The 55,248-nt window shown below is 56.6% G+C and carries 40 protein-coding genes (1 of these 40 running past the window's edge); 4 read left to right on the plus strand and 36 right to left on the minus strand.

Annotation, left to right across the window (positions count from 1 at the left end):
- From B7E11_RS10720 to thpR, 7 genes are all read right to left on the minus strand, one after another.
- Positions 1 to 77, minus strand: the 5' portion of a protein-coding gene (locus tag B7E11_RS10720) for an HAD family hydrolase (protein WP_080834214.1). The gene continues 703 nt to the left of window position 1, outside the view; only the first 77 of its 780 coding nucleotides appear in the window; the start codon lies at positions 75 to 77; its stop codon lies off the left edge, out of view.
- 195 nt (positions 78 to 272) lie between these two features.
- A complete protein-coding gene (locus tag B7E11_RS10725) occupies positions 273 to 1,700 on the minus strand; it encodes an extracellular solute-binding protein (protein ID WP_080834217.1) in 1,428 nt (475 codons plus the stop codon).
- A gap of 80 nt (positions 1,701 to 1,780) precedes the next feature.
- The gene (locus B7E11_RS10730) at positions 1,781 to 2,614 is read right to left on the minus strand and encodes a carbohydrate ABC transporter permease (RefSeq protein WP_176220692.1); all 834 of its coding nucleotides are present in this window, start codon (positions 2,612 to 2,614) and stop codon (positions 1,781 to 1,783) included.
- Entirely contained in the window at positions 2,611 to 3,576 is a 966-nt protein-coding gene (locus B7E11_RS10735) for a carbohydrate ABC transporter permease (protein WP_080834222.1), read from the minus strand. The genes B7E11_RS10730 and B7E11_RS10735 overlap by 4 nt, the downstream gene beginning before the upstream one ends.
- Complete coding sequence (locus B7E11_RS10740; RefSeq protein WP_080834225.1) at positions 3,570 to 4,709, minus strand: ABC transporter ATP-binding protein; 1,140 nt, start codon at positions 4,707 to 4,709, stop codon at positions 3,570 to 3,572. The genes B7E11_RS10735 and B7E11_RS10740 overlap by 7 nt, the downstream gene beginning before the upstream one ends.
- Before the next feature lie 26 nt (positions 4,710 to 4,735).
- The gene (locus B7E11_RS10745; RefSeq protein WP_176220693.1) at positions 4,736 to 6,235 is read right to left on the minus strand and encodes a bifunctional metallophosphatase/5'-nucleotidase; all 1,500 of its coding nucleotides are present in this window, start codon (positions 6,233 to 6,235) and stop codon (positions 4,736 to 4,738) included.
- A gap of 11 nt (positions 6,236 to 6,246) precedes the next feature.
- A complete protein-coding gene (thpR, locus tag B7E11_RS10750; RefSeq protein WP_080834229.1) occupies positions 6,247 to 6,777 on the minus strand; it encodes an RNA 2',3'-cyclic phosphodiesterase in 531 nt (176 codons plus the stop codon).
- A gap of 348 nt (positions 6,778 to 7,125) precedes the next feature.
- Here thpR and B7E11_RS10755 point away from each other — a divergent pair, with 348 nt between their 5' ends.
- The gene (locus B7E11_RS10755) at positions 7,126 to 9,156 is read left to right on the plus strand and encodes an eCIS core domain-containing protein (RefSeq protein ID WP_213084135.1); all 2,031 of its coding nucleotides are present in this window, start codon (positions 7,126 to 7,128) and stop codon (positions 9,154 to 9,156) included.
- Positions 9,157 to 10,889: 1,733 nt separating this feature from the next.
- Here the strand turns inward: B7E11_RS10755 and B7E11_RS10760 are convergent.
- Genes B7E11_RS10760 through B7E11_RS10775 form a run of 4 tightly spaced genes read right to left on the minus strand, consistent with a single transcriptional unit; the run spans position 10,890 to position 15,493 of the window.
- Positions 10,890 to 11,546: a metallophosphoesterase gene (locus B7E11_RS10760; RefSeq protein WP_080834232.1), complete on the minus strand. Its 657-nt coding sequence runs from the start codon at positions 11,544 to 11,546 to the stop codon at positions 10,890 to 10,892.
- Positions 11,539 to 12,627, minus strand: a complete 1,089-nt coding sequence (locus B7E11_RS10765) for an ABC transporter ATP-binding protein (protein WP_080834234.1) — start codon at positions 12,625 to 12,627, stop codon at positions 11,539 to 11,541. Before B7E11_RS10765 ends, B7E11_RS10760 begins: the two co-directional genes overlap by 8 nt.
- Positions 12,628 to 12,639: 12 nt before the next feature.
- A complete protein-coding gene (locus tag B7E11_RS10770; RefSeq protein WP_080834236.1) occupies positions 12,640 to 14,349 on the minus strand; it encodes an ABC transporter permease in 1,710 nt (569 codons plus the stop codon).
- A gap of 10 nt (positions 14,350 to 14,359) precedes the next feature.
- Complete coding sequence (locus B7E11_RS10775; RefSeq protein ID WP_080834239.1) at positions 14,360 to 15,493, minus strand: extracellular solute-binding protein; 1,134 nt, start codon at positions 15,491 to 15,493, stop codon at positions 14,360 to 14,362.
- A 211-nt stretch (positions 15,494 to 15,704) separates the two neighbouring features.
- Here B7E11_RS10775 and B7E11_RS10780 point away from each other — a divergent pair, with 211 nt between their 5' ends.
- The gene (locus B7E11_RS10780; protein WP_080834242.1) at positions 15,705 to 16,613 is read left to right on the plus strand and encodes a LysR family transcriptional regulator; all 909 of its coding nucleotides are present in this window, start codon (positions 15,705 to 15,707) and stop codon (positions 16,611 to 16,613) included.
- A gap of 82 nt (positions 16,614 to 16,695) precedes the next feature.
- On the opposite strand, the gene B7E11_RS10785 is transcribed toward B7E11_RS10780, so the two are convergent.
- The gene (locus tag B7E11_RS10785) at positions 16,696 to 18,861 is read right to left on the minus strand and encodes an ABC transporter transmembrane domain-containing protein (RefSeq protein WP_080834244.1); all 2,166 of its coding nucleotides are present in this window, start codon (positions 18,859 to 18,861) and stop codon (positions 16,696 to 16,698) included.
- Between the two features lie 205 nt (positions 18,862 to 19,066).
- Here B7E11_RS10785 and B7E11_RS10790 point away from each other — a divergent pair, with 205 nt between their 5' ends.
- Positions 19,067 to 21,124: a methyl-accepting chemotaxis protein gene (locus B7E11_RS10790; RefSeq protein WP_080834247.1), complete on the plus strand. Its 2,058-nt coding sequence runs from the start codon at positions 19,067 to 19,069 to the stop codon at positions 21,122 to 21,124.
- 446 nt (positions 21,125 to 21,570) lie between these two features.
- On the opposite strand, the gene B7E11_RS10795 is transcribed toward B7E11_RS10790, so the two are convergent.
- From B7E11_RS10795 to B7E11_RS10825, 7 genes are read right to left on the minus strand one after another with little or no spacing between them, the layout of a single operon-like run.
- Positions 21,571 to 22,875 (minus strand): NtaA/DmoA family FMN-dependent monooxygenase, encoded by a 1,305-nt coding sequence (locus B7E11_RS10795; protein WP_139787147.1) that lies wholly within the window; start codon positions 22,873 to 22,875, stop codon positions 21,571 to 21,573.
- 11 nt (positions 22,876 to 22,886) lie between these two features.
- Positions 22,887 to 23,900 carry an aromatic ring-hydroxylating dioxygenase subunit alpha gene (locus B7E11_RS10800; protein WP_080834251.1) on the minus strand — a complete coding sequence of 338 codons (1,014 nt, stop codon included), beginning with the start codon at positions 23,898 to 23,900 and terminating at the stop codon, positions 22,887 to 22,889.
- 42 nt (positions 23,901 to 23,942) lie between these two features.
- On the minus strand, positions 23,943 to 25,112 hold the full coding sequence (locus B7E11_RS10805) for an ABC transporter substrate-binding protein (protein ID WP_080834253.1): 1,170 nt from the start codon (positions 25,110 to 25,112) through the stop codon (positions 23,943 to 23,945).
- Positions 25,113 to 25,159: 47 nt separating this feature from the next.
- Complete coding sequence (locus B7E11_RS10810; RefSeq protein ID WP_176220694.1) at positions 25,160 to 26,029, minus strand: ABC transporter permease; 870 nt, start codon at positions 26,027 to 26,029, stop codon at positions 25,160 to 25,162.
- A gap of 7 nt (positions 26,030 to 26,036) precedes the next feature.
- Entirely contained in the window at positions 26,037 to 26,810 is a 774-nt protein-coding gene (locus B7E11_RS10815) for an ABC transporter ATP-binding protein (RefSeq protein ID WP_080834257.1), read from the minus strand.
- A 37-nt stretch (positions 26,811 to 26,847) separates the two neighbouring features.
- Complete coding sequence (locus tag B7E11_RS10820) at positions 26,848 to 27,603, minus strand: cysteine hydrolase family protein (protein WP_080834258.1); 756 nt, start codon at positions 27,601 to 27,603, stop codon at positions 26,848 to 26,850.
- Between the two features lies 1 nt (position 27,604).
- Entirely contained in the window at positions 27,605 to 28,459 is an 855-nt protein-coding gene (locus B7E11_RS10825; RefSeq protein ID WP_080834260.1) for a creatininase family protein, read from the minus strand.
- A 187-nt stretch (positions 28,460 to 28,646) separates the two neighbouring features.
- On the opposite strand from B7E11_RS10825, the gene B7E11_RS10830 reads away from it, so the two are divergent.
- Entirely contained in the window at positions 28,647 to 30,305 is a 1,659-nt protein-coding gene (locus B7E11_RS10830; protein ID WP_080834262.1) for a PucR family transcriptional regulator, read from the plus strand.
- A 118-nt stretch (positions 30,306 to 30,423) separates the two neighbouring features.
- On the opposite strand, the gene B7E11_RS10835 is transcribed toward B7E11_RS10830, so the two are convergent.
- The 17 genes from B7E11_RS10835 to B7E11_RS10920 form a co-directional block, all read right to left on the minus strand.
- Positions 30,424 to 31,329 (minus strand): Gfo/Idh/MocA family protein, encoded by a 906-nt coding sequence (locus tag B7E11_RS10835; protein ID WP_080834263.1) that lies wholly within the window; start codon positions 31,327 to 31,329, stop codon positions 30,424 to 30,426.
- Between the two features lie 6 nt (positions 31,330 to 31,335).
- Positions 31,336 to 32,529: a M20 metallopeptidase family protein gene (locus B7E11_RS10840; RefSeq protein ID WP_080834265.1), complete on the minus strand. Its 1,194-nt coding sequence runs from the start codon at positions 32,527 to 32,529 to the stop codon at positions 31,336 to 31,338.
- A complete protein-coding gene (gene sdaAA, locus B7E11_RS10845; RefSeq protein ID WP_080834268.1) occupies positions 32,526 to 33,419 on the minus strand; it encodes an L-serine ammonia-lyase, iron-sulfur-dependent, subunit alpha in 894 nt (297 codons plus the stop codon). Before sdaAA ends, B7E11_RS10840 begins: the two co-directional genes overlap by 4 nt.
- Positions 33,409 to 34,104, minus strand: a complete 696-nt coding sequence (gene sdaAB / locus B7E11_RS10850) for an L-serine ammonia-lyase, iron-sulfur-dependent subunit beta (protein ID WP_080834269.1) — start codon at positions 34,102 to 34,104, stop codon at positions 33,409 to 33,411. Before sdaAB ends, sdaAA begins: the two co-directional genes overlap by 11 nt.
- A 27-nt stretch (positions 34,105 to 34,131) precedes the next feature.
- Positions 34,132 to 35,190 (minus strand): dihydrodipicolinate synthase family protein, encoded by a 1,059-nt coding sequence (locus B7E11_RS10855; RefSeq protein ID WP_080834271.1) that lies wholly within the window; start codon positions 35,188 to 35,190, stop codon positions 34,132 to 34,134.
- The gene (locus tag B7E11_RS10860) at positions 35,190 to 36,206 is read right to left on the minus strand and encodes an NAD-dependent epimerase/dehydratase family protein (RefSeq protein ID WP_080834273.1); all 1,017 of its coding nucleotides are present in this window, start codon (positions 36,204 to 36,206) and stop codon (positions 35,190 to 35,192) included. The genes B7E11_RS10855 and B7E11_RS10860 overlap by 1 nt, the downstream gene beginning before the upstream one ends.
- A 119-nt stretch (positions 36,207 to 36,325) precedes the next feature.
- Positions 36,326 to 37,642, minus strand: coding sequence for a GGDEF domain-containing protein (locus B7E11_RS10865; protein WP_080834275.1), 1,317 nt, complete (start codon positions 37,640 to 37,642; stop codon positions 36,326 to 36,328).
- A 41-nt stretch (positions 37,643 to 37,683) separates the two neighbouring features.
- A complete protein-coding gene (locus tag B7E11_RS10870) occupies positions 37,684 to 39,315 on the minus strand; it encodes a hypothetical protein (protein ID WP_080834276.1) in 1,632 nt (543 codons plus the stop codon).
- Positions 39,305 to 40,675 (minus strand): FAD-dependent oxidoreductase, encoded by a 1,371-nt coding sequence (locus tag B7E11_RS10875; protein ID WP_080834278.1) that lies wholly within the window; start codon positions 40,673 to 40,675, stop codon positions 39,305 to 39,307. Before B7E11_RS10875 ends, B7E11_RS10870 begins: the two co-directional genes overlap by 11 nt.
- A gap of 16 nt (positions 40,676 to 40,691) precedes the next feature.
- Positions 40,692 to 41,696, minus strand: coding sequence for a zinc-dependent alcohol dehydrogenase (locus tag B7E11_RS10880; RefSeq protein WP_080834280.1), 1,005 nt, complete (start codon positions 41,694 to 41,696; stop codon positions 40,692 to 40,694).
- Positions 41,693 to 43,984, minus strand: coding sequence for a helix-turn-helix domain-containing protein (locus B7E11_RS10885; RefSeq protein WP_080834282.1), 2,292 nt, complete (start codon positions 43,982 to 43,984; stop codon positions 41,693 to 41,695). Before B7E11_RS10885 ends, B7E11_RS10880 begins: the two co-directional genes overlap by 4 nt.
- Positions 43,985 to 44,055: 71 nt before the next feature.
- A complete protein-coding gene (locus tag B7E11_RS10890) occupies positions 44,056 to 44,844 on the minus strand; it encodes a carbohydrate ABC transporter permease (RefSeq protein WP_338026276.1) in 789 nt (262 codons plus the stop codon).
- 68 nt (positions 44,845 to 44,912) lie between these two features.
- A complete protein-coding gene (locus tag B7E11_RS10895; protein ID WP_245809676.1) occupies positions 44,913 to 45,833 on the minus strand; it encodes an ABC transporter permease in 921 nt (306 codons plus the stop codon).
- A gap of 72 nt (positions 45,834 to 45,905) precedes the next feature.
- Positions 45,906 to 47,537, minus strand: a complete 1,632-nt coding sequence (locus B7E11_RS10900; RefSeq protein ID WP_245809677.1) for an extracellular solute-binding protein — start codon at positions 47,535 to 47,537, stop codon at positions 45,906 to 45,908.
- A gap of 488 nt (positions 47,538 to 48,025) precedes the next feature.
- Positions 48,026 to 53,617, minus strand: coding sequence for an S-layer homology domain-containing protein (locus B7E11_RS10905; protein WP_080834287.1), 5,592 nt, complete (start codon positions 53,615 to 53,617; stop codon positions 48,026 to 48,028).
- A gap of 468 nt (positions 53,618 to 54,085) precedes the next feature.
- Positions 54,086 to 54,502 carry a hypothetical protein gene (locus tag B7E11_RS10915; protein WP_080834291.1) on the minus strand — a complete coding sequence of 139 codons (417 nt, stop codon included), beginning with the start codon at positions 54,500 to 54,502 and terminating at the stop codon, positions 54,086 to 54,088.
- Positions 54,503 to 54,856: 354 nt separating this feature from the next.
- The coding region (locus B7E11_RS10920; protein ID WP_139787189.1) for a transposase at positions 54,857 to 55,248 on the minus strand (392 nt) is incomplete at its 5' end.

Raw genomic sequence — 55,248 nt, forward strand, 5'->3', positions numbered from 1 at the left:
GCGCTTTCGGGCACGCTTTTGAGCGCGTGGCTGTAAAGCGTATCGTCAAAATCGAAGAAAAAGAGATTCTTCCGCATGCCGGGCTCCTCCTGCTTCTCTATGAAAATCGACGATCGGTTTGCATAAAAATGGACAAATAGAAATTACTACAGAATACTACAGGTTTCTCGAAAAGTAAAGAAAATTTTGTCAAAAAATGCGGGAACGAACCCGATGCCCCCAAGGCGAAGAGACACCTGCGGCCAGGTGCCTCTTCGATCGGCGGCTTCGCGTTACTTCGCTTTGGCGGCGGCTTCCGTCAACAGCTGTTCGGGATCGCCCCCGCCGATCATGACGGCTTCCCACATTTCGCCGACGGCTTGGGCCAGCGCGCCCGATTGAGGGATCGTCTTGATGAAGGTCAAATCGCCGGACGACAGAACGGCATTGACCGCCGCCGCCCTGTAATAGACGGGGGAATCGCTCGGCTCCGTTTCCAAAAACCGCTGATAGTCCGGTTCGTCCAGCATCGCCTGGGAGATCGGAAGGTTCCCCGTTTCCGTCAGCCAAGTCGCGTTCTGTCCGGCGTCCGACAGGAAGGAAATGAGCAGCCATGCCGCCACGCGCTCTTCCTCGGTCGCGTTCGAGAAAATCGCGTAATTTTCGCCCTTCGAGAAATTGACGGGGTTGTTGGCGTCTTTTTGCGGCACGGGCGCCACGCCCACTTCAAAATCCTTGTGGCCCGATTCCGGTTTGGGCACCGCGTACGGAACGCCCGCCGCGGCTCCGACGAACATATACGTTTCTTCCATGACAAAGCCGTTGCTGCTGAATTTGCCTCCCGCGCTCGGCATTAAAGCCGGCATCGTGAAATAGCCGAGCTCCATGTTTTCCTTGTAAAACTTGAGCGCCTCCCGGCCGGCATCGTTGTCGATATCGATCGTGCCGTCGTCCTGGACGTAGGGGCTGCCCCATTGCGCGGAAAGCAGCTTGAAGGGCGCGTCGCCGTAGGAATTATCGAAGCTGAAGCCGGGGCTGCCCGTCTCTTCTTTGATCGTTTTGGAGTAGCTTACGACTTCGTCCCACGTTTTCGGAGGGGCCCAGCCTTTGCCGTCGAAGTACGTTTTGTTGTACACCAGCACGTCCGTCGTCTTCTTGTTCGTCGGAAAGCCGTACATCGTGCCGTCGGGTCCGAAGCTTTTTGCCTCATCCAAATAGTACGGGAAAAATCCGCTGTCCGAGGCCGCGAGCCCGATGTCCTCGCGCTCGTAGTACGGCATCAAGTCGACGATGGCTCCGCTGGCGATATATTCGGGAAACGTGCTTGCGTCCAGATTGGACAAGGTCGGCGTGGATTTGGAGACGATATTTTGGGTCAGCTTGTCCGTCAGCTCGCCGATCGCCCCTTGATTGGAGAAATCCACTTTGATGTTCGGATATTTTTCCTGAAAGGCGGCGACCATTTGCTCCAAAACCGGGAAGTTCGCGGCTCCGGTCCCCGTCCAGAACGAAATGGAGACTTCCTTCCCGCCTTCTACCACGCTTTTTACGGCTTCGTCCAAAGGACTCGATTCCTCCGTCGCCGGCGCGGACGACGACGCCTGGGCGGACGAAGGCGCCTGGCTTTGCGGCGCGGCGCTCCCGGAATTCGTGTTGCCGCTGCACGCGGCGAGCAGGAGCAAGGAAAGGACGACCAGTGCGGACCATGCGTTTTTTTTCATTTCGATTTCTCCCCTGTGAGTTAGTTATATGAAGGCGGTTTTTGTCAAACGCGCCGAGCTTTTAACCGATTTGCGAACGTTCAGCCCTTGATGCCTCCCTGGAGCATGCCGGCGAAAATCGATTTGCGCAAAAACAGGAACATCGCGACCAAAGGCACGGTAATCAGCGTAGCCGCGGCCATTTGCAGCTCGTACTCCATATTGCCGACGCTGCTCGTAAACGCGTTCTGCAGCCCGTTCGAGACCAGCCTCAAATCGTCTTTCGTCGTGACCAGGGTCGGCCACGCGTACGTCTGCCAGATCAACACCATGGATAGGATCACCGTTGTCGTGACGGTCGATTTGGAAAGCGGAAGCATCACTTTTCTTAAAAACCGGAAGTTGCCGAGCCCGTCCACTTTCGCCGCCAAATACAGCTCGTCGGGAACCTGCATGAAGGTCTGGCGCAGCAAGTAGATGTTGAACGGGTTAATCCAGTACGGGACGACAAGCGCCTGCCACGTGTTCATCCATCCCCAATCCGCGATCGTCTGAAAGTTCGTGATGATCAGCATTTCCTGAGGGATCATCATGGTCGCGAGCACGATGAAAAACAGAACGTTTTTTCCGCGGAAATGAAGCCGCGCGAAGGCGTAAGCCGACAAAACCGAGACGGCCGTGCTGACGGCGACGACGGAAACGCCGACGATCAGCGTATTGATCAGATAGGTGAGAAGCGGCGCCTGAACGACGGCATCGACATAATTCTGCAATCGAAACTCGGCGGGAATAAGCGACGGCGGAACTTTCGCGACCTCTGCCGAAGACTTCAAGGACGTGTTCAGCATCCAATAAAACGGAACGAGCACCAACAGGGACGAAACGCTCAGGAACAAATACAGCAGCGCCTTGCCGAGCTTCATCGTTGTCGTCAACGGTAGAACACCCATCTTTTCGTTAGTTTTAATTGAAGGAAGACGACGATCATCACCATCAGCACCAGAACGACCGCCGCCGCCCCGGCGCTGCTGACCGCTCCCGGCGTCAAATAATTGCCGAGGGCGTCCATGATGTATCCGACGAGCGTGATCATCATCTTGGAATTGTCGCCCGGGGGCCCGTAGGAGCCGCCGAACAGGGCGACGACGTTGGCATAGGCCCGAAATGCGAAAATGACTGAAGTGACGAAAATAAAGATTGTCGTCGGGGACAGCAGCGGCAGCGTGATTTTGCGGGTAACCGTCCATTTGCTTACGCCGTCCACGCTCGCGGCTTCGTAATACTGCTTGTTTATGTTTTGAAGCCCGCCCAAAAAGAGGAGCACATGAAGCGACAGCCCGTCCCACACGTTGTTCACGAAAAGAACGAAAAGGCTTCGCATATAGGCCTCGTTATACCGCTCCTGCGACCCGACGATTCCCTCGCCGCTGATCCACGCGACGGGTTCGATGCCGAACCAGCCGAGAACGGCGTTCATCAAACCGAAATGGGTATTGAAAATAAAGGAGAACACCAGTCCGGCCGCAATGACGTTGGTTACCTGGGGAAGGTAAAAGATCGTCAAATAGAACCCTTGCAGCCGCTTGATCGAATGAAGGCCGAGCGCCAGGACGAGCGAAACGAGCATCGAGCCGGGCACGCACACAAAAGCGATGAACATCGTGTTCAGCAGCGCCCTTCGGAACACCGGGTCGCTTACGACATCGAGATAATGCGTCGCGCTCAGCCCCGCGTAGTTTCCCGTCAAAAACTGAAAGTCGTGCTTAAACGAAGTGACAAACGTATTGATAACGGGATAAACCGTGAAAATGCCCATGAGCAGAAACGCCGGGAGCAGGTACAGGTAGGCCGAATTGTCGTAGCGCGCTTTCGCTGGATTCCGCTTTTTCCTTAACATTCCAGGATCCGATCTCCTTTGTCGTCGAAGATGCTCATCGTCTGCGGGCGGACGTACACGCGCAACAAATCGTTTTCCCGGTACGGGTCGTTTCTGTCGTTGAGGAAGGTTAGCGTTTGTCCGTCCGGCAGCTGGCCTTCCGCCGTAAAGGCGCCCCCCGTTCGGAAAGACTTCACGACCTTGACCGGCAGCGTCTGCTGACGCGGGTACGATGCGGCCAATACGTGCTCGGCCCGGATGCCGACGTTCACTCGTTGATCCGGAAGCGGTTTGGGGAGGGAGAGCCATTCGGTTTCGCCGACGTACAGCTTGCCGCTCTCGATTTTTCCTTTCAGGATATTTATCGGAGTGTTCCCTAAAAATTGGGCTACGAACTGATTGGAAGGATGATCGTACACGTCTTGCGGAGTGCCTTGCTGCTGAAGGGTGCCTTCTTTTAAAATGATGACTTCGTCGCAAATGCTGAGCGCTTCTTCCTGATCGTGCGTGACGAAAATCGTCGTGATGCCCGACCGCTGCTGGATTCTCCTGATTTCTTCGCGGGTTTGAATCCGCAGCCGCGCGTCCAGATTGGACAGCGGTTCGTCAAGCAGCAGGATGGACGGATTTTTGATCAGGGCTCTCGCGATGGCGACCCGCTGCTGCTGTCCGCCGGACAGCTCGGACGGCTTTCGGTCCAAATAGTCCGAAATCTCCACCAGCTTCGCCGTTTCGGCGACAAGCGAATCGACATAGCTTTTGTACTTTGCATTGACGCCTTGCTCCTTGACAAGCTCGTCCAGCTTTTTTTGCGTTTGCGCTTTTAAATTTTTGGAATTGAGCAGCGGGAACGCGATATTTTGCCGGGCCGTCAAATGCGGATACAGCGCATAATTTTGAAAGACGAGCCCGACTCCGCGTTTTTCGGACGGGAGATTCGTGACCTCTTGTTCGCCGAACCATATTTTCCCCTCCGTCGTCGAATGAAGCCCCGCGATCATGAACAGCAGGGTCGACTTGCCGCAGCCCGAAGGGCCGAGCAGCCCCGTCAGCGTTCCCGATTTGATTTCGGCGTTCAGTCGGTTTACCGCGGCGCGGGAAGATTTTCCTTTTTCGTCGAACGTCTTGGTCAATCGTTCCAAACTCACCTTCATACGGTCTCCGTCTCCCTTATGTCTCTCTATTGTTTATTTTTCACTTTCAGGTATACCGGGTACTCGGCCGCGAGCCCGCCCCGCTCCTCGATGGCCCGAATCATCCTGTCGCGCAAAAAAACGCCCGTATGCTTCCGCTCCGTCCCCGCCGAAAAATCGTAGCCCATTTCGTTCGAAGCGATAAATTCGTCGACGGCGATGTCGTACTCGCGATCGGGCTCGAGCGGTTGGCCGTTTTCCAGCACGACGGATTCGATCCGGCGGCCGTAAGGCCTGTCGTAATCCGCGTCGACGCGGAGACCTCCGAAGGCGAGGGGCGACGCGCGCTCCCGGCGCAGCGTGCAGATGCCGTTTTCGATGTTTTTGATCAGATCCGCGCCCGCGAGCTTCATCGTCACGATTTCGTCGTTGAAATAAAACAGCTTGAGAAGCTGGTACAGCGTCACTTCGCCTTTGGGAAGACCGAGCCCCATTCGGCCCGAATACAGCATCGCGATGGGGCATCCGGTCTGTTCGCGCATGACGTCGATCGCCAGCTTGGTGAGCGGGGTGCCTTCCATATCCACTTCCGCCGTAACCGGGGATTTATGAACGATGTCCTCCTCCAACCGTCCGACGACGGCGCCGAGCGTTTTCATCGCTTGCCGCTTGAATTCGTCCGTTCGCAGCCGCACGTCCTCGTCCGCCGGAATTTCTTCGATCCGGCCGCTGCCGTCCACGAAACCGGGGATTACGCTCCGGAGCCGATTTTCCGGCGAAAGGCGCAGCGTCAATACGGCAAAGCCCCTGCCGTTTCCGCCTCCCTGAACGACGGGAATCCCGCCGATATCCGCGCTGATGAACTGGTGCCAGTGAGCGGTAAACACGCCCGCCAATTCGGGCACTTGCCGGCAAAGGTCGATCGCTTCTTCCCCGATGAGCGCGGTCCGGTCGGCCGTATGCTTCAAGCCGAAGTGCGTAAGGGCCACGATCGCGTCCGGTTTGCCCCGGGGGTCTCCCCCGCCGTTCAAAAACGCGACCCACTTCCGGGCCTCCCGGGCGCCGTTCACGATTTCCAGCGCGCGAATGTCTTCCGGGTAAGGGGGCCGGTCCAGCTGCTCGACGGTAGAAAGCCCGATGAAGGCGATTTTAGCGCCGTCGGCCTCGATCATCGCGTAGGGCTCGAACCCTTCGGCGATGCGGCCGGTCCGCTTGTCCAGCACGTTGGCGGCGACGAACGTAAAATCGCCTTGCCGCGACCAGCCCCGGAGCGTTTCCAAATCGAAATCGAATTCGTGATTGCCGACGGCGGAAGCTTTCGCTCCCAGGCTTTTGATCAAATAGGTGACGGGCTCGCCGGACAGATGCTCCGACACGGGATCCCCTTTGTAGTTGTCGCCGCCGAAAACGACGATCGCATGCGGGTGTTCCGTCTTGAAGCTCTTCACCAGCCCGCTGAGCTTGGCGCTTCCGAGAGCATGTTCGGTTTCGAAAATTTCGGCATGGAAGTCGTTAATGCAAATAATCGGTATCGTTTTCTCATTCATCGCCCGATCCCTCATTCCGTCAAATTGAACGTTCTGATCTTTCGAAAACGGGAGCCTTCCGGAGAACGGTGCACGACATACAAATGAAAGTCCGATACCTCAAAGGATAACGGCGTAACCTCGCAAGACGAAAAATAATCGGAAAGAGAGTTTCGGCAGTCATAGGCGAGCGAGATGTGGGGAACGAAGGAGAACCGCTCCACCTGAACGCCCGCGTCGGTCAGCGTGCGGTCGATCCTTCGCTGAAGAGTTTGCAGCGCCTCGTTCTCCCCCGTCACGTTGACCCAGATCACGGTTTTTTCGGGATTTTCGAACATGCCGAGTTCATGAAGCCGCAGCCGGAACCTCTTGCATTCGATCGGTTCGAGGTTCGCCGTTACCGATTCCGCCTCCGGCAGCTCCCCGATGTAGCGGAGCGTCAGGTGGTAGTTTTCCGGAGGTTCGTATTTGCCCGACGGGTCGAAACGGCGCAGCCTTTTTTGAATTTGCTCCAGCTCTTGATTCACGGCGAACGGAAAATCCAATCCGACAAATAGCTCCATGTCTCCCCCGGGTCTTGTTTGTGTTTATTTCGGTTCGTCAAAGAAATCTATGTAAATTTAATTGTTGAATGGAATTCGAAACGGCGCTGCAGGGGCGGCGGGCAAAAGCTTGTCCGTCGTAAGGCGAAGGCATTTCGAAATCGAAATTTGTATGCCTAAATTTTTAAATTACACTATCATAATTCAGCCGTTTATCGCTGTCAACCCTTTTTTATTCGATTCAATTCTCCCCCGTTTCGGCGCGCGCAGCCCCGCAGATACGCCCAAGTTGAGTTATAATAGAGTCGATTCGGGGTCGATAGATTCGATTCCGCAGATTCGTTCATTCAGGAAAAGAGCGTGCATAACTTGGAACGTTCCCGTACTTTCCGAAACGGCGACAAGGCCGTTTCCTCTCCTTATTCGGGCTTAGGCAAGGCAAGTCCCTCGCCGCTTCAACGGCGGGCCGCCTCCCCGCCCGATCTGCTGCTTGCGATGCAGCGGCTTTCCGTTCAGGGGAACCAGGCTTCCCTGCAGCGGCTGCGGGACGGCGCGCACGAAGCCGCTACAGCAGCGGCTCCGCTGCAGCGAAAAACCGGACCCGGCGGCATGCCGGCCGAAGTTCTCGCGAAAATGGAAGCCGCGTTCGGGGCGGATTTTTCCGATGTCGCGATTCACCCGAATTCCGCGTCCGCGACGCAGGCCGGGGCGCTCGCCTACGCCCAGGGGACCGACATCCATTTCGCTCCGGGGCAGTACGCCCCTCACAGCCGGGACGGCCAGCGGATGCTCGGCCACGAGCTTGCGCACGTGCTGCAGCAAAAGGCGGGCCGCGTCGTCCCGACCGGCGCGACGGCGTCCGGCGTCCCGCTCAACGACGATCCGGCATTGGAGCGCGAAGCGGACGAGCTGGGGGCCAAGGCCGCCGACGCCGACATCCCGGCTGCGGGCGCGATCCAGCGAGTCGCGGGCAGCGAGGCCGCGGCTCGGACGGCCGGAGGGGCGGGAGCGCAGCCGATCCAGCGCTTGCCGAGCAAGCAGGACGTGATCGGCGAGCTCGGCCCTCCGAAAGAGCACGTCAAAAACAAGGTAGCCGGCACGCGCGTCGGCCGCTTCTTAAAGATGAAGGAAAATTTGAAGGAAAACAGCACGCGTTACCGCGGCGTCCTCGACAAAATCGAAGCCTTCGACCGCTATGTCGACGGTACCGTTCTCGGGGAAGCTCCCGCGGAGATGGACGATCAGCTCGAGCACGTCATGGGCCTTTACGCCACGGTCGAGAACGCGGCGGAGCAATACATCGCGGACAAGAAAGCCGACAAAAAAACCGCCTACATGCGAAGGCTGAAACGCGCGATTCCGATGGAAAAGCTGGCCGTCCAGTCGACGGTCGAGGAGCACAAGCGCCATCCGGAAATGAAAAAGCCGAAGTGGAAGCTCATCACGAGCGCCTCCCCGTTCAAAACCGTTCAGCTGGATAACGCGATGGCGACGGGGGCCGTCGATCGCGGCAATCTGAACAGCGTTTCGTTTTTTGAAAGCGGGATCGGGGACGAGGGCGTGTTCAAGGAAACGAAGGACGTCATCCTGACCGGCGACGAGCTCCCTCCCACGGCTTCCGAGGCCGAATTCAACAAGGCCGAAGACGAGGCCTGGGTCGCCAGGGACCATGCGGGCATCGATTTGAAAAGCGCGCGCCTCGCCGAGCGCAACGTGGCCATGTCGCGGCTCGATCAGCTGCTCGGCGCCGGGGTCATCGCCCGGACCGAATTCGCGCTGCGCAACACGGGAACCGAAATTCAAAAGGGCACCTTCATGCTGAAAGCGCAAGGGAAACAGGCGGGCTCGCTGATGAAGGGCGGGCAACTCGCCGAGGGCGCAAGCGGACCGGGGCAGGAAGGCGGGCTGCCGGCGATCGATCTGCACGATTCGAACCTGCAGCGCTGCCTGTCCCGCCTGCAGCTGATCGATGCGCTCGCGATGCAGGTCGACCGGCACTTCGGCAACTTTTTCATCCAGTTCGACGAAAGCGGCCGCGTGCTCGGGGTTACCGGCATCGACAACGACATGGCGTTCGGCAAAATTAAAACCGTCGCCAAAGGGAGGAAGGAATTCCCCGGCATAAGCCGCTTCGTGGACAAGGAGCTGGCCGAGCGAATTCTCGCGCTGCGCGACGAGGAGCTTGTTGCCGTCATGGAGGATCTGCTCAGCCCGGAGGAAATGGATGCGCTGCTCAGCCGTCTTCACGGCCTGCAGGAGCATTTGAAGCAAGAGAAGACGCGGCTGCTCGATCCCGACGAATGGAACGACGCGACGGCCAAAGGCATGCTGGACGAGCACAAAAGCTTCGACAACGACCATTCCAGCTATTACGGCCGAATGAAGGAAGCGGTAGGCTGAGGCGGCCGCGGGATGGCGGAACGGCGAAGGGGCGGCGGTACGGCGAAGGGCCGGGCACGGCGGAAAGGCCGAAGTCCAGCGGAAAAGTCGGGGTACGGCGGCTAGCGAAAGCACGGCGGCATGGTTGTTGGTCGGCGGTTTGGCTGGGGAATGGCGGAAACAGTACGGGCTGCGGCACGGTTGCGACGGGCACAGGCAGCATGGTTGTTGGTCGCCGGTTTGGCTGGGGAATGGCGGAAACAGTACGGGCTGCTGCACGGTTGCGACGGGCACAGGCAGCATGGTTGTTGGTCGGCGGTTTGGCTGGGGAATGGCGGAAACAGTACGGGCTGCGGCACGGTTGCGACGGGCACAGGCAGCATGGGTGTTGGTCGCCGGTTTGGCTGGGGAATGGTGGAAACAGTACGGGCTGCTGCACGGTTGCGACGGGCACAGGCAGCATGCGGCAGGGTAGTCGGTACGAAAGCGGCTTTTAAAGCTGCGACGGGGTGGTGAACGGTACGGGATGGGCACGGCTGCGAGCTGCTGCAGCAGCTCGACCGTTTCGCTACTTCGTAATTTGTAACGGCGTATCGCCGCACGGTACTTAGCCCAAGATACAGTTTTGCGCGCAAAGCGTCTGCGTCGATGTAATACGCCGAGCTGTGCCTAAAGCATCTGAAGGCGCCGTTTTGTACGCAGAGTGCTTGCGTCGATCTCATGCTCTTGGTCGCATCCCGTACCGTGCGAGGATTGGTCGTGCGATTGCATAGTTTATGCGTTAACGGGTACGGGAGCCTACCAAGAGAAGCAGTTGAAGGTCTTGACTTCCAGCTAAGGATTGAGCGGAGAGTGTCGACATTCACGCGCGTAGTTTGGGACGGCTGGCAACCCACTATGTTCGAATTTCATACAAACTCTCCCTTCGGACTCCGAATCCCGGGCAATTTGTTCGAAATTTCATACAACCCCCCCTCCAGACTCCGAATTCCGGCCGTTTTGTTCGAAATTTCATACAGAATCCCCCTCCGGACTCCGAATTCCGGCCGTTTTGTTCGAAATTTCATACAAAATCCCCCTCCAGACTCCGAATTCCGGCCGTTTTGTTCGAAATTTCATACAAAATCCCCCTCCAGACTCCGAATTCCGGCCGTTTTGTTCGAAATTTCATACAAAATCCCCCTCCGGACTCCGAATTCCGGCCGATTTGTTCGAAATTTCATACAAAATCCCCCTCCAGACTCCGAATTCCGGCCGTTTTGTGCGAAATTTCATACAAACTCACCCATCGGACTCCGAATTCCGGCCGGCTTGTTCGAAATTTCATATAAATTCGCTCAAGCGAATTAGCGGCCTCCGGGCGCCGTTATTTGCTCGCACTGCGGAATTTTTCCCAAATAACGGCCTCTAGCGACCGTTATTCCCATTGCCGGGCCGATTTCGGTCTCGCTCAAACGAATTAACGGCCTTCAGGTGCCGTTATTTGCTCGCAGTGCGGGATTTTTCGCAAATAACGGCCTCTAGCGACCGTTATTCCCATTGCCGGGCTGATTTCGGGCTCGCTCAAACGAATTAACGGCCTTCAGGTGCCGTTATTTGCTCGCAGTGCGGGATTTTTCGCAAATAACGGCCTCTAGCGACCGTTATTCCCGTTGCCGGGCCGATTTCGGCCTCGCTTAAACGAATTAACGGCCTACTTACGCCGTTAGTTACCTTTTTTCGGCGATGCCCCGAATAACGGACCGTTTCGGCCGCTAATAAGTTCCTTTTGCGCTCAACGGCGGCCGCCGCAGTCGAACCTGCCTGACCGCATACGGAGGCGAGACGGAAACCGTCCACTGCAAGCCCTCGCTCAATTCGACCAGGCTCAAAAAAAGGCCGTGACCGGCCCCCGTGTCGATGCCGAGCTTGCCGTCTCCGAGCCAAAGCTCGTCCGGCCTGAGGCCGAAGCGGTAAGTCGACGTATGGCCGAACACGACCATTTTGCCCGGAATAGCGGGGGAGCGGAAAAACGGCTCCCGGATTTCCGTCAAATCCTCCGGCGTTTGATCCCCCGGGGGAATGCCCGGACGCAAGCCGGCGTGCACGAACAAAAAACCGTCGTCCTCCGTCCACAGCGGCATGCCGGCGATAAAACGGCGATAACGTGCCGCCGCCAGCCCATCCGGAACGGTCGCGACCGGCACGCCCGCAAGCCATTTGCGCTCATTGTTGCCCTGCAGCGCGACCGCCCCTTCGGCGCACAGCCGGTGCACCAGATCCAAGGTACCCGCCGAATCCGGACCTTTGTTGACGTAATCGCCCAGCAGAATCAGCCGGTCCGTTCCCGGCACGTACCCCGCCCGGTCCAGCAGGCATTCCAGCAGGTGCCCGTGCCCGTGGATGTCGGACGCCGCGAACAGCCTACCCATCCGCCGAACGAGCCGGATCCGCGTACAGCATGACGCTTTGCGCGGGCAAACGAAGCGTCAGCCGCGCGTCCGGCTCCACCCTTTCGTCATGGAACAGATGGAGCGGCTGTCCGTCGGCCGTCTCGACGATCAGGCGCCACCTCGTCCCCTCGTAGATCGCCCGAATCGCCTTCGCTTCGAGCCGGTTCCCGCCGTCCGACACGGAACCTTCGCATACGAAAATCGATTCCGGATGCAGCATCATGACGCCGGCGCCCGCGTAGGCGCCGGGCGTCATTCGCACGCCCTCGACCGGCCGGCCCGCCGCCAGGACGACCGAATCCGCGGCATCTCCGAACCGGACCTTCAACCGGTTGTGATAGCCCATCAATTGAGCCACCCAAGGGGTCGCCGGGCGCTCGAACAGCTCGGACGGGCTGCCGATCTGATCGATGCCGCCTTCCCGCAGCACGAGAATCCGGTCGGCGATCGTGAACGCCTCCATCCGGTCGTGCGTCACGTACAGGGTGGCGATGGACAAGTCGCCGAGCAGGCCGGCCAGCTCGCTTCGCATATCCGTCCGAAGCTTGACGTCCAGGTTGGACAGCGGCTCGTCCATCAGCAGCAGCCTCGGCTCCGTCGCCAGCGCCCGGGCGATGCCGACCCGCTGCTGCTGGCCGCCGGACAGCTGAGCCGGCAGCCGTTCCAGCAGCCCGTCCAGCTTCAGCAGCGATTGGAGCCGGCGCAGCCGGTTTTCCATGTCGCCCTTCGGCACCTTCCTCCGCTTCATGCCGTACTCGATATTTTGCCGGATCGACATATGCGGCCATAGCGCGTAATCCTGAAACACCATATTGATCGGACGGTTTTCGGGCGGCACATAATGGTTCCCCCGTTCCACGACGACGCCGTTCATTTCGATTTCGCCCTCGTCGATGCGGGCCAGCCCGGCCACGAGCTGGAGCAGCGTCGATTTGCCGCAGCCGGAAGGGCCGAGAATGCAGATGCGCTCCCCCTCCCCGACCTCGAACGAAATCGGCTTCAGCACCTGCTGCGTTCCGTACGCTTTCGAAACGCCTTTCAGTTTTAAAATCGCACTCAATCGGTTGTCCTCCTAAAGACGGTTTCGGTCCAGGCGGCGGAACAGCCAGCGTCCGGCCGTCTGCAGCGCCAGGATCAACAGCACGACGATCGCGCAGCTGACGACGGTCGCGGCGGTCGCATAGCCGTACTGGGAAAATTCGAACGCTTTGTCGATGACAAGCGGCATCAGCGAATAATTGGCCGGCTTCAGCATCGACGCCAGCGCCAGATCGAAAATGCTCGTGCCGAACGACGCCAGCGTCGCCATGAGCAGCGACTGCCGCACAAGCGGCAGCACGATATGCCGCATCCGGTCGAACACGCCGGCGCCCTGGATGGCCGCGGCCTTGAGCATCGTGCCGGACAGCGTGCCGAACGCGCCCATCTGCACCCGGACGGCGTAAGGAATGGCGCCGGCAATTCCGGCGACGACGAGCAGCGCCGGGGTGCCGTACAGATGGAGGCCAATCGGCTCCAGCCATTTCTGGTTCCAGATAAAAATGTAGCCGATGCCCAGCACGACGCCCGGAACGGCCAGCGATACGACCGAAAACAGCTGCAGCGCCGATTTGAACCGGGACTCGGTAAAGCTCAGCACATAGGCCGTGACGAACCCGATCAGCATGCTGAACACGGCCGCGACGGCGGCGATCGAAAGCGAATGGTACAGACCTTCCAGATAGCCGAGCAGCCGGTGGTCGCCCGCGACGCCCGCGAACAGGCTTCGGTAATGCTCCAGCGTCAGGTTGTTCGCGGCGAATCCCTCTCCCGTTCGCTTCAGGAGCGACACGGCGGCGCTCGATCCGATCGGAACGCCGAGGCAGACAAGCAGGAAGGCGCCGACCGCCCCGTTGTACGCCCAGGCGTGCCGCGGTTTTTCCTGCGCGGTTCGGACCGCTTTGGCGTTCAGAAAATCGAACCGCGAACGCCGGACGGCAAACAGCAGCAGCGTCATCGCGAGCGCGAGCAGCACGACGAGATAAAAGGCGAGCACCCCCGCCATGTCGAAGCGGACGGGCGACTGGTATATCGCCGAGTAAATGGAATAGGTCAGCGTCGGAAATTTGTAGACGGTGGCCAAAGCGGCCGGAAGGCCGAAATCGCCGATCGTATCCATGAACACGAGCGTCCAGCCCGCAAGGAAGGACGGCAGGGCGAGCGGAAGCTCAATCGTCCTCCAGACGGAAAACGGCTTGGCGCCGTTCAGCCGAGCCGCCTGGCCGAACTGCCGGACGTTCCATTCCGTCGCCGCTACGATCGCGAGATACGCCAGCGGAAATTTGCTGAGCGCCATGACAAACACGAGCCCGGACGGCGAAAAAATAAACGACGTCGCCCAGGTCCAGCCGAGCCACTGGTGAACGAGGCCGTCCGCGCTGGCGAACAGCACCCAGCCTTGGGCGATCATGAACGAAGGCGCGATCAGCAGCAGCCATGCCGCCGTATCCAGCAATCGTCCCGCGGCGAAGTTCCAACGCGCGCGGACGGCGGCGAGCGCGCCGCCGATGACGGTGCCGAGCGTGGCGGCGCCTAGGGCGAGCAGCAGCGAGTTCCATAACGACTGCCGCCACAACGGGCGATGGAAAATTTCGCCGACAAGCCCGAAGCCCCCGTATTCGAACTTCCCGAAGAAAAAGCCCGGAAAGACGACATTGATCAATACGGCAAGCAGCGGCAAAAAAATAAAAAGAAACAGGAGGAGGGTGACCCCGCCTCCCCAACGCGCTTCCGAGGCTTTCATCGCATGGCTCCTACTTTACGTTTTGATCCGCGAACCACGTTTTGATCTCCACCTCGCGCTCCGCCGCCCATTCGGCCGACGGCAGCAGGAATTTGCCGTCCGCCTCGCGCTCGCTTCTTCCTTCCACGCCTTCGGCGAGCGGGGTGAAAAAGCTTTCCGTCGATTCGATTTCCGTCATCATCCGCTGCGTTTCCGGCTTCAGCATGTACTCGACGAACGCCTTGGCCGCGGCCGGGTTTTTCGTGTGCTTGCTGATGGCGACGACCCGCAGGCTTCCCGGCGCGCCTTCCTCCGGCCAGATGACCTCGACCGGCTCTCCCGACAGCTTCAGTTCGTATGCGTTATGCTCCTGAAGGGCCGCTGCCTGAATTTCCCCGCTGAGCAGGGCGTTGCCGACCGGACCGTTTTTCGGATAAATGTTCATTCCGTCCTTGAAGCGCTGCTCGTACTTCCGCTCCGCCTCCTCGATTCCCCATTTTTCAAACAGGGCGGAAACGAGCGGGTACGCGGGAGCCGCCACCGCCGGATCGGCGTGGCCGACCGTGCCTTCGAACGCGAAAAACTCGTCCCACGTTTTCGGCGCCTTGTCGTCGGTTACGAGCTTCGTGTTGTAGGCGATGACGCCCGAGGCGTGAATGCCGACCGGGAAGTAGGCCAGATCCTCCGGCACGTGCGAAGCCCCGGTTTCGGACAGGCTGCCGAGATTGTCCGGCTGCCAGCCCGTCAGCAGAAAGTCGCGGTCGGCGAGGCTGCGGACGGACCCGTGCCCGTCCATCATAAGCACGTCCCACTGCGGATTGCCTTGCTCGGCCTCGATTTTGGCCAGCGCTTCGCCGCCGCCGTAATGTACGGCTTCGATCTTGTAGCCGGTCTCCTCGGCAAACTTCGGCGCGATAAAGTCGACGAAATCGTTACCGTACAAGTAAATCGTCTCCCCGGTATCTTCGGAAGCCTCGCCGCTTGCCGCGGCTCCTTGCGCCTCCTGGGAAGCGCTCGGCGACGCGCTCGGGGAAGCGCTCTGCGCGCCCGTTCCCGAACCGCCCGCGTTCGAATTTCCGTTGCCGGCCCCGCAAGCCGAAAGCAGCAGAACGGCCGCCATCAGCGCCGCCAGCAGATGACCCTTGTTTCCTTGTTTCGTTTTCATGTCACCCTCCGTTTGTTGAAGCGATTATCGGGTTCCCTTCCCGATCTCCTCTTCAGTGTACAAGCGGCGGATTTTCGATGAATTAACCCCGCGTTAACACGAAGTTAAATCAAATCTATGAAATATAAGTTAAGATTCATATTATCTATGATCAAGAAAGCAAGCGTATAGAGAATTTATTGAGAGGACCCGTCCGAAAGGAGAAATTTCCATGAATCTGCAGCAGTTGAAAGCGTTTGTTCTCGCCGTCGAGCTTCAAAAGCTTTATTTGGTGGCGCAAAAGCTGGACATTACCCAGCCTACCGTCACGTTCCATCTGAACAAGCTGCAGGAGGAACTGGGCGTATCGCTGTTTCACACGAAATCGTACCACGTCATCCGGCTGACGGAAGCCGGGGAGGCCTTCTACCATTACGCATCGCAAATCAGCGCCTTGTCCTCGGAAGCGGAGTCGACGATGGAAGTGTACAGAGGGTTTCAAATGGGGAAGCTGTCGATCGGAAGCACGCACACGCCGGCCACGTACATGCTGCCGCCGCTGCTGGGACGGCTCAAACGCGATTATCCCCGGCTGTCGATCCTGCTCGATGTCCGGCCCGCGTCGTTTATTCTGGAGAAAATCAAGCAATACGAGCTCGATTTGGGCATCATTTCGCAGACGCTGATCGAGGATCCCGATCTTGTCGCGCTACCGCTGACGCGGGACGATCTGATGCTCGTCTTTCATCCGGAGCATCCGCTGGCCGAAGCCGGGGACGTTTCGCCCGAAACGTTGACCGCGCATCCCTTCGTTTCCCACGAGAAGGGATCGATCAGCCGCAAGCTGATCGACGACTGGGCGGCGGCAAACGGCGTGGCGCTCGAGACGACGATGGAGGTATCCGGCTCCGAAGCGCTCAAGGCGGCCGTCCTGCACCGGATCGGCTTCGGCATGATCGCCGGCGCCTGCGTTCGGACGGAGGTGGCCGAAGGCAAGCTGCGGTCGCGGAACATTCCCGGCTGGTCCGCCAATCGGCATATTTATGCCGTGCGCCACCGAAACAAGCTTGTCACCCCCGCGATGCGAATGTTCTGGCAGGCGATGGAGGAGCGCTGGGCGACGACGGCGTTGGCCGACTGACCGGCCGTTAGCCGACACTTCATCTCGCGGTGCGACAGAGCTTCCGTGGATTTTGTCCGATTTTGTCCAATCAAAACCGGCTTTATCGCGAAATCCTCGGGGTTGTGCGCTCGAGCAGCGTCCGCTCCAGCGTCTGCTGCAGCTGCGGATGCTCTTCGATCAATCGGTGGAACGACTCCCTCCGCACCGTCAGCAGCATCGACGGAACGAGCGACCTGACGGTTGCCGTACGGGGGATCTTTTTCAGCAGGGCGATTTCGCCGAAATGATCGCCGTCCTGCAGCACCGCCACCCGTTTCTCGCCTCCTCCGGCGATCGTCTTCGCGACTTCGAATTTCCCGCGAACGATAATGTAAAATTGGCGGCCCTCGTCTCCTTCCCGCACGAGCTCCGTCCCTTCCCGGCACGTTTCGCTCTCGAACAGCTCCGCGATGCTGCCGAGCAACCCGAGGTCGATTCCCGCGAAAAACGGCAGCCGGGCCAGCCGCTCCGCGTCGACCGAGGCGCGCAGGCCGTCCCTCGACAGGCGAAACCCGTTCTGCTTGTCCCACAAATCGGCATACAATCCGCCAAGCCGCAACAGCTCAGCGTGCGTTCCGGATTCGACGATCCGGCCTTCGTTGAATACGTAGATGTTATCGGCGTTGACGACGGATGCAAGCCGATGGGTAACGGAGACGATCGTTTTGTCCCGGAGGCGGTTATCGATCAGCCCGTTAATGTCGGCCTCGGCCGCCGGATCGAGCGCGGACGTCGCTTCGTCCAGCAGCAGAATCTGGGGATTCCGGAGAAGCGCCCTGGCGATGGCGAGCCGCTGGCGTTCGCCGCCCGACAGGGAGCCTCCCTCCCGATGAATCCACGTATCGTATCCCTCCGGCCAGCCCGCGACAATGTCGTGGATGCGCGCCAGTTTGGCGGCTTCGATCATATCCTCTTCCGTGAGCTCCGCGTTGTCCAAAACCAAATTGTCCCGAACCGTCGCATAAAACAAAAAGGTGTCCTGCGTCACCATCGTGACCGCCCTTCTAAGGGAGGCTTCGCCGACGTTCCGCAAATCGCAGCCGTCAACGAAAACCGCCCCCTCCCGCGGATCGTAAAAACGGGCCAGCAGCTGCAGCGCGGTGCTTTTGCCCGAACCGCTCGGGCCGACGAATGCCACGTAGCTTCCGGCCGCGATGTCGAGGCTGACGTCCTTCAATTGATCGGCTTGGCCGTCGTAGCCGAAGGTTACCCGATCCATCCGGATGGACGCGGCGAAACCGGGAAGCGCGAACGGGTCGGACGCCTCCGGAACGGACGGCTTCTGTTCGAATATGTCTCCGATTCGGCGAAAGCTGACCCCGGATTCGATCAGATTCGGAATCAAGTAGGACAAGTTCGAGACGGACTGTCCGACGCTCATAAACAACGTAAAAAACGCCATAAAGCCGCCGACCGTCATTTGATCGTTAAAAATCAGATAGCCGCCGAAACCGATCATGAGCCCGTTTAACGCAAGCAATGCAACCAGAGGCAGCCTTTCCATCAGGGAATTCGCAACATGCACTTTCAGGCCGAACGAAAACAGCTCCCGGATTTGCCGGGCGGCGAGCTCCCGGAACCGGGTCTGCTGGTGCAGGTTTCGGATCGTCCCGTGGCCCTTCACCATTTCATCGATCGTATTGGCAAAACGCTCCTGCGCTTCCTTATAGTTCGAGTTGGCCGTTTCCGCGCGGCGCTGCACCAGCTTGGGGCCCGCGAACATCAGCACGGAGCCGGCCATGACGGCGAGCGTCAGCTTCCACTCAATGGAGAACAGCATCGCAAGTCCCAGCAATGCGGAAAGCGAATCCCGCAAAAACAACGGAAAAGAACCGCGGATGACCCGTTCGATCGAGCCCATGTCGGCCGAAAAACGGGTGACCAGGTCGCCGATCCGGTAGCGCTGATAAAACGGGAACGACTGTTTTTGCAAATGGGCGAACAGCTCGCCCCGCAGCTTTCGAATCGCTTCTCCGCTCAGCTTGCCGAGCGAAAAGTCGCCGGCAAAGTTGGCGCAAACGCTGAGAAGCCCCCCGCCGAGCAGAACGCCCAGAATGATCAGAAACGCGTCGAAATTTTTCGGCACGAACGCTTCGTCCACCAGGTACTGCAGGCTGACGGGCGCGGCTACCGCATAGGCCACTTCGAGAACGACGCTAATCAAAAAAATGCAAAGCAACAGCTTGTGCTCAAGGACATGCTTCATGATGCTTCTTGCAAACTTCACTCGACAACCGCCTCCCGGTACCCCTCGATTTCAGCTTACCGTACATCGTTCCGGGTGTAAACGAAATCGGCATTTGCCGTTCGGCATGATCCGGGAATTTTCCGACAGCTTCGACTTTTATCGGTATCAAAAAAGCCTGTTCAGACTGCCTTCGTCAATGCCGATATATAGAGGGGCTAACACTAATACTAGGAGCGAAGACATCATGAACGTCACCAAAAAAGAGAAATTTCATTGGAAAAGCGTATCTCTGAAAGTAAAGCTTCCTTTGTTTATCAGCCTTCTCATCGTCATCGTGCTGCTGGGAACGAGCGTTTCGCTCTATTTTTCCGGATCGGCGGTCCTGACGAAGGAGGCCAAAGAAGAGATGGCCTCGAACGGGGATCGGATCGGAGAAGGCTTGTGGTCGGCCGTTCAACTGCAGGAGCAATCCATTTATTTGGCATCGGCCCATGACACGTACAACGAATTGCTGAATTACCGGAATTCCGGAAAAAGCGACGCCCAGTTTTTCTCCGCGGCAAATCCTTATCTCCAGCAAGCCATCGACACGCTGAAAACCAGCCTGCAAGGCACTTCCGGCATCGAATCGTTCAGCCTGATTGACGGCCGGGGCACCATCGTGGCAAGCTCGAACGACGGTTCGCTCCAGCTTGACCTCTCCGACCGCGAATACTTTCAACAGGCGATGGAAGGAAACCGCGTCATAAGCGACGCCCTGATCTCCCGGGGCACGAACAATTTGGTCGTGACGTTCGCCCAACCGGTGAAAGATCCGAACGATCGCGTGATGGGCGTGTTTATCGCCACCGTCAGCACCGACTTTTTTACCGATAAATTGAAAAACGTTAAAATTAACGAAGAAGGCTATGTGACGATCCTGAGCCGGTCCGGCATTACGCTCTATCATTCGATGGACCCGAGCCAGGAGGGAAAGCCGGTCGAGGGGGAAGGCATCGCGGAATTTTTGGCCGAGCGGGCATCCGGGAACATCATTCAGGGGGATATCGATTCCGAAGATACCTACATGCGTTTCACGAAAATTCCGAATGCGGATTGGGTCGTCGTCGTATCCGACACTTACGAAGATATCAATCGGCCGCTTGAGAGCATGCTTACCGGGGTCGTCGCTATTACGATCATTGCGCTCGTCGTGGCGATCGCGGCGGGCATTTTGCTCTCCCGTTACATGACGAAACCGCTCGTTCGATTGAACGGCTTGTTCGGCCGGCTTGCAAGCGGAGACTTGACGGTAAAGGCCGAGGGCAACTACGGCGGCGAATTCAAGGACCTGGCCGACAGCTTCAATCGAATGGCGGAGCAAAATAAAGCGCTCATTTCGAACATGAACCGTTCGATTCGGGTTTTGAACACCAGCACCTACGAATTGGATCAAACGGCCAAGCAAACGTCGACCTCCGCAATGGAGACGGCGAAAACAAGCACGGAAATCGCGAACGCGATGGAGTCGCAGGCGAAGGACACCGAGAAAATCGTCGATAAGTTTTCCGGATTCGGCGTCCGGTTCGGCTTCCTCTCGGAGCAGGCAAACGCTATTAAGGAGCGGGCCGAACAAATCGTGGACGTGTTCCACTCCGGCAACAAGGTGATGGAAGAACTGGCGGAAGCGAAGGACCGGAACGAACAAGAAGTGCTGAAAATCAGCGAAATTACGAAAAACCTGCAGGAGAGCTCCCACAGCATCGGCTCCATCACCGAGGCGATCGCGGATATCGCGGGGCAGACGAATTTGCTGGCCTTGAACGCCTCGATCGAGGCTTCGAGAGCGGGCGAGCACGGACGCGGCTTCGCCGTCGTCGCGACGGAAATCCGCAAGCTGGCGGAGCAAAGCTCCCGGCAGTCGAACGAAATTCACGATATCATCCAGCAGAACATCTCTTTTGTCGCCCGAAACCATAATATCGTAAACGAAATCCGCGAATTGTCGAGCTTGCAGGATCGTTATGTGGAAGAGGCAAGGGAAGCGTTCCGCGCCATTTTCCAAAACGTCGGCGAAATTACGGAGCAAATCAAGGGGATGGCCGAAGAAGTCGCATCGATGTCGGGCGACAAGGACGACGTGCTCGGTTCCGTCCAGAGCTTGTCCGCTACCGGAGAAGAAGTTTCCGCCTCGGTGGAAGAAGTGACGGCGACGATGGAAGAGCAGTCCGCGATGGTGCAGCAGCTGGCCAGCATGGTCGAGACGATCGATTCCTTGACGAAGGAGCTGGCGGAAGCGGCGGGGAAATTCAAAACGGAGTGACGTCAAGCTGTCAAAAAACCACCCGCATCGGGTGGTTTTTTAACGTTTAAATGCCGGGCAGCAAACAAAGAATGTGATGCCGGATTGGCGCCGCCGGATTTCATTCAATGAAGAAGCGGCCCTTCTGCTCCCCCGTTGTCTTCGTTGGATTTCGTCCAATCAGGAGAGACCTATTCGCTTCCCACATCGTCTTTCGCTGGATTTTGTCCAATCAAGAGAGGCCTTTTTGATGATTCCGTCCGAAATTTGCGATCTTCGTTGGATAAAATCCACTGTAGACCGGAAATTTCTCATTTCTCGCCCCGGCGGTTGGATAAAATCCAACATAGGCTGACTCCAACATAGTCCAAATCCATCATCGGCCGAAACCATCATCGACCGAATCCAACCTAGGCCGACTCCAGCATCGCCTATCCTCGCCAAGTCTCCATCGCCGGGACGCCCGATTAAAACTCCATCAGGTTTTCGCGCAGCGTCTTGCCCGTATATTGTTCGCGGGCCAGCCCCCGCCGCTGCAGCACGGGGATGACGGTGTCGACGAACTCCCGCATATATTCTTGCTCATGCACGTTAACCCGGACGACGAAGCCGTCGCCGCCGACCGTTTCCATGATGCGCTGCAGCTGGTCCGCCACTTGCTCCGGCGTGCCCGCGATCGAGCCTTTGTTGCCCGCGGCTTCTTCGATCGCGACCTGCCGCAGCGTCGGCCGGCGCCCGGCCGTGTAAAACCGGGACAGCGTCGTTTGCCCGCCCATAATGTCCTTTTCGTCGATCGGAGGAAGCGGTTCGTCGAGGTTGAATCGCGACAAATCGAAATTCATTCGGGACGAAAGCGCGGACAAGGCGGCATGGATGGCCGACTCGGGCGGGTTCCGAAGCGCCTCCAGCTTTCGGGCGACCAGTTCCTCGGTCTGTCCGATCACCGGCTTGACGATGAAAAACACCTTCAGCCGGTCCGGATCGCGCCCGAATTTGGCCGCGCGCGCTTTCATGTCGTCGTAATAAGCCTTCATGTCATCCAAATAGTGCATGCCGACGATGACGGCATCGGCCCATTTGGCGGCGAAGTCCTTGCCGCGCTGCGATGCGCCCGCCTGAATGATCGTCGGCCTGCCCTGCGGCGACGGCAGCACGTTCAGCGGCCCGCGGCTCTTGAAGTATCGGCCTTCGAAGCGGATCGGGCGCACTTTGGCCGGATCCGCGAAAATGCCCGTTTTGCGGTCCATCAAAACCGAATCCGGCTCCCAGCTGCTCCATAATTTAAAGCACAGCTCCATGTACTCTTCGGCAATGTCGTACCGCGCGTCGTGCTCCGGCTGCTCGATGCCGAAGTTCAAAAACCCGGCCACGTTTCCGGTCGTGACGACGTTCCAGGCGACGCGGCCTTTGGACAGGTGGTCGAGCGACGCGGTCTGGCGCGCCAGCCCGTACGGCGGGGTCAGCATCGTCGAGACGGTCGTGCCGACGCCGAGATGCTTCGTCGCGGCCGCGACCATCGCGGCGAGCAGCGTGGAATCGTGGTTGATGCCGTTCAAGCCGTATTTCACGTAAGGGTCGATCGAGTCCCCGAAGGAAGACGTGATGCCCAGATGGTCCGCGAACAGCGCGAAGTCGAACATGCCCTTCTCGCTCAGCTGGCCCATCTTCTGATAGAGCTCCGGCTGCCGCCAGTCTCCCTCCGTCGCATCCGGGTTGTCCCACCCGATCGGACCGTATTCCGTGAACCAGCCGAAGTGTATTTTCTTCTTCATCTTTTCCACCTCTAGTTCGCTTCCGCCTCGCCTCGCCGTTCCAACAGCGCCAGCAGCATTTTCCGCATCAAAATGCCCGGCTGGTCCGAAAGCATGTGGTTTTCCAGCTTTTTCGCCAAGTCGATCGAGACGTTGATTTCCGTCGTTTCCAGCACGTCCATGTCTTCGTCGACGACGTTTCGGTCGAAGGCGATAATGCTCGAGGCGGGAACGTCCTCCTCGCGATCGTTCCGGTAGACGAACTGCACCAGTTGACAGGTGCCGTCGTCGATCGGCGTGGCGCACGTGACGATCGAGTGAATCAAGCCCGTCGGGTACGTAATGTTCGTCTGCCGGATGAACGGCATGAACCATTCGCTGAGCTGCTTGCGCACCGTTCTTTCCTCGTCCATGTTCAACGCCTTGACCTTCTGGTTCAATTTGTTGTGAACCGGAATTTCCATATAGGCTTCGAAGCCCCACTCCTTTTGGGAAATCGTCACCTTGGGCGGGATCGGGTTGTCGATGTCGCCGAACGTGTTTTTATGAACGAAGTTGACGTGCGCCACGTCGAACGAGTTTTCCATCAGGCGCAGGGCGGCGCAGTGGATCACTTCGTAAAACTCGTCCACTTTGCGAAAGCCCGGATCGTCCGAATACCGGAACGTCGGGATGTCCGTCAGGGGTTCCTCCAGCGCGACCCAAACGTAGCCGTACCGTTCCTCGCACCGGTAGCTTTGGATTTTGTACACCTTCGGCGGATCCTCCAGCTCCGATTGCGGAAACCAGGTGCATTTCCCGTCCCGATTGAACGTCCAGCCGTGATACGGGCAGACGATGCAGCCCTCGCGGAGCCAGCCCTTGGACAGCTTCGACGTGCGGTGGCAGCACCGGTCGATCGCCGCGGCCGGCTTGTTCTGCTCGTCCAGCCACAGCACGATGTTTTGTCCCATTAATTTGAACGATTGAGGACCGTTTCGAAGAGCTTCGATCGGCATGACCGGATAATAAAAGTGCCTGAGCGCCATTTGCTTTGTTTGCAGCACGGTTTTTTCCTCCTCTTGCAGCCGCTTGGGGATCGGCTTTCGTTATTCGGGCCAAATCAATCGTTCGCCGTCGTAAATCGCGGAAACGTACCGGCTGTCCGCCACCTGATCGACCGACACGCTTTGCGCCAGCACGCCGGCATCGTTCAAAATGTCGATTTCCGCTTGCCATTGCTCGGGCGTAAACCAGCCAAGGCCTTGTCCCTCGTGCTTGTTGGATGCGGCGAGCTCCGTTTCCACCTTCAGGCGGTTCGTTTCCACGGCCAGGTCGAAGTTGCCGCCCGACTTCGCTTCCAGCAATTCAATCGTTTCTTCCGGGTTGGCCAAAATCCATTCGTGCGCCTTCATGATCGCCCTCAGGAAATCTTCCGCGGCCGTCGGATGCTCGGCGGCGAAATCGCCGTTCGCGACCATGACCCCGAACGACGTGTTGATGCCGTAATCCTCCGGATACAGCAGCTTCACTTTGAAGCCCTGGCGCTCCATCGTCGCCGGCTCGTTCGATTTGAATACCGTAATGGCGTCCACGTCCGCCGTATTCAAAATGGTCGGGTCGAAGCCGACGGACACCTGCTTGATTTTGGAGGCGTCCGCGCCGCCGTTTTTGAACATCGCGAGGAAGTTGGCGCCCATCGCTCCTTTGTAGCCGACCGTTTTGCCTTCCAGGTCCTTGACGTCGTCGATTCCCGAATCCTCCAGCACCATCAGCGCGCCCAACCCGACCGGAGCCATCACGGAAATCCCCTTGATGTCGGCTCCGTTCGCCACCGCCTGAACGACGACGCTGCCCGAGCCGGCGTGGGCGAATTGCAGCTGCCCGGCGGCGAGCAGCTTCATCCCGTCGGCATCCAGCCCCGGCTGCACCTTCACGTCAAGCCCCAGCTCCTCGAAGTAGCCGAGCTCGTCCGCCACCCATGCGTTGACGTTCGCAAGGGAAGCCGAATAGTTGAAGCTGGTCATGAAGTTGATTTCGCCCGCTTCTTTGTTTGCCGCGATCCGCGCTTCCCAATCGATGCCGGCATTCCCGGCGGACGCCGATGCGGAAGCGGACGCTTCCGCGGAAGGCGAAGCGCCGGCGCTGCCGGACGGCGAAGCGGACGGAGACGCCGAACCCGCCGAATCCGAAGCGTTTCCGTTCCCTCCGCAAGCGGCCAGAACCGCCATCAAGACGCCGAGCGCAATGACTGCCCAAACCTTTTTGTTCGTTTTCATAACCCCAATCCTCTCCCCTGCTTTATCGTTTTGTTGCTCCGAGCCCTTCACTGTTCCGAGCTGTGCCAGTGCAAAAACCTGCGCTCGACGGCCTTCACGAGGCCGGTCAATACAATCCCCATCGCGGCGAGCAGCATAATGGCGGCGAACATCCGCTCCATCTGCATGTAGTTGCCCGACACCGTGATGACGTTGCCGAGCCCTTCGCTCGCGCCGTTCATTTCGCCGACGACCGCCCCGATGACGCTCATGCTCATGCACGTTCTGGCGGCGGAAAAAATGTACGGCAAGCTGTTCGGGAGGCGCAGCTTCAGGAAAATCTCGAATTTGCCGGCGTGCAGCGAGCGCAAATATTCGTAGTTGTTGTCGTCGATCGAACGGAAGCCCGTGATCGAATTGATCAGCATCGGGAAAAACGTGCAGATGGCGGAAATCAAAATTTTGGGGAGCGCTCCGAAGCCGAACCAGATAATGAACAGCGGAGCGATGGCCACGATCGGGGTAACGTTCGCCAAGACGGCGACCGGCAGCAGCGTCCGTTCCAGAAACCGGGACTGCGACATCAAGACGCCGCCGGCAAGCGCGACGCCCGTCCCGATCAAAAAGCCAAGAATCGCTTCATAAAACGTCAGCCAAATATGCGGCACGTAAAAGCCGAAGGAGCCGAACAATTCCGCGAAGATGCCGGAAGGCGCCGGCAAAATGATCATTTTGACGGAAAAAACGCGGACCGCCAGTTCCCATAAGGCGAACAGCGCGATAAACGTAACCATCGGCGTAAAAACGGTGTTCGCGGCTCCTTTCAGTCTGGAATCCCGCGAAACGGCGGCGTGCTTCTTCTCTGCCATGGCGTCTTCCCCCTTTGCGCCCGCCGTGAGAACCGGGCGGCTTTCCGCCTCCGATACGGTTTGACTCATCGCTCCATTACCACCTTTCGCGCAAGCTTTCCCGCAACCGCACGACATACCGGTAAAACTCGGGCGACTCGATGCCCGCCTCTCCCCGCGGCCGGGGCAAATCGATATCGACGACGCTCGTGATGCGGCCCGGCCGGCTGGACATGATGACGACCTTGTCCGAGAGATAGACCGCCTCCTGGATGTTGTGGGTAACGAAAATAACCGTCTTTTTGCGCTTCTCCCAAATTTGTACAAGCTGGTGCATGAGCACTTCCCTCGTAATTTCGTCCAGCGCGGAGAACGGTTCGTCCATGAGCAGGATCGGAGCTCCGGAAGCGAACGCCCGGGCGATCCCGACCCGCTGCTTCATCCCTCCCGACAACTCCTTCGGATAGGCGTGCAGGAAGTCCCCGAGCCCGACGGAGTTCAAAAGCTCGATCGGATCCCCTTTTTCCTCCGCGAGGTCCGTCTTGCTCCTGCGGTTGACTTCGAACGGGACGTTCATGTTCTGCAGCACCGTCCGCCACGGAAACAGCGCCGGCGCCTGCGGAACGAATCCGAATTGCTTGTCCGCCTGCATCTCGACGGGCGTCCGGCCGCCGACCGTGATGCCGCCCTCCTCGGCATTCATCAAGCCCCCGATAATCCGCAGCAGCGTCGATTTGCCGCAGCCGCTCGGACCGATAAAGCTCACGAACGAGCCTTGCTCGATGTCCAGATTCACATGGCTCAAAGCTTCGGTCCATTGCCCCCGGCGCACGAAACGTTTGCTCAAGTTCGAAACCGTAATGTACGACACCTTCGCCGCCTCCTTTTGACGAATGACGCAAGCTCCTTCATTTCATTCCCGCCAGCACCGCCGTCGATCGCGCGACGAAGCCGTAGCACTGCTTCACGTTGTAGATCGTCGCCTCTTCGCAAAACGCGGGCGAGCTCGTCGCGCTGCAATCCTCCAGCAAGACGGCGTCATAGCCGAGGCAAACCGCATCCTCGAGCGTAGCCATCACGCACTGATCCACGTTCACTCCCGCGAAAAACAGCGTCCGGACGTTCAAATTCCGCAGGATGCTGTCGAGGGGAGTGTCCCAAAAACCGCTCATCCGATACTTGTCCACGTAAATGTCCGTTTCCCGGGCGTCCAGCTCCGGGACGATGGCCGCTCCCCAGCTGTTTTTTTCCAGCACGGCCGCGCTTTTCGACGGAAGCCTCCCGCCCAGGCCGATGTCCTCCCCGCTCCGGTTGTAGACGTGCAGCACGGACGGGCTTAAATTGAGCCGGTCGGGCCGATTTCCCCAATTCAGCCATATGACGGGCACATCCGCATTGCGGAGCTCGGGAAGCAGCCGATTTAACCGTTCGACCGGACGGCGGGCGCCGGAAATATCCGCTCCGACATGATCCAGCCATCCCCCGGCCGCGCAAAAATCGTTTTGCATATCGATGACGACGATCGCCGATTGGGCCAAATCCATCGTCACCCGCTGCGGCTCCGCGTCGAACGCGACGATGCGCTCGGGCGGCGGCAGCCTTTGCAAATTCACGTGCTCCTTGCTCACTTGCCATCTGTTGCGGGGATTGCCCAGCGCTCGCATCCTATCCCTCCCGCCCGTCGATCTTGTTGTCGTAAGTCGGCTCATGCCGCGTTTTCGGGAGAACCCGGCCGATTTCGAATCGGCTGATCTCCAGCATCGCCTTGGCCAGTTCGGCAGCGCCCCGCTCCAGCATGATTTTCCCTTTTTCCGCGGTCGCTTTCGTCGCGTCTCCCGCGACCCCGCTGTGCGAAATGTCGCTCATCGCCCAGGCGAACCGGATTTTCCCTTCCATCGTCAAAAATTCAAGCTGCGACACGTCCGGCATTTCGGACACGCCAAGCTCTTCCCGAACCCAGTCCGGCTTGATCGCCAGCACCATCGACGTCTCGATGTCTCCCCCGTGAATGCCGTATTCCAGCTCCTCTTCCGTCACGAGGCCGCTCGTTGTGTCCAGGCTGTGCGGGTTGACGTAAAACACCATCAGCCCCGTCGCGACGCGAATTTCCCGCGCGGCGACGTTCAGCAAGTCCGCGTTTCCGCCGTGCGTATTGAACAGCAGCAGCCGGCGGAAGCCGCTTCTTTTCAAACTGGCTCCGATATCGGACAAAACGCCGAGCAGCGTGTTCGAGGACAGCGAGATCGTGCCGGCGTAATCCAGATGTTCGTTGCTCTTTCCGTAAGAAACCGGAGGCAGCAGCCAGACGTTCGAATGATCGGGCAGCCGCTCCATCGTTTGCATGAGCAGCGCCTCCCCGATGAGCGAGTCGGTCATGACCGGCAGATGCCAGCCGTGCTGCTCGACGGCGCCGACCGGCAGGACGACGAGCGCGTCTTCCTTCGGAAGCTCCTTGATCTGCAAGGAGGACAGCCGGGGCAAAAAACGTTCCTCCCAAGCTTTGCCTTCATATCTGAACATGCCTTCGTCCCTCCCGCTTTTAATGGAACTATAGTTAACATTGATTGAATACAAATTTAGAATTAATATGGATTTGAGTCAATTAACATCACGCCTTTTTGTAAAAATGAAGAATTTGACCTCGTTTCGTTGTATCAAAAAACATTGTTACATCACATGAATATAACGCAAACGCCAGGAGGTTAACATGAACTTAACGGTCGAGGAGGCTTTAACCGTCTTTCCGTTCTCGAAAGCCAGGCTGGTCGCCGGGGAAAAGGGAAAATCGCGCAAAATCAAAGCCGTCAATACGATGGATGCGCCCGACGTCGTCAACTGGATCCGGGCCGGCGAGCTGCTGTTGACGACCGCTTACGCGATCAAGGACTCGCCCGACGAGCTGCTGCAATTATTGCAAAAAATGAACGAGCGCGGGGCGGCGGGGATCGGCCTTAAGCTGGGGAGGTACTGGTCGCAAATTCCCGAGGTCGTGCTCGACGAGGCGAACCGGCTTCATTTTCCCGTGTTGGAGCTTCCCTTTGAATTCGCATTTTCCGATCAGATGGACGCCCTGTTCCAGGCCGAATTCGAAAAAAGCACGAAAAAGCTCCACGATGCGCTGGAAAAACAGATGCGGCTCGTCCGCTTTACGCTGCAAACCGAAGACTTCTCGAACCCTTTCCGGACGATCGCCGACATCCTGGCGCACGCTATCGTCGTGTTCAACGCCCGGGGGCAAATGTTATTCAACGGCAGCGATTGGCCCGCGGCCGAATGGACCCGACAATGGCCGTGGGCGCCCAAATACGAAAAAGGCCGGACCGCGTTCGGCTGGTTTTGCCGGATTCCGCTGATGAAGGAGGGCGAGTGCTACGGCTTCCTGATCGTCATTCCGGAAACGGGACCGATCCATCCGGATGAGGAAGGGCTGTACCATCAGGCCGCGGAAGTGCTTTGCTATCATATGGACAAGTTCCGGGACGGCCGGCATACGATGGCCGGCTATCGGTGGAGTCTCGCTGCGGAGCGTTATTTGCAGGGGCGGCTGTCCAAAGAAAGCTTCGTCGAACAGGCGAAAACGCTTGGCTCCCCACTGCTGTCGGGTCCGTTCGTCGCGGCGCTGGCCGTCCCCGCCTCGGCGGGCGAGACGGTACAAGATTCGCCGCCGTCCGTACAGGAATCGCTTCGGGACATCCGCCGGGAAATCGGCTATCATCCGATTTTGGGCGCATGGGAATCGCATATTGTCGAAATCGGGGACGGGGTGCTGTTTCTCTTCAAAGCGCAGGAGCAGCCGGCGGAAAACGGAAACGAAACGTTCGTCAGGCTGTTGACCGAATGCCTGAACGAAGCGCTGGGTTCGCCGGAGGACGCAAAGGCGCGATGCTATGTGAGCAAAGTCAAGCGGGAAATAACCGAGATTGCGGACGCTTACGAGGAATGCAGGGAGGCGAGGAGGCTCGGTCGGTATTTTGGCGTCGGCGGCGCCGTCGTTTTATTTTCGGACCTGGAATTTACGTATTTGTTTTCCCACATTCCGGACGAAGCGATGAAAAAATATTGCCGGCATCTGCTGCGCCCCCTGACGAAGAAGGACGATGAGTATATTGCCGATTTTTATGCGACGCTGGAAGCTTTTTTCGCGAGCGAGGGACAGATCGGCGAGGCGGCCAAGCAGCTGTTCGTGCACCGGAATACGCTACAGTACCGGCTGGACAAAATCGGCGAGCTGCTCGGCCTCGATTTCAAGAAGGTGAGCGACCTGCTGAAGCTGAAGCTCATGCTCATGTTCAAGCACTTGCTCGCGGCCGACAAAAACGGAGCGGAAGGCACGGCCGGTTCCCGTTCCGCGCAAAAGCGCTCTTGACAGGGGCGTTAGTCGAACCAACCGGCCCGTTTCGGCCTCGCTCAAACGAAACAACGGCCTCCTCGGGCCGTTATTTGTTCAATGAGCAGGATTTTTCGCGAATAACGGCCCTTTGCACTCACGATTGCAAGGGAACCGACCGGCGCTGCCCGTAGCTCGTCTCCGCCGCCTGCAGGAAAGAAACGACTTCCAGCATTTCGCCGTACGGAATCGGGGCGGTTTTTTTCTCGAAAAAAACCATCGCCTGTTGCAACAAACTCGCATAGAAGGGTGTCTTTCCGTCCGCGATTCGAATCGCAATCGTCTCCGAATCGGTCACGATCTCCGCTTCGAACGGCTGCCCGGGATCGTGCCTGGCGATGACTTTTCCGATGACCTCATTCTCCCAGTATCCGGTCAGAATGTCCTCCCCCTCGGCTGCGTCCACCTGCACCTCTTTGCAGCCTTGGCCGAGAATGCGATACAGCATTTCGGCGCCATGAATGCCGTACCAGAAATAACGGGATTGGGTAGGTTCGATAGGAAGCGGGCACATAACGGTCGCTTTCTTGATCGTCGACCGGTCGATTCGGGCCAGCCCCTCTTCAAGCGCGACCGCATAGCGCAAGGCGGAGCCGCTCATGACCGGCGTTTCGTAGTCCCAGGCAAGCTCGACGATTTGTCGGGCATCCCGGAGCGTGATCCCCAACGATTTGTCGATGAAGACGGGCTTCCGCGCCGGGGCCGCTTGCCGGAATTGCTCCAACCGAACGCGCCCGTCGGCCGATTCCAATAAAAGGGCGTCGCAATCGTTGACGACCGACTGGATGTCGTCCGTCAGTTCCACGCCGTATTCCCGCAGCTCCCGGCAAAACCGCTCCGCCCTGGAATAGCTGAGCTCGAAATCGGGCGAACTGGATTTGTACGCCTTCGTGACTTTGCCGCCGGGCACGTAATAAGGGTCGGCCGCATCGTTCAACAGCTTCGTAAACGCAACGGCGTGAGAAGAGTCGGTGCCGATGATGCCGATCCGCAGCTTCTCCATCTTCGATCATCTCCCGTCTTTTTCCGAAGTTTGCAAATGCTTCAGCCGCTCCGCCGCGATCGCGGCCAAAATCGCCGAACCGATCGGCAAGCAGTCCTCGTTCAATCGGTATTTCGGATGATGCAGGCCGTACGCCCGCTCGGCATGCTCCTTCGGTCCCGAGCCGAGCCAAAAAAAGCATCCGGGGACATGGCGCAAATATACCGAGAAGTCCTCGCCGGCCAGCGTCGGCGCGGCTTCGATCCGCCCGGCTTTTCCGATCGTCCGGTCGATCGTCTCGTCGACGAACGCCATCGGCTCGTCGTGATTTTCCAGCACCGGCACTTGCTCGATATAGCGAAGCGAAGCCTTGCAGCGATATCCTTCCGCGATTTGCCCGGCAATGCGTTCGATCCGTTCCTTCATCGTCGCCTGGACCTTTTTGCCGAACGTGCGCACCGTCCCCGTCAACACGGCGGTATCGGGAATGACATTGTTGGCCATGCCGGCATGAAGGCTTCCGATTGTCACGACGACCGGATCGAAAGGCGACACTTCCCGGCTGATGATCGACTGCAAGGACATGACGATCGCGGAAGCGCAAACGACGGGGTCGATTCCTTCGTTCGGAATCGCGCCGTGCGCGCCCCTGCCCTGAATATGAAGCTCGATGCGGTCCACCGATCCCATCATCGGCCCGTGACAAGTCGCCAGCTTGCCGGCGGATAACGTCGGAAGATTGTGCAGGCCGTAAATTTCGGACACGCCCGCAAGCGCCCCGTCCTCGATCATGGCCTTCGCCCCGGCGTTGATTTCCTCGGCGGATTGAAACAGAAAGCGGACGGTTCCCGGGAACGGCTGCTCCTTCAGCAGCTTTATGGCGCCGAGCAGCATGGCCGTATGCGCGTCATGCCCGCAGGCGTGCATGACGCCGGGCTTTGCGGAAGCAAACGGCACGTCCGCTTCTTCCTGGATCGGCAACGCGTCCATATCCGCCCGCAGGGCGACGATCGGTCCGTCCCGCTCCCCTTTCAAATCGGCGACGATTCCGTGCCCGCCGACGTTCGTTCGATAGGGAACGTTCAAACGTTCGATTTCGCTCGCGACTTTTCGCGCGGTTTCTTTTTCCTCGAAGCTTAATTCCGGATGGGCGTGCAAATCGCGGCGAAAAGCGACGATTTCGGCTTCCAGCCGCCGCGCCCGCTCAAGCAAACGATTCATGACGGGTTCGCTCCTTCTTCCGACAGCCATTGCTTCATCATTTTTTTGCCGGTCGGGGTTTGGGCCAGCCCGCCCTTCGCGGTCTCGCGATATTGATCGGGCATCGACAAGCCGACCTGCAGCATGACGCCGATCACTTCATCCGAAGGAATCGCGCTGCGCACGCCGGCCAACGCCATGTCCGCGGCCGCCAGCGCCGTTACGGCGCCGAAGCCGTTGCGCACGATGCAAGGAATTTCGACCAGCCCGGCAACCGGATCGCAGATGAGGCCGAGGCTGTTTTTCAATGCCAGGCCGACGGCGTGCATCGCCTGCTCGGCCGTTCCGCCTCTCAGTTCCGTCAACGCTCCCGCGGCCATTCCGATCGCGGAGCCGACCTCCGCCTGGCAGCCCCCTTCCGCTCCGGAAACAAAGGAAGAGTTCGCGACGACATAGCCGATGGCGCCGGCGGCAAACAGGCCGTTGACCATATGTTCGTCGCTCCAGCCGAAGCGCTCCTGGGAGCTGACGAACACGCCGGGAATAATGCCGCAAGAGCCCGCCGTCGGCGTCGCGATGATTCTTCCCATGGAGGCGTTCACTTCGGAAACGGACAAAGCGTACGCTAACGCGCGGCAGGCTTCCGTATCCAACGAGGACGTCCCCGCATTCATGTATTGGTAGACCCGCTTCGCGTCTCCGCCCGTCAACCCGCTGCGCGAACGAATGTCCTCGGAAACGCCTTTATGCACGGCTTCCTTCATGATGCCGTAGTAATCCGTCATCTGCCCGACAATCCGTTCCCGCGGCTGATCGGATTCCCGGGCCTGCTCCCTGATCATCAGTTCCGCGATCGTCAGCTGTTCCTTCGCGCAAATTTCAATGATGCCTTGCAAGGAATTAAATCTCATCGGCAGGCTCACCTTCCGCTAGATGAATGAAATGGACGGCTTGGACGTAGGGCAATTGGCGCAAATGAGGAACGACCGCGCGGGCGTCGGCGTCGTCGATTTCGATCGCCGTCAGCACTTCGCCGCTTCTCGTTTTTCTCTCGACCTTCATGTATCCGATATTAATATGGTATTGCTGCAAAATATGGGTCATGAGCGCGATCATGCCGGTGCGGTCTTCGTGAAAAATAAGGAGAGTGGGGTAGGCCGCCGAAAACTTGATATCGAATTCGTTAATTCGCACGATTTCGATATTTCCGCCGCCGATCGAACAGCCGATCACTTCCAGGCGGCTTTCCCCCGATTGCATGACGATTTTCGCCGTATTCGGATGGACGTTCGGCAAAGCTTGCGTCATCGGATGAAAGCGAACCTGCAACCTTTCCCGTTCGGCGATGGACAGCGCATCGCGAATTCGCTCATCGTCGGTGGCAAAATCGAGCAGGCCCGCAACCAGAGCGACGTCCGTGCCGTGTCCCCGGTACGTCTCGGCGAAGGAGCCGTACAAATAGATGTCCGCCCGATCGGGCAGAGCCCCCGCGAGCTTGCGGGCGACTCTTCCGATGCGCGCCGCCCCGGCCGTATGGGAGCTGGAGGGGCCGATCATGGACGGACCGATAATGGAAAAAACGTCTTTAAACCTCATCGCGATCGTCCCCTTGCCTAAGCGGCGTTAGTCCGCCAGCCATTCCGCCAGATGGGCTTTTACGAAATCGTCGTCGTTCAAATGAGGATATTGTTCGTACACGCGGGTAATCTCGTCGGCCTGGCCTTCCGACAACGTTTCGTCCGGGTTCAGGCACCACGTCCCTTGAAGCAGGCCTTGACGGCGAAGAACTTCGTGGATGCCCGGGATGCACCCTTCGAAATGATGCGCCGGATCGAAAAACGCGGCATTGCAATCGGTAACTTGAATGTTGCGCGTCAGCCATTCTTTTGCGATCCGTTCGGACTTGCGGGCTTCCTTGATCTCCTCGAGCATTTCGACCGCTTTCTGCGTCCATACGGCCCAATGGCCCAGCAAGCCCCCGATGACCGGCTTTTCCACGACTTCGCCGCCGACTTCGAACCGGTACGTCGTCAGGAGATCGTTCACGATATTGTCGTCGTTGCCGGTGTACAAGGCAATTTCGTCGCGGCGGCTCGAACCGCATACGGCGCGGGCGACATCGAGCGACTGATACCGGTTGAACGGCGCCATTTTTATCGCGACGACGTTGTCGATTTCGGCGAATTTGCTCCAGAAATCATAGGTGAAGATTCGTCCGCCGACCGACGGCTGCAGGTAGAAACCGATCACCGGCATCCGGGCGGCAACGGCTTTCGTGCGCTCGAGCAAATCCGCTTCGCTGTAATCCTTCAAGCCGCCCATGCTGAGCAATCCGGCATCGTAGCCGTATTTTAAAGCAACCTCGACTTCTTTCAAGGCCTGCTCCGTCGGCCCGCAAATTCCCGCCACCTTCAGGAATGGACGATCGAGCTTCGCCCGATCGACTTCTTCGGCGGCAAGCTGCAGCACTTTCTCGAACAGGTTGTGCTTCGGATCGCGGATTTCGAATTGCGTGGAGTGAACGGCCACGGCTACGCCGCCGGCGCCGGATGCCATATAGTAACGCGTCAAGGCGCGCTGGTGCTTTTCGTCCAATCGGCGGTCCGCGTTAAGCGCAAGAGGATGCGCGGGAATGACAATTCCGTCGTGCAAAGCTTCGAGTTTGCTTCGTTCCAGCTTCATCAGAATTTCCCCTTTCGTTCCTGGAAGTGGGTCGGCTTGTTCCAGGTCGAACCGCCGCTTTGCACCCATTCCGCCGTCCAATCGATCATCTGCAGCAGGCTCACTTTCGGGTATCCGAACGCTTGATGGGATTTCGAAGCGTTGTTCAGCAGCGCCACTTCGGCTTCGGCGCCTTCGAAGACGGCCTCTTTGCCGAAACGGGCGGCAAACTGGTTGGCGGCCCAACGAATCGACAGCGTTTCCGGCCCGGTAATGTTCATGATCGTCGGCGGCGCGCTGCATAACGTCAGGCAGCGAAGCGCCATCGAGTTGGCGTCGCCTTGCCAGATGACGTTGGCGTAGCCCGTCGTCAAGTCGATCGCCCGGCCTTCGTTCACGGCTTTCGCGATTTCCAGCAAGACGCCGTAGCGCATATCGATCGCATAGTTCAGGCGATACATCGTCATCGGGGTGCTGTTCTTATGGGAGTGATATTCGAAAATCCGTTCGCGGCCCAGCGTCGATTGCGCATATTCGCCGATCGGCTCGGGAGCGACGGATTCGTCCGCGCCGCCGCTGCGCACCGGCATGAACGGATAAATATTGCCGGAGGAAAACACGACGATGCGGGAGTCCTTGTATTTTTCGGCTACCCGCCCCGGCAAGTAGGCGTTCATCGCCCAAGTGAAATACTCGCGGCCGGTCGTGCCGAATTTGTTGCCCGCCATGTAGATCATGTTGTCCGCGTGCGGCAAAGCCTGAAGCGCGGCGTCGTCGAGCAGGTCGCAGGAAATCGTTTCTACGCCGACGTCCGCAAGCTCCTGTCTCGCCTCCGGATTGGAAAACCGGGACACCCCGATCACTTTTTTGTTCAGGCCGCCTTCGCGAATCGCGTTCACCGCAAGCCCCGCGAGGGTCGGACCCATTTTCCCTCCGACGCCCAGCAGCATAATGTCGCCGTCTATTTTGGCTAAATCCTGGATCAGTTCCTCCGTCGGCCGCGTCAAAACCGCAAGCAATTGCTCGACTGTATTCATCGAACGAGCTCCCTTCCCTTGTCGAATTACTTTCATTCTACCGGCAACAAGGATTAAAAGACAGGACGATTAATTGTCTTTAAAACAACAAAAGACGGACCGAAGTCCGCCTTTCGCTTCTAAAACGATTTCCCTTCCAAAAAGCTGAACCGGTACAGCTGGCGCGGACGGCCCTTCGGCACTTTCTCCATGCCGGAGATGTCGACCAGGCCGTGATCGATCCACAGCAGCAGCAAGCGATGCGCGCTTCGCACCGTAATGTTGAGCATCGCCGCCAAATCATGCACATGAAATTCGTATTTTTCATGCTTCGTCGTATAGGCGACCAGCTTGCTCAAGTAGCTGCTGGTCATCCCCGCTTCTTCCGCTTTTTTCACGAGCGCGTAATCGAGCGGGGCAAGGGTCGCCTTGACGGGGTCGGCCATTTCCAACGGGCCGATCATGCTTTTGTCTTCGCGCACGATAAAGCACGCATTGCCGCCCGCTTCCTTCGCCTTGCGCAGCGCCTCGCGCGCGTTCGTTCCCGCTTCGTTGGCCGTCATGCCGAAGCCGACGCCGAAGCTCAAGCTGACATTAAAGCTTTGCTTGGCGTCCTTCGCGAGCGGAATCGTTTTGTAGCCGCCCGTTTCCCGCTCGAACACGCCCCGCGTCGTGAAAAACAAATATTCGTCTCCGCCCAGATAGGTCAAGTAGCCGTCGAGCGATTCGACGTAGCTGAGCACCATTCGCTGAATATCCAGCTTCATCAATTGCACTTCATGCTCGCTCGGCCGCTTCATCACGAGCTTGTGAAACTCGTCGACGTTGAGGATCCCGACGACGATCTGCGCTTCCTTGTTGCGCCGCGATTCCGTCGACAATAACGCGCGCTCGAGCGTGACGATAATATCCTGGTCCGAAGGCGCCATCCAATGATTCGGCACCCCGAGCTGCGCCAATTGCCTGGCGACGGCCTGCACCCCCGTCAGCGCGAGCGAACTTTTCCCGGCGGCATGCTGCTCTTGGTGGAACTGCGCCAGCTTCTCCGCGGAAGCATAAGAGGGACCGTTATAGACGGCAAATTCCAAATCCGAAATGCCAAGCTCCCGAGCCGCCCTCTTCACGTTCACTTTGGTCAGGGAATCCACCGAAATGCCGCGCGACAGTTTGCCGGCATGCGCTCCGTAAAATAATGCTTTGTACAAGCCGGCTTCGGTGATCGGAACGTAGTGAACCGGAATCGGCAGCTTGAGGCGGTCTTTGACCTTTTTGCTTGTCAGCGGACCGGACAGCAGCAGCACTTCCGCGTCCGCGCTCGCGCGTTCCGCGATCGGCAAAATATCCTGTTCGTGCTCGACAAGGTAAAACGCGGGCAAAAACGTAGGAAACGTTTTGATCACTTGCTTGATTTGCTCCAAGATCTCCAACGTTCCGATAATTCCGATTTTAATGACCATAACGACCACATTTCTTTTGAAGTGTCGCTCGGGAACGAAAGCTAGACGACGTCATGCTCCAGCCACTGTTCCCGCACGAGGCGGGCAAACCGGACGTAATGCTTCATGCTCAGAACTAACGGATGGTCCGGATGCTCTTGCTGCTGCGCCTCCAGGAAGGGTTCGGCGGCATCGATGACGGCCTGAAGCTGCGATACGATTTCGCCGCGCCGCTCTTCCGCAATCGCCCCGACCTTCAACGGATCGACCGCCCGGGCCGGAAACAGGGGAACGTTCCAGGACGTCAAGGCCGGAACCGTTTGTTCCAATCGTTCCAGCAGGCGCCTGGCGTCTTCTCTCATCGACGGTTCGAAAGCATGATAATAGTCGGCTTGAATGTCCTCGATCGTTTCATGCCACAGCGCTCTGGCAAACACATAGCTGTTATAGCCGTGATTCCATTGCCACGGATACGCCTCGCATTGAGGACAGGGTACGACAAGATTCGCGATCCCGTCAATCCCCAGCCTCGCGTAGTCCGCGATATCCTGCGCGATCCGGGACGGCAGCATCGGAAACAGCGGACTCAGCATGAAATGGTCGCTGTAATATTCGAAGATCGTCGCTTTGCGGCCGTTCCGGCGGATTTGCGCGATCCAATCCCGCAAAGCGGCATAGGCGCGGCGATCGCTTTCGCTTCTCGCCGTTGCGTAGGCATCGCGATAATCCCGGCCCCAATAGGCATATAACGTCTCGATGGACGAAGAACCGGGATGCCCGCCCCGTTCCAGCATATCCCAAGCCAAACCGGCATTGTAGGCAATATGTTCGACCTCGACGTCCAGCCCGGCGCCGGCGAAAGCGGATTGCAGGCGTTCGGTAAACGCGATGTACGACCCGAGGAAATCGCCCGCTTGCCGATGCTTGATATCTTCGGGCCAAAGCGAAATTCTCGCCAGGTTCCGCACCTGCTTGCAGTAATCCGCAATGCGGTCGAAAAACGGGGCCTGCCAGCCCAAATCCGCATAGTCCAGCTGTTTTTTGGCGGTGTAAGGATGATCCGCCTGCGAAGCCGCCGCCGATTCGGCCGGGTTTATAAAAAACTTCGCGCTGTGCCCGCCGAGCGTAATCGTCAAGCCTCGATCGGCGATCATCTCCTGCAAGGCATGCCCGATTTTATCCCATAATGAAAACGTAAAAAAGACTTCGTTGATTTTATTTTTGGCCAGCCAGTCGACCATCGCTTGCATATAGGGAATATCGTCGATCGTTTCGAATACGAATCCGCGCCGCTCCATGACGGGAACGAAATGCCGCCTGGAAGAAGATTTCCTCCCGTTCCCGATCGCGGCCGGATGCGGAACCGGATAAATCCACCGCAAGCCGAACACCCGTTCTAAGTAATGGTAAACCGCGAACAGAACGGCCCGTTCGGAATTTCCCGTCAGATAGGTCGTTTCTCCCTCCTCGGCAATGACGAATTCATCCGAATAAACGGCGGCTTTCAATCGCGCCGCGGCGTCCGGAACCTGCCCGTTCGAGGATTGCGAAAGCTGCCGCCAGGTCGCCAAAACGACGCGCTCCGGCACCGCATTCGACTTGGCGTTCGTCAGATGGGCCGCCAGCTCCGCTTTCGCGAATGCCAGCACCCGATGATCTCCGAGAATCCGGATATCGATTGGCTTATCCTCCATGCGCCGCACCGTCCTTGGAAAGTCCGAGCTCGGCCCGCTGGGCGATAAGCGTCCGCTGCAGGATATCGATCGGAACGGCCGTATTCGCGCAGCCGAGCCGAACGGCAATCGCCGCGGCCGTGCCGGCCGCTTGACCGATCGCCATGCAGCTGGGCGTAAGGCGCGTCGTCGCCTGGGCTTCGTGCGTCGTCGATATGCAGCGGCCCGCCAGCAGCAGATTGGTCACCTGCCGCGGCACGATGCAGCGATACGGAATATCGTAAGCTCCGCCCTCGCGAATAAAGTTCGCCGTAATGCCTTTGCCCTCGGGATGATGGATATCGATCGGATATCCGCTCCTTGCGATGACGTCCGGGAACCGTCGGGCGTTCAGCACGTCGATGCCGGTCAATACGTATTGGCCGACGATGCGTCTCGTTTCGCGAACCCCGATTTGCGTGCCTGCCGCGGACACGGACGCTTGCTCGAAGCCGGGAATGCGCTCTCTGAAAAACCGCTCCAGCTCGAGCACCTGCTTTCTTCCTTCCAGCTCCGCCTTCGTCAAGTCCGACGCGGAGGTCGGATCCAACCCGGATACGCGGGATACGTTAATCAAGGCCTCGTCTTCGCCCGGTCCGATAAAAAACAGCACGCCTTCCCGCGGAATTGACAAATTCGCTTGATTCCACAGATCGAAAAATCCCGACACCGCGGTCAACGGAACGTCGTCGAGCTGCGCGATCATGGACTTTTCGTAAAATTGATCGGGATGCTCCTTCATGTACTGCTTGATCCGATCCGTCCGGACGCCCTTCATGCGGAACTTCATCGTCATCGGCTGAACTTTATGATTCTCGTTGCCTTGCTCCCATGGCGCTCCCGCCCGGTACGCAATATCCGCATCGCCCGTCGCGTCGACGAAAAACTTCGCCCGGAGCGTCTCGATGCCGCTTTTATTATAAACGGTCACGCTGTCGATGACGCCGTTTTCCTGCTTGACATCGATCGCCGAGGTATGAAGCAAAAGCTCGGCTCCGCTCTCCTGCAGCATTTCCGCCGCCACGACTTTGAACACTTCGGGATGATAGGGGGTCAAGGAATACGCAAAGCCGATCGTATCCCGCAAATGACCGGGGGAAGCTCCTCTTTCGCGCAACCGGTCGACCAGCTCCTGCGCCAGGCCTTTGATGACTTGTTCGCCGGCGGAGGAATGAAAGGTCATCCACGGATAGACCAACGCCGCCGTCGACATGCCGCCAAGAAATCCGTAGCGTTCGATCAGCAAGGTAGAAGCGCCGTTTCTCGCCGAACCGATCGCCGCCATTATGCCTGCCGGGCCGCCGCCCAATACGATCACATCGTAGGATCGAGACGTAACCATCCTTTGTCCTCCCCCTTTATCCGTACGAGATAACGGTGCCGATAACATCCGTTTTGCGAATATAGTTTTCGTAAGCCGCTTGCGCCTGTTCCAACGGATATTCGTGCGTCAAAATCGGCTTGACGGAAATCCGCCTTTTGGCCAGCAGCCGAATGTACTCCGCCGTATTCCGGCCTTCCGTCCAGCGAACGAAACCGACCGGATAATCGATGTTGCCTTTTTCGTAATGAACGTCGTACCGGCCCGGACCGCCGGCCCGGGAAATCAGGATTTGCGCTTCTTTCGCGAACATTTTTTCGCGCGTAAATTCCGGCTGGATATCGCCGACGATGACGACCTTTCCGCCCAGGCGAACCCGATCCAGCGCATTATCGATCATCGCCCGCCCCGGTCCGCTCGCGCATAAAAGCACGGCATCGACCCCCTTGCCGCCGGTCCGCTTCGCGATTTGCTCCTCCAGCTCCCCGTCGCTTGCGTATGCCTGCTCGACGCCGCATCGCTTCATTTGCTCTACGCGCTGCGGGCTGATATCGATCGCCAAGGTCTCGTAAGCAGCCGCTTCCGAGATTTGCGCAATTAGATTGCCCAGCATCCCTAATCCTACGACCAGCACCGTCTCGCCGAACCGTACGTTCGCGATGCGCAAAGCATGAATGCCGATCGCTCCCAGTCCCGCATAGGCCGCCTCCTTGCCGTTCACGAGATCGGGGACCCCGGCGATCAGATTGGTCGGCACGTGCAGGATTTCGCCATGATGAACATAAGGGGCTCCGTAACAGGCTACGCGCTGTCCGATCCAGGCCGGATCCGCTTGTTCGCCAACCTCGACGACGACCCCCATGGCGCTGTACCCGATGAAGGCCGGCTCCGTCCGGGTCCGGCTTTTTTCCAGAATGCCCAGCTCGGTCCCTGCGCTTATGCCGGAATACATCGTTTTCACTTTGACGTGACCGGCAGGCAGGGCGGGCTCCGCTTTGTCCAAAACGGCAATGACCCCTTGATTCGCTGCAATGGCTCTCATTCTTCTTCTCCTTTGACGGAAACTTGCTTTCGATATTCGCTTGGCGAAATTCCGTAATATTTTTTGAACGTGGTGGTAAACGTGGACGAATTCAGGTAACCGGTTTTTTCGCCGATTTCGCCGATGGATAGATGGGTATCTTTCAAAAATTCGCGCGCGTGCATCAGCCGCACCTTGTTTAAATACTCGATGTAATTGATGCCGAACGTTTTCTTGAAGTAATTCGAAAAATATTTAGGCGTCGTTTCCAGCACTTCGGCGATATGATCCAAGTACAAGTTTTCCATGTAGTGAAGTTCGATGTATTGCGTAATGAAAGCGGGATTCAATTTCGCCTTGGCATTCGGCGTTCCGAATTTCGCCAGCTTTTCGATGACCTCGATGAGGGCGCGCTCGATCTCGCCGTAATCGTCGATGTCCTCGATCGTTTGCAAAAATCGGTTTTCGATTTCGTAAAGCTCTTTTAACGATTGCGAGAAGCTGCCCATGTTCCGGAACAAATAAAAAAAGATCGATTTCGCCACGTACTTGATTTGGTGATCGTGAATATTCCGGTTCAAGTTTTCTTTTAACGTTTCCCTGACGATCTGAATGCCTTCGTCTGCCTTCCCGTTCAAAATATAGTTCGATAACTTTTCCATATTTTCGTAAGGGAAATAGATATTCCAAACAAAATCGATTTTTTCGGCATCCATCACTTTGGACGTTTCTTGCACGTTGCGGTATTTATTAGCATTTTCTACTTCTTTATAAGCCGTCCGACAATTTTCCATATTCGTTCTGTACGTTTTGCTGAGGCATGCCCATATTTTCAAGCCGATCAATTCTTCTTTCTCGGCCTCGTTCAAAACCTGGTTCATTCGTTTCAGATACGTTTCGCGAGAATTGGCTTGCCGGAGAAAAATAAGGACGATAAATTGCTCGTTCGAATAATGAAACACCTCGGCGTCGATCCGGGCCTTGGCCAAGCTTTTTTGCAATTTTTCCGAAATGGCCTCCGCCGGCAGCGAGTAGCCCTTGGGCGTCCCCTTCTCCCGCACTTGCAGCAACGCCATCATAAAATAGCTGCTTTGAAAAAATTGGGAGTAATACGTTTGCAATTGGCGATCGTATTCCGCGGAAAACGAATAATCGTCCAAAATGCGCAAAAACGTATTTCTTCTCAGTTCCACTCCCATATAGTTCAACTGCTCTTGATACTCCTTGTTTTCCGTTTGCAACCTGGAAATCGCGCTTTTGATTTTGCTAAAATCGTTTCCTTTGCTATTTTCCCCTCCGAGCATTTTCATGATGCCCTTCACCGGTTTAAACAAGTAAATGCTTAATAAAACGGCAAGCAATACCGCGCTCAAAATGCCGATCAACAGAATGGACCGGTTCCCCAGCGCTACCGATTTCAAGTTTTGAAATTCGTACGGCACCTTGCTGATATAAACGAAATCGTTGTAGGCCGAGGTGTAAATCGTATACTCGAAATTTTCCTTCTTCACGGAGACTTCGCCGTCGGGCGCGGAATTCGCCGCTCCGTTCCCCTCGAAATACAAATCGTTTAACAGTTCGACGATTTCCAAATTGCGGTCCGTGCTGAAAATCGCGTTGTGATTCTGGTCCAGCACCTTTAGAGAGGAGCCGGGAATGAACGTCGATTGCCCGTATTGCGCCATGAGCTTTTTCACATCGACCGCGATGATGATGTTTTTGTTTGCGGCGTTAAAGCGATTCGAGCTGGCGATAAACATGATTTCTTCCGTGCGGTAAGTCCGAAAATCGGTATTGACGACCTGATATTCCGTTGCCGGAAATACCGTCAGCGAATGCTCGGAATTCACGAAGTTTTTCCAATAGGCGAGCGAATAGTTCGGGTTGATATATTTGTCGCTAAAGAGGAGATCGAACTTCGTCGTTCCTTCCGTCGTAATGGCAATGTCGCCCTCGTCATAAAAAACGATAATTTCGTCGACATACTCCGTCGTCATGTTTAAATACTTTAAATTTTCGACGAGTTTGCCCGCTTGAATCGGGTCCAGCATGCCATATTCGTTGACGGGATAGTCATAAGGCGGCATTTGCTCGATCGAAGTGATCAGGTTATTGATCGTTTGAAAGGTATTGTCGAAATATTGAATGGTGGATTGCGTCGCCAATTGGCCGTTTTCTTTGACTTTTTCATAAATACTGGTGATCGATGAACGATAGACGGAATAGGTTGACAGCGCCATAATGAAAATAACCAATAGCAACGCCAAAAAGATTTGAGTAACGCCAAGGCTCGTTATAAATCGTTTCATGTACAACCATTCCTTTGTCGCATTTCATTCATCTTCACCGTACGTTAGGTCAATCGGCTATGCAACTTCATTCAGCCTTTCTCGGATCCCAGCATGACCCCTTTGGCAAAATATTTCTGGGCGAACGGATAAACGATCAAAACCGGGATCATCGTCAGGACGATCGTCGCGTTTTTCTTCGCCTGCGGCGCCAACGCCGCGGCTTCGACCAGCGCCGAGCCGCTGTCTTCGCTGAAGACCAGCATATCTCTCAGAACGACCTGCAGCGGATACAAGGAGTCCGTATTCAAATAAATCATCGGCAAGAAATAGCTGTTCCAGTGGCCGATAAAGTAGAACAACGCGATCGAAGCGAGAGCCGGCTTGGACAGCGGAATCATCATGCTGAACAAAATGCGATATTCCGAGGCGCCGTCCACTTTCGCCGCTTCGCGGACCTGGGAAGACATGCCTTCAAAGAAGCTTTTCATAATGATCAACTGGAAGGTCCAAATGGCATTCGGAATGACCAGCGCCCATACGGTATCGATCATGCCCAATTCCTTGACGATCAGGTAGTTCGGAATGATTCCGGGGTTCAAAAACATGGTGACGACGATAAAAAACGTCCACTGCTTGCGGCCGATAAATTCGCGTTGGGCCAGCGGATAAGCGGCCATCGCCGTCAACAGCACGTTAATGAACGTCCCCAGCGCGGTATACATAATCGTATTCAAATAGGCCCGGGGAATTTTGATATCGTTCAACACTTGAGCGTAAGCTTCGAAATTCAGCCCTTTCGGCCACAAGAAGACTTTGCCTTGCGTTACGCTTGCGGTATCGCTCAACGATACGGCCAAAATATAGACGATGGGAAACAACGTAGAACAGGCTACAAGCAGAAGAACGATGGTATTTGCGACATCAAACCAATGTAAACGATTCCTTTTTACCATAATCCGCTGCCCCCCATGCGTTTGCTTATCCGGTTCGAAATCAACAAGAGGGCCATCGCTACGAACGCCTCGAATAAGCCGACGGCGGCGCCGTAGCTGTAATCGTTATCCAGCAAGCCTTTGCGGTAAACGTATGTCGAAAAGACGTCGGCCACTTCATAGGTCATCGTATTATACAAAATCAATACTTTTTCGTAGCCGATCGTAATCATTTGGCCTGTCTTTAAAATAAACATAACTAAAATCGTTGGTAAAATGCTAGGCAAAGTCACGTTGAACATCATCCGGAAACGGCCTGCGCCGTCCACGCGAGCCGCCTCGTACAGCGTCGGGCTGATCCCGGCAATCGCCGCCAAATAGACGATGGACTCATAGCCCGCGTTCGTCCAAATTTCCGACAGGATGTAGATCGGCCGGAACCAATCCGGATCGATCAGGAAATACTTGCTTTCGAATCCGAACCATCCGATGATTTTATTCACGATCCCGTTCGTCGGAGACAGGAAGTCGATAATCATGCTGGAAATAATGACGACCGATAAAAACGTCGGCAAATAGCTTGCCGTTTGCACCCCTTTTTTGAACCAGGACACCCGTACTTCATTCAGCAGCATGGCGAGCAAAATCGGGAACGGAAACGAAAAGACCAACGTCAGAAAACCGAGCAAAAACGTATTGCGGAATAACATCCAAAAGTCCGGGGAATTGAAAAAGTTTTGAAAATGCTCAAAGCCCACCCACGGGCTGTCCATCACTCCTCTAAAGACGCTGTAGTCTTTGAAGGCAATGATCAAACCGTATAGCGGCCCGTAACGGAACAACAAGTAAAACACGACGCAAGGGAGAAAAATGATTAACAATTGCCGGTCGCGAACGATCTTTTTGCCAAGCCTGGCGATGCCGGAACCTTGCACGATCTTAACCTCCTTGGTAAGAGAGTGGCACTAGACGAATCTAGTGCCACTCTGCAGTCAGGTCGGAATGAGTTATTGCGCGGAATCGTAACGCGCTTGGGCGGCGTTGTAAATTTCCAACAATTCGGTGACGCCGAGCGAATCCGCTTGGGCAACCCATGCGTCCCATTGCTCCTGACCGTATTTGGCATCCAGTACGTATTTCGTGTTGAATTCTTCCGAAGCCGTTTGAATTTTCGTCTTCAAATCGGCGATTCGCGACGTTTCGTCGTTCGTGAAGTTAAGAACGGGATCCAGCGGTTCGAAAGAACCTTTCTCGTTCATCATATCTTGAGCTTCCTGTTCTCTTTCCGTGTAGTTATAGTAGACGGAACGGTGGTCGGGACGAACGTAAGCCCCCTCCAGCCACATGCCGTATTTCTCGTTCAACACCGTAATATCGATCGTTTCCACGTCGGCGAGCTCCGGATAAACCGGCTTGCCGTTCTCGTCCCACTCGAAGTTCACGCCTTCGACGCCGATCGTCATCAGCTCGGAACCGGACGGGCTGGTCAAATAATCGAGCAGCTTAAGGGCCGCTTCGGCATTTTTGTTGTTCGCGACCGCGATGCCCCAGCTCGCGTCGATTTCCGGAAGGGAACGAATGTTGCCGGTAGGTCCGATCGGATTGGCATAACGCAAGTCGTATTCGGGGTTGGCGTCTTTTACCTGGTTGTAGAACAGATCCAGGCGGCCGATCCAGTCCCAAGTGACGAAAGATTGATCCGTCGTCATTTTCGACGTCCAGGCATCCGTAGTCGACGTCAAAAACTCGGGATCCATCAGGCCTTCGGAGTACAGCTTTTTCATGAAATCAAGCTCGTCCTTGTGAGCGGCCTGGATCGAAGCGAATTTCCATTGTCCGTCCGCTTCGTCGTAGTAAACCGGATATTCCGTGGACCCGACTCCCCAGCCGTAAGCCCAGTCTTTGAAGATGGATACCCCCGTTTTCGAAGCGTACGGGTAAGAGGAAGGATAGATTTCCTTCAATTTCTTCAGCGCTTGATAGAACGAATCGGTATCCGTCCAAGGCTCGATTCCGTTCGCCTCAAAAACGTCGGCGCGATACATGAAACCGTGGTTGACGTCGCGGTTCATTTTGTAGATCGGCCAGGAGTAAAGCTTGCCGTTTTGGTCGCCGTACGAATCGACAACCCACGGATTTTCTTCCAGGTACAATTTTTTGAAGTTGGGAAGCATGTCGGCATAATCGTTAATGGCAACGACCGCTCCCTCTTGGCCGATATCGTTCAATTCGGGAATTTTCAAGCCGTGGAAAATATCCGGCAAATCTCCCGACCCCAGGGTAACGCTTAGCTTATCCAGGTATTGGGAACTCGAAACGGTTTGAAAATTGACTTTAATGCCGGTCCGCTTTTCGATTTCCTGGGCGACCAACGAGTTGTTAACCTCGTATTCGCCGACCAGCATCCACGTGATTTCCGTCGGCTCGTCTACAAGCGGCAGCGTCAGGCCTCCGGTGTCGCCGTAATCCGCTGAAGCGCTTTCCGTCGGAGCCGCGCTGCCCGCGCTGCCGCCTCCTCCGTTCGTGCCGTCCGCATTCGAATTTCCGCCGTTATTGCCGCTGCACGCAGCCAATAACGTCATCGCCATCGCAAGCACCAACAGCATGACCATCGATTTTCTTGTCAACTTCTTTGACATCTTTTTACCTCCCCTGATTTTTGGTTGCCAGGTCGTCGTCGTCGACCTGCATGACATTTATTCTATGAACGGTCCATTTGATTGTAAATTTAGGGTTATCTTTGACTCTCGTAATTTTAACCCCGAAAATCGCCCAACACCCGATTTCCCTTTAAAATCAAGGGTTTTTCCGGTGTAGAAAATGATAAAACGGAGGAAATTAATAATTTTTCGCGGGTTTTTTCCGATCAAAATCCGCTTGTCTTTCTGTGCTCGCGATTGTAAAAGGAAGATGAACCCACGATTAAAAATGGCACTTTTTTCTTGTTTCTCCTGGCAAGGCGAATGATCCTTCTCTTTTTTTCGGCAAAAAATAAAAGCGGATACAATTCACCGGTAATGTAACATACATTAACAACTATCTTCGGCCGATGCAAATGAAAGAGCCGGCGAACTCGACGCTAATCCGGGATTAGGTCGGTCTGCCGGCTCCGGGTTTTCATTTGAACCTACAGCAGCTTCAGCAAGTTATCGATGCTTTGCATCGCTTCCGCGCGCGTCAGGCGGCTTTGGGGGGCGAACAAGCCGTTCCCCCGTCCGCTTAACAGGCCTAACCGTTGCGCTTCGGCGAAGCTTTCTTTCGCCCATTCGCCAATCTCGTTCGCATCCGCAAATGGAAGTTCGGCCGCTCCGTCGGATCCTTGACCGTCGGAGAATTCATAGGCTCGAATGAGCAGCGCAGCCAACTCTTGCCGGCGGATCGTTTCGTTCGGATTGAACCGGTCGGCGCCATTGCCCTGCACGATCCCGTTTTCGAATGCCGCAGCGACGAATGAGGCGTACCAGGCATTTTCATCTACGTCGGAGAAGGCTCGATCTCCGGGGGCCGTTCCCGCCGACAAATGAAGGGCACGGGCCAACAGGGCCGTAAATTCGGCGCGCGTCACTTCGCGATCCGGCGCGAATTCCGTTTCGGATACGCCCGTGGCGATGAATTTGGCCGTCAGATTGGAGATGGCATCGGAAGCCCAATGTCCCGCCGCGACATCCGCGAACGTTTTATCCACTTCGGCAACCACATATCGGCCCTCCTCCGTTACGGAGGCAACAATCCGGCCGTTTTCCGCCTTGCTCTTCACGAACCGCAGCGAACCGTCCTCGTTTACCTTAAAGACGTTCGTTTTATTCGGATCCGACGCTTCGATCGGGAAGCTTACGTTCAAGCCCGCTTCTTTACTTAGTCGGATAGCCGTTCCGTCCGATTGCGTTAAACGAACGGTATACACGTCCGATTGGAAGGTTACATTCGCATTCGCTTCGTTTGCGGCCGCGTTCAAAATGCTCGCGGCTTCGTCAGCGTCCGCCGGTTGAACCGTTACGAGAACCGGTTGACCCTCTCCGGCTTGGGACAGGACGTTGACCGGAATTTCCACGGAAAAGCGATCGTTTTTCAACACGACCGAAGATCCGCTTACGATTTCGCTGGCGTTGCCTGGAAGTTCGACGACGGTAACGTTCGCGCCCAGTTCGATGACGGCATCGCCGCGCAGTTCCGTTTCGGAAACCGTCTGTTTTTCAGGCGCGCTTTCCGTCGGCGTTTCGATCGGACCGGACGGAATGGGCACCGGATTCGCCCCCGCCCCCGGATTCGTGCCTTCGCCAGGATCCGTTCCTTCGCCCGGGTCCGTTCCTTCGCCAGGATCCGTACCCTCACCCGGATCCGTGCCTTCGCCTGGGTCGGTTCCTTCGCCCGGGTCGGTTCCTTCGCCCGGGTCGGTTCCTTCGCCCGGGTCCGTGCCCTCACCCGGCTCCGGATCGGTCCCGGCGCCGTCTTCGAATTTGACGACGTATCGCAGCTTCGAGATTCCGTCCGTCCCCGTAACGCTAATGACCGTTTGATGTTCGGCCGAATCGTCGATTTCCACGATCGCTCCGGCTTGCGCGGCGGTTGCCGTTACCTTGCCTTTTTCCGCGCTGTCCAGCACATAGGAGGTTACGCCCGGCGTAAAGGCCTCTACCGGCGTGCCGTCGATCCGTATGTCGGATAACGTGGCATCCGTTTCGGGAATTTCGATCTTCGACAAATTCGTGCCCGCTTCGGGAGCGAAATAAATCGTGCCGTTGATACCTAACGTCATGCTGTTTACGAAACCGTCGTAAACGAGTTTATATTGCAGCGTTTCCGGATCAATCGCATACAATTTACGCGATAGCGTCGTATACAGCATGCCGTCCGGCGCAAACCGGATTTCATAGGGCATCCATTTGCTGGAGTTGTACAAGCTCGGATTGATCATTTTTTGCTTCGCGATTCGGATCTCGTTAAGATCGCTTACGTCAAGGGCGAAAATCGTGCCGTCCGCAATCCCCCACAGCAATCCGTCCGGTCCGAATTCAAGCGAACCGATCATGCGCGGAGCTTCGTCGATCGTCAATCCCAGGTCGGACAATTTGATTTTTTTCACGACTTTTTCTTGAACCGCATCCCATATAAAGATGACCGCTTCCGTTTCGGACGGGTCAATGCCCAATCCGCCCCAAACCGTCGTGCTTCCGTATAGATAACCGTCTTCGTAGGCCAATCCGATTATGCTTTGATTCGGCACGAGGTCTTCATGATCGAACTGTTTCCATTCCTTCGTCCGATCGTCATACGTGGCCAAGGAGCCGCCCAAATAGCCGTAGTCGGGCACGGTGCCGACGAACAGCCGGTCGTCGCCGGAAGTAATTGCGAACGGTCTGTCCTGATGCTCGATATCGAAAACCATCACGGGATTTTCGTTCATGACCGTTTCTTGGGTCGGATCGTACTCGTACATGACGGCGGACACGTACGTCCCGTAATAGACTTTCCCGTTCAGGAAGCCGATGCCCTCGGGCTGGGCGAACGTAGGCAAGTTTTCGACGATCGTTTCGGAAAACGGATCGTAAACGCTCATCCCCCGTTGGTAGCCGCCCATATAAAGCCGGCCGTCGAACCCCGTTTGCAGCGATTGAATATTGACGGGCATGAGGTCCACTTCCAGCGGGACGTAATCCAAAGTCCCTTCCTCTAAATCCGCGTATAAATATTCGCCGTATTGCGTTATGATCGCCAAAATCGTTTTGCCCGCTTTTTCACCGGACTGCGGCGTAATCCAGGTCATGTCCTTCACGCGCGGGGTATCCGGCAAGGAAGCGTCCAACTCGATTGGCGCCGTTTTCTTGGCCTCCATATCGTACGAATACAGCGAAGTGTTGTATTTGTAGTAGACCAAATTCCCGTTTTTCGGATCCGGTTCGGAGAACATGTCGTTGTAGGAAAACTCCGCATCGACCGCGCCGGTTGCCGCATCGATAACGACCATTTTTTGTGTGCTCACCGCGGCGAAAATTTTGCCGTTGAGGACATAGACCGCCCCCATCGTTCCCGTCGTCCCCGAATATCCGGGAATCGGGATTTCGGTTTTTTCGCCCGTAATCCGATCGACCTTGTACAATCGGACCGTCGTTCCCATTGCGGCATAAAGATACCGATCGTCCACCGCAATGCCCCGAACGTACTGCTGTCCCGGTTCTACGACCCCGTAATTGCGAAACGCGCGATTGGCTACGTCGTACTCGTACAATTTTCCGTGCGTCAGCGAATTGTACGTGCCGCCGTATATTTTGCCGTCAATCGCAGCCAGATCCCATGTCCAGTTATCCGTCGTATTGTTGCCCAACGCTTCGACTTCCCGTTTGACCGAATCGTAACGATACAGCTCGCCGTCTTCCGTGCCCGAGAAATACACGTTTTGATCGTCGCCGATCGTCATCGCCCACGTGGCAATGGTATTCGGAATCACTTCGGAAAATTTCAGTTCCCCGGTATCTCCGTCGAGCACAAAGAAAGTGCCCGGCTTGCCGTTCGTCACGAAATATACCTCGTTGTCGCCGTTTTCAAGCGTTTGAATGGCTCCCGCTTGACCCAGGCTTACGTCGACCATCGCTCCCAAATCGACGGGAGCGCCATATTCGCGCGCAAGCGGCGTTTCTTTCGGCATGACCGAGATCGTGACGTTGTCGAAATAAGCCTTCGTCAAGCTCGGATTGCCGGAGTAGAACGAGACGGTGATGTACGCCGCGCCTGCCGGAATTTCGACCGTTTTGCGCATCGTCGACCATTTTTCGGTTCCCAACGTGTTGCCCGAGAACAGCTCCGTTGCCGATGCGCCGGCCGAGCTGCCGTCTTGCTGAAAGAAATTGACCTCAAGCACGATGTTATGCGTCTGGGAAAGAACGTACACGTCGCTTGACACCAATACCGAATCCCCCGGCACGGCCGCGATCGGATCGCTCATGACGCGGAACCCGATTTCCGTGCTCGCGTCTTCGAAGTACAGGCTTTGGCCGCCTTCTTTTGCGATCGCGCTATTCAAGGCTGCCGTTCCTCCGGCGGCCGCCGGATCGACGGTCCAGTTCGCAATTCCGCCTTCGATCGGGGCCGCTTCAAAACCGCCGTTTTGAATATCCGACGGATACGAATCGTCCGGAGCGGTCGCCTCCACGACGTCGACTGTCACATCATCGATATACATTTCCGTAATCGACACGTAACCGGAATAAATCGATACACTTGCCGATACTGTGCCAGCCGGCGCAACCTGGTCCGCATTCGTTATCGGATTCCACTCGTTCGCCTTCGTCGCGCTTGCCGGATGCAATTTATTAATCGTTTGGATGATGGTCCCTTCGCCGTCGTAGAAATTGATTTCCAGAACGACGCTGTGCGTTTGCTGAACGCGGTACACTTGGGCGCCGACGCTGACTTTGCTGCCCTCCTTCACGGCGAACGGGTTGCTGAAGATGCGATACCCGCCGGCAGAAGTGCTGTCCTTGTCGTAAAAGTACAAGCTGGCGCTGCCCGACTTCGCGATCGAACGGGAGATGGCGCTTTCGCCATAGGAAGCCAAAGCCGGCTGCACCGTCCAGCCCGGAACGCTTCCGTCGGCTTCGGCCTCCAGTTCGAACCCGGGATTGATCAAGGCGGTGCCGATCGGAGGCTCGTTGCCCGAACCGTTGTCTTCTCCGTTATCGCCCGCAGGCGCATGTTCGTAAACGACGACATCGTCAAAATACGCCTTCGTCCGGCTTACATGTCCGGATTCGAACGATAATAACGCGGAAACCGCTCCTTCCGGCGCCGTTACGACAGCGGAGCTCAGTTCCTGCCAGCCCTTTCCTAAAAGGTCCGCGGCCGTTTTGCCGACTAAAATTTCGCCGACGGAAACGCCGGCTTCATTATAAAAATACAATCTCAGGTTTAAGCTGTGCGTCTGGGCGACGGAGTTAGCGCGAAGCGAAAACGAATAGGAATTCCCCGCCGTAACCTGCATTTTTTCAGACCGCAGTTGAAGCCTTGAAGCGCTTTCGCCGTTGACCGTATAAATATCGTCCAGCAGCAGCGCAGGGTTGCCGTCGACCGAATCCGTCAATACGGACATTTTATCGCTTGTGGACGTCCAGCCCGGAACGTTCATCAACAGCGAAAAGTTCTCGCTGAACACGACCTTGCTTTCCGCATCGGTAACCGTCAAATCATCCACTAAAAACGTGCCGGAAGTCGCTTCCTCCGAGTCAATCGCCACTTCCGCGGAAACGGCGCCCGCCGGAGACGTCGCGGTATAATCCAAATCCAGCCAAGCGCCGGCCGATGTCGCCGGAGCCGTCCATGCGCTGTTCTCGGCCGCAAGCAATTGACCGTCGCGATCGTAGAACCGGAGCGAAAATCGAACGTCCCCCGTCATGTTCTCCCATTTGATTTTTCCCGCAAACCGATACTCCGTCGACTCCTGCGCGTCAAATCGATCGGATTGGACCGATAGAGGTTGGCCGGATCCTTTAATCGACAGGTGAGCGTTCGGATTGGCGTTTTGTTCGTCCAACGAGTTCGCAAGAGTCGCATAACCGGAAGTCGCGCTCCATCCCGGAATCGCGGAAGGAGCGTCAAACGAATTGCGATAAATTTCAATCGGTTCGCCGGCAGCCGACTGCGCGGATGCTGAGATAGGAATCGAACCGGCGATGAACAAACCGCAAAACGTGGAAATCGTCCATCTTTTTAACCCCTTGAGTTTCATTTGCGTTCCCCTTTCCTTGTGTAAGTTAGTCTGACGTTGAAAAAATCTTATTATGGCGAAATGGCCAAGTCAACGAACATAAAAGTTTGATTATTTGCCATATTAACCCATTAAAATGCTAAAAAAAGATGTAAATTCCTTCAACAAGAAAATCAAAAAAAGCGAGTTTATCAAATTCTTCACCCGCTTTATCGATTTCTATTTCTCTTCTCTCTTTTCCTTAACGCATAGAAAATGATCATTTAGGATTTCGCCCATTTTTATTTTTGATTTCCCCTCTTCTTTTGACGATCCGCCCCGTCCCGGGACCGCAGAAAAAGCCGATCGGCGTGCGTTGAAAGCACCTCCAATCGGCTTTTTCTTTCGCTGTTGTCGAGGAATGCTTGCGGTCGTCCTCGAACCTCCAGCCGGTCGGAATAAGCGGAAGACATTCGCCTCGCTCGACAAACTCTTCGGCGAGCAATCGTTTCAAGTCCTCCGTCCCGGGAAAATCGACAGGTTCGATCCGCTTGAGGTCTGCCGCATACAGGCGAAGGTTTCGTTTGCCGGACGCTCCGAGGTCCGGTACAAATCGAGCACAAGCGCCTTGAACGGCGAACGGCATTGAGCGAACAATTTCTTCGCCTGCGGCCTGAGCATCCGCATATTGACCGATTCCGGCCGGTCCTCCCGATAAATCAGCTTGACCTCTTCGAAATGTGGCGCAACATCGCACAAAATCCGTTCTCTTGAAAACGCGTTGCGAATCGGCAAGTTGACCAGCATGTCAACGGAAAGGATTGCGCTGCCCGCGAAAAAGAACAAGGCGAGCTCGTTCAAATAACCGATCGGGCCGACCTGTATTTTTTCTTTTCCGCCCTCGGCTTTTTTACAAGATTCCCCCATTCCATCATTAAAACAAGAGATTCTATGTCATTTTGCAACCAATTCATGTAATCGGACTCGTTGGGGTTCGTAACCCAACATGAATCCTTCATTCAGTCCGCTGTTTATAAGCTATCGCTGCGTTTCCGTTCAATGCTCATTGCCTGAGCCCGGCATTGTTATCATCAGTATACCTTTCCTGCCGTGAACAAGCCATGCGCTAGCGGAGCGAATTGGTCGTCACGACTCAACTGAAGAGGCGGCGTGCGTGGAGAGGCGGCAAGATGAGTAATATTTTATACGAAAATGAAGTGCCGTAAGAAGGCAAAAAAAAGACCCACTACCCCGAAATCTTAACCCTAATTTTTTAAAAATTTAGGTTGTTCCAGTAGGTTTCAAATCGACATTATATCCAAGCTGGTGCAACTGTTTCGTTAAACGTTCCACCATCTTGGAGGTCGACTCCTGAAATACGGTGGATTCAATTTCCTGGTAATTTACCCGGTCTCGAAGCATCGCATAGGCGATTCGCAAAATCAGATGGGCTGTGGCGACAGCTGCTTTTTGGTCACCTCGGCGCTTTCTTACCCTCCTGAAATAGTCGCCAATTCGGTTGCTGCTTCTAGCGTTTGCCCATGCCGCTTGGCATAAGATCCCTTTTGCATGTTTGTTCCCTTTACGGGCTTTAGCTTTTTTTTTCACGCCTGCACTTTCGTTGTTCCCAGGGGCTACACCGACCCAAGAGGCCAGCTTGGCATCTGACGAGA

The organism is Cohnella massiliensis, from assembly GCF_900169535.1.
Lineage (GTDB): Bacteria > Bacillota > Bacilli > Paenibacillales > Paenibacillaceae > Cohnella > Cohnella algarum.

Excerpts from the sequence above, each read along its gene's own strand:
- B7E11_RS10900 (WP_245809677.1), bottom strand. The coding sequence starts at position 47,537 with ATGTCAAAGAAGTTGACAAGAAAATCGATGGTCATGCTGTTGGTGCTT.
- B7E11_RS10790 (WP_080834247.1), top strand. The coding sequence starts at position 19,067 with ATGAACGTCACCAAAAAAGAGAAATTTCATTGGAAAAGCGTATCTCTG.
- B7E11_RS10725 (WP_080834217.1), bottom strand. The coding sequence starts at position 1,700 with ATGAAAAAAAACGCATGGTCCGCACTGGTCGTCCTTTCCTTGCTCCTG.
- B7E11_RS10810 (WP_176220694.1), bottom strand. The coding sequence starts at position 26,029 with ATGAGTCAAACCGTATCGGAGGCGGAAAGCCGCCCGGTTCTCACGGCG.
- B7E11_RS10775 (WP_080834239.1), bottom strand. The coding sequence starts at position 15,493 with ATGAAAACGAAACAAGGAAACAAGGGTCATCTGCTGGCGGCGCTGATG.
- thpR (WP_080834229.1), bottom strand. The coding sequence starts at position 6,777 with ATGGAGCTATTTGTCGGATTGGATTTTCCGTTCGCCGTGAATCAAGAG.
- sdaAB (WP_080834269.1), bottom strand. The coding sequence starts at position 34,104 with ATGAGGTTTAAAGACGTTTTTTCCATTATCGGTCCGTCCATGATCGGC.
- B7E11_RS10795 (WP_139787147.1), bottom strand. The coding sequence starts at position 22,875 with ATGAAGAAGAAAATACACTTCGGCTGGTTCACGGAATACGGTCCGATC.
- B7E11_RS10830 (WP_080834262.1), top strand. The coding sequence starts at position 28,647 with ATGAACTTAACGGTCGAGGAGGCTTTAACCGTCTTTCCGTTCTCGAAA.
- B7E11_RS10805 (WP_080834253.1), bottom strand. The coding sequence starts at position 25,112 with ATGAAAACGAACAAAAAGGTTTGGGCAGTCATTGCGCTCGGCGTCTTG.
- B7E11_RS10865 (WP_080834275.1), bottom strand. The coding sequence starts at position 37,642 with ATGGTCATTAAAATCGGAATTATCGGAACGTTGGAGATCTTGGAGCAA.
- B7E11_RS10855 (WP_080834271.1), bottom strand. The coding sequence starts at position 35,190 with ATGAAGCTGGAACGAAGCAAACTCGAAGCTTTGCACGACGGAATTGTC.
- B7E11_RS10820 (WP_080834258.1), bottom strand. The coding sequence starts at position 27,603 with ATGCGAGCGCTGGGCAATCCCCGCAACAGATGGCAAGTGAGCAAGGAG.
- B7E11_RS10885 (WP_080834282.1), bottom strand. The coding sequence starts at position 43,984 with ATGAAACGATTTATAACGAGCCTTGGCGTTACTCAAATCTTTTTGGCG.
- B7E11_RS10875 (WP_080834278.1), bottom strand. The coding sequence starts at position 40,675 with ATGGTTACGTCTCGATCCTACGATGTGATCGTATTGGGCGGCGGCCCG.
- B7E11_RS10760 (WP_080834232.1), bottom strand. The coding sequence starts at position 11,546 with ATGGGTAGGCTGTTCGCGGCGTCCGACATCCACGGGCACGGGCACCTG.
- B7E11_RS10905 (WP_080834287.1), bottom strand. The coding sequence starts at position 53,617 with ATGAAACTCAAGGGGTTAAAAAGATGGACGATTTCCACGTTTTGCGGT.
- B7E11_RS10870 (WP_080834276.1), bottom strand. The coding sequence starts at position 39,315 with ATGGAGGATAAGCCAATCGATATCCGGATTCTCGGAGATCATCGGGTG.
- B7E11_RS10825 (WP_080834260.1), bottom strand. The coding sequence starts at position 28,459 with ATGTTCAGATATGAAGGCAAAGCTTGGGAGGAACGTTTTTTGCCCCGG.
- B7E11_RS10840 (WP_080834265.1), bottom strand. The coding sequence starts at position 32,529 with ATGAATCGTTTGCTTGAGCGGGCGCGGCGGCTGGAAGCCGAAATCGTC.
- B7E11_RS10835 (WP_080834263.1), bottom strand. The coding sequence starts at position 31,329 with ATGGAGAAGCTGCGGATCGGCATCATCGGCACCGACTCTTCTCACGCC.
- B7E11_RS10780 (WP_080834242.1), top strand. The coding sequence starts at position 15,705 with ATGAATCTGCAGCAGTTGAAAGCGTTTGTTCTCGCCGTCGAGCTTCAA.
- B7E11_RS10735 (WP_080834222.1), bottom strand. The coding sequence starts at position 3,576 with ATGTTAAGGAAAAAGCGGAATCCAGCGAAAGCGCGCTACGACAATTCG.
- B7E11_RS10915 (WP_080834291.1), bottom strand. The coding sequence starts at position 54,502 with ATGGGGGAATCTTGTAAAAAAGCCGAGGGCGGAAAAGAAAAAATACAG.
- B7E11_RS10740 (WP_080834225.1), bottom strand. The coding sequence starts at position 4,709 with ATGAAGGTGAGTTTGGAACGATTGACCAAGACGTTCGACGAAAAAGGA.
- sdaAA (WP_080834268.1), bottom strand. The coding sequence starts at position 33,419 with ATGAGATTTAATTCCTTGCAAGGCATCATTGAAATTTGCGCGAAGGAA.
- B7E11_RS10770 (WP_080834236.1), bottom strand. The coding sequence starts at position 14,349 with ATGAAAGCCTCGGAAGCGCGTTGGGGAGGCGGGGTCACCCTCCTCCTG.
- B7E11_RS10880 (WP_080834280.1), bottom strand. The coding sequence starts at position 41,696 with ATGAGAGCCATTGCAGCGAATCAAGGGGTCATTGCCGTTTTGGACAAA.
- B7E11_RS10745 (WP_176220693.1), bottom strand. The coding sequence starts at position 6,235 with ATGAATGAGAAAACGATACCGATTATTTGCATTAACGACTTCCATGCC.
- B7E11_RS10860 (WP_080834273.1), bottom strand. The coding sequence starts at position 36,206 with ATGAATACAGTCGAGCAATTGCTTGCGGTTTTGACGCGGCCGACGGAG.